Origin of the sequence: Methylomonas sp. MS20 (assembly GCF_050275925.1) — a bacterium.
Classification (GTDB): Bacteria; Pseudomonadota; Gammaproteobacteria; order Methylococcales; family Methylomonadaceae; genus Methylomonas; species Methylomonas koyamae_A.
Window position 1 is genome coordinate 574279 of record NZ_CP189962.1, and the last position, 55765, is coordinate 630043.

General features: G+C 56.8%; 58 protein-coding genes, 1 tRNA gene and 1 riboswitch (2 of these 60 running past the window's edge). Of the genes, 25 read left to right on the plus strand and 34 right to left on the minus strand.

Translation table 11 applies throughout. From position 1 onward, the window contains the following. Both ACQE3D_RS02485 and ACQE3D_RS02490 read right to left on the minus strand, forming a co-directional pair. Positions 1-624, minus strand: partial view of a transglycosylase SLT domain-containing protein gene (locus ACQE3D_RS02485; RefSeq protein ID WP_427551386.1) — the 5' portion only. It extends 228 nt beyond the left edge of the window; only the first 624 of its 852 coding nucleotides appear in the window; it begins with the start codon at positions 622-624; the stop codon falls past the left edge of the window. 569 nt (positions 625-1193) lie between these two features. Then, a complete protein-coding gene (locus ACQE3D_RS02490) occupies positions 1194-1391 on the minus strand; it encodes a hypothetical protein (RefSeq protein ID WP_064023921.1) in 198 nt (65 codons plus the stop codon). Between the two features lie 188 nt (positions 1392-1579). On the opposite strand from ACQE3D_RS02490, the gene ACQE3D_RS02495 reads away from it, so the two are divergent. Continuing rightward, entirely contained in the window at positions 1580-1954 is a 375-nt protein-coding gene (locus tag ACQE3D_RS02495) for a DUF167 domain-containing protein (RefSeq protein ID WP_313729200.1), read from the plus strand. Between the two features lie 117 nt (positions 1955-2071). Here the strand turns inward: ACQE3D_RS02495 and gatB are convergent, their stop codons facing one another. From gatB to gatC, 4 genes are read right to left on the minus strand one after another with little or no spacing between them, the layout of a single operon-like run. After that, complete coding sequence (gene gatB / locus ACQE3D_RS02500; protein ID WP_313729199.1) at positions 2072-3508, minus strand: Asp-tRNA(Asn)/Glu-tRNA(Gln) amidotransferase subunit GatB; 1437 nt, start codon at positions 3506-3508, stop codon at positions 2072-2074. A 17-nt stretch (positions 3509-3525) separates the two neighbouring features. After that, complete coding sequence (locus ACQE3D_RS02505; RefSeq protein WP_064023923.1) at positions 3526-4128, minus strand: Uma2 family endonuclease; 603 nt, start codon at positions 4126-4128, stop codon at positions 3526-3528. Between the two features lie 11 nt (positions 4129-4139). Next, positions 4140-5591: an Asp-tRNA(Asn)/Glu-tRNA(Gln) amidotransferase subunit GatA gene (gatA, locus tag ACQE3D_RS02510; protein ID WP_313729198.1), complete on the minus strand. Its 1452-nt coding sequence runs from the start codon at positions 5589-5591 to the stop codon at positions 4140-4142. 9 nt (positions 5592-5600) lie between these two features. Continuing rightward, positions 5601-5888: an Asp-tRNA(Asn)/Glu-tRNA(Gln) amidotransferase subunit GatC gene (gatC, locus tag ACQE3D_RS02515; protein WP_064023925.1), complete on the minus strand. Its 288-nt coding sequence runs from the start codon at positions 5886-5888 to the stop codon at positions 5601-5603. A gap of 111 nt (positions 5889-5999) precedes the next feature. Here gatC and ACQE3D_RS02520 point away from each other — a divergent pair, with 111 nt between their 5' ends. From ACQE3D_RS02520 to mltB, 6 genes are all read left to right on the plus strand, one after another. Continuing rightward, on the plus strand, positions 6000-7043 hold the full coding sequence (locus ACQE3D_RS02520; RefSeq protein ID WP_064023926.1) for a rod shape-determining protein: 1044 nt from the start codon (positions 6000-6002) through the stop codon (positions 7041-7043). 65 nt (positions 7044-7108) lie between these two features. Then, positions 7109-8134, plus strand: a complete 1026-nt coding sequence (gene mreC / locus ACQE3D_RS02525; protein ID WP_331710092.1) for a rod shape-determining protein MreC — start codon at positions 7109-7111, stop codon at positions 8132-8134. Next, on the plus strand, positions 8121-8609 hold the full coding sequence (gene mreD / locus ACQE3D_RS02530) for a rod shape-determining protein MreD (protein ID WP_064023927.1): 489 nt from the start codon (positions 8121-8123) through the stop codon (positions 8607-8609). Before mreC ends, mreD begins: the two co-directional genes overlap by 14 nt. Positions 8610-8615: 6 nt before the next feature. Continuing rightward, positions 8616-10466, plus strand: a complete 1851-nt coding sequence (gene mrdA / locus ACQE3D_RS02535; RefSeq protein ID WP_313729197.1) for a penicillin-binding protein 2 — start codon at positions 8616-8618, stop codon at positions 10464-10466. Continuing rightward, on the plus strand, positions 10463-11593 hold the full coding sequence (gene rodA, locus ACQE3D_RS02540) for a rod shape-determining protein RodA (RefSeq protein WP_064023929.1): 1131 nt from the start codon (positions 10463-10465) through the stop codon (positions 11591-11593). Before mrdA ends, rodA begins: the two co-directional genes overlap by 4 nt. Before the next feature lie 80 nt (positions 11594-11673). Further along, entirely contained in the window at positions 11674-12645 is a 972-nt protein-coding gene (gene mltB, locus ACQE3D_RS02545) for a lytic murein transglycosylase B (protein ID WP_313729196.1), read from the plus strand. A 100-nt stretch (positions 12646-12745) separates the two neighbouring features. On the opposite strand, the gene flgL is transcribed toward mltB, so the two are convergent. The 14 genes from flgL to ACQE3D_RS02615 form a co-directional block, all read right to left on the minus strand. After that, positions 12746-13651 carry a flagellar hook-associated protein FlgL gene (gene flgL / locus ACQE3D_RS02550; protein WP_313729195.1) on the minus strand — a complete coding sequence of 302 codons (906 nt, stop codon included), beginning with the start codon at positions 13649-13651 and terminating at the stop codon, positions 12746-12748. Between the two features lie 10 nt (positions 13652-13661). Continuing rightward, positions 13662-15329 (minus strand): flagellar hook-associated protein FlgK, encoded by a 1668-nt coding sequence (gene flgK, locus ACQE3D_RS02555; protein ID WP_313729194.1) that lies wholly within the window; start codon positions 15327-15329, stop codon positions 13662-13664. Positions 15330-15338: 9 nt separating this feature from the next. Beyond that, on the minus strand, positions 15339-16376 hold the full coding sequence (gene flgJ, locus ACQE3D_RS02560; protein ID WP_313729193.1) for a flagellar assembly peptidoglycan hydrolase FlgJ: 1038 nt from the start codon (positions 16374-16376) through the stop codon (positions 15339-15341). Positions 16377-16401: 25 nt separating this feature from the next. Further along, positions 16402-17499 carry a flagellar basal body P-ring protein FlgI gene (locus ACQE3D_RS02565; protein ID WP_064023934.1) on the minus strand — a complete coding sequence of 366 codons (1098 nt, stop codon included), beginning with the start codon at positions 17497-17499 and terminating at the stop codon, positions 16402-16404. A 31-nt stretch (positions 17500-17530) separates the two neighbouring features. Further along, the gene (flgH, locus tag ACQE3D_RS02570) at positions 17531-18235 is read right to left on the minus strand and encodes a flagellar basal body L-ring protein FlgH (protein WP_064023935.1); all 705 of its coding nucleotides are present in this window, start codon (positions 18233-18235) and stop codon (positions 17531-17533) included. A 15-nt stretch (positions 18236-18250) separates the two neighbouring features. Continuing rightward, positions 18251-19039 carry a flagellar basal-body rod protein FlgG gene (gene flgG / locus ACQE3D_RS02575; protein ID WP_064023936.1) on the minus strand — a complete coding sequence of 263 codons (789 nt, stop codon included), beginning with the start codon at positions 19037-19039 and terminating at the stop codon, positions 18251-18253. A gap of 51 nt (positions 19040-19090) precedes the next feature. Next, positions 19091-19834 (minus strand): flagellar basal-body rod protein FlgF, encoded by a 744-nt coding sequence (gene flgF, locus ACQE3D_RS02580; protein WP_064023937.1) that lies wholly within the window; start codon positions 19832-19834, stop codon positions 19091-19093. 66 nt (positions 19835-19900) lie between these two features. Next, complete coding sequence (gene flgE / locus ACQE3D_RS02585) at positions 19901-21232, minus strand: flagellar hook protein FlgE (protein WP_064023938.1); 1332 nt, start codon at positions 21230-21232, stop codon at positions 19901-19903. A gap of 12 nt (positions 21233-21244) precedes the next feature. Then, the gene (locus ACQE3D_RS02590; protein WP_064023939.1) at positions 21245-21934 is read right to left on the minus strand and encodes a flagellar hook assembly protein FlgD; all 690 of its coding nucleotides are present in this window, start codon (positions 21932-21934) and stop codon (positions 21245-21247) included. 10 nt (positions 21935-21944) lie between these two features. Further along, complete coding sequence (flgC, locus tag ACQE3D_RS02595) at positions 21945-22361, minus strand: flagellar basal body rod protein FlgC (RefSeq protein WP_064023940.1); 417 nt, start codon at positions 22359-22361, stop codon at positions 21945-21947. Positions 22362-22363: 2 nt separating this feature from the next. Further along, entirely contained in the window at positions 22364-22759 is a 396-nt protein-coding gene (gene flgB, locus ACQE3D_RS02600) for a flagellar basal body rod protein FlgB (protein WP_064023947.1), read from the minus strand. 293 nt (positions 22760-23052) lie between these two features. After that, the gene (locus ACQE3D_RS02605) at positions 23053-23580 is read right to left on the minus strand and encodes a hypothetical protein (RefSeq protein WP_064023948.1); all 528 of its coding nucleotides are present in this window, start codon (positions 23578-23580) and stop codon (positions 23053-23055) included. Positions 23581-23730: 150 nt separating this feature from the next. Continuing rightward, positions 23731-24588: a CheR family methyltransferase gene (locus ACQE3D_RS02610; protein WP_064023949.1), complete on the minus strand. Its 858-nt coding sequence runs from the start codon at positions 24586-24588 to the stop codon at positions 23731-23733. A gap of 39 nt (positions 24589-24627) precedes the next feature. Continuing rightward, positions 24628-25560: a chemotaxis protein gene (locus ACQE3D_RS02615; RefSeq protein WP_064023950.1), complete on the minus strand. Its 933-nt coding sequence runs from the start codon at positions 25558-25560 to the stop codon at positions 24628-24630. Positions 25561-25680: 120 nt separating this feature from the next. Between ACQE3D_RS02615 and flgA the strand changes: the two genes are divergently transcribed. The 6 genes from flgA (at position 25681) to ACQE3D_RS02645 (ending at position 29896) form a co-directional block, all read left to right on the plus strand. Beyond that, positions 25681-26364: a flagellar basal body P-ring formation chaperone FlgA gene (flgA, locus tag ACQE3D_RS02620; protein WP_313729192.1), complete on the plus strand. Its 684-nt coding sequence runs from the start codon at positions 25681-25683 to the stop codon at positions 26362-26364. Positions 26365-26433: 69 nt separating this feature from the next. Then, on the plus strand, positions 26434-26742 hold the full coding sequence (flgM, locus tag ACQE3D_RS02625) for a flagellar biosynthesis anti-sigma factor FlgM (protein WP_064023952.1): 309 nt from the start codon (positions 26434-26436) through the stop codon (positions 26740-26742). 4 nt (positions 26743-26746) lie between these two features. Then, positions 26747-27241 (plus strand): flagella synthesis protein FlgN, encoded by a 495-nt coding sequence (locus ACQE3D_RS02630; protein WP_071154959.1) that lies wholly within the window; start codon positions 26747-26749, stop codon positions 27239-27241. Between the two features lie 34 nt (positions 27242-27275). Continuing rightward, a complete protein-coding gene (locus ACQE3D_RS02635) occupies positions 27276-28058 on the plus strand; it encodes a flagellar brake protein (RefSeq protein WP_313729191.1) in 783 nt (260 codons plus the stop codon). A 32-nt stretch (positions 28059-28090) separates the two neighbouring features. Further along, positions 28091-28167 (plus strand) — tRNA-Arg (locus ACQE3D_RS02640). Between the two features lie 373 nt (positions 28168-28540). Continuing rightward, the gene (locus tag ACQE3D_RS02645) at positions 28541-29896 is read left to right on the plus strand and encodes an IS1182 family transposase (protein ID WP_313729190.1); all 1356 of its coding nucleotides are present in this window, start codon (positions 28541-28543) and stop codon (positions 29894-29896) included. A 326-nt stretch (positions 29897-30222) separates the two neighbouring features. Here the strand turns inward: ACQE3D_RS02645 and ACQE3D_RS02650 are convergent, their stop codons facing one another. From ACQE3D_RS02650 to ACQE3D_RS02680, 7 genes are all read right to left on the minus strand, one after another. Beyond that, positions 30223-30585 carry a DUF1640 domain-containing protein gene (locus ACQE3D_RS02650; protein WP_281022131.1) on the minus strand — a complete coding sequence of 121 codons (363 nt, stop codon included), beginning with the start codon at positions 30583-30585 and terminating at the stop codon, positions 30223-30225. 15 nt (positions 30586-30600) lie between these two features. Then, complete coding sequence (locus ACQE3D_RS02655; RefSeq protein WP_313729189.1) at positions 30601-31719, minus strand: tyrosine-type recombinase/integrase; 1119 nt, start codon at positions 31717-31719, stop codon at positions 30601-30603. 445 nt (positions 31720-32164) lie between these two features. Further along, entirely contained in the window at positions 32165-32473 is a 309-nt protein-coding gene (locus tag ACQE3D_RS02660) for a hypothetical protein (RefSeq protein ID WP_313729188.1), read from the minus strand. 26 nt (positions 32474-32499) lie between these two features. Then, entirely contained in the window at positions 32500-33267 is a 768-nt protein-coding gene (locus ACQE3D_RS02665) for a calcium-binding protein (protein WP_313729187.1), read from the minus strand. A 27-nt stretch (positions 33268-33294) separates the two neighbouring features. Continuing rightward, the gene (locus tag ACQE3D_RS02670) at positions 33295-33771 is read right to left on the minus strand and encodes a calcium-binding protein (protein WP_313729186.1); all 477 of its coding nucleotides are present in this window, start codon (positions 33769-33771) and stop codon (positions 33295-33297) included. 12 nt (positions 33772-33783) lie between these two features. Then, positions 33784-35184, minus strand: a complete 1401-nt coding sequence (locus tag ACQE3D_RS02675; protein WP_313729185.1) for a Calx-beta domain-containing protein — start codon at positions 35182-35184, stop codon at positions 33784-33786. Next, on the minus strand, positions 35175-35687 hold the full coding sequence (locus tag ACQE3D_RS02680; RefSeq protein ID WP_313729184.1) for a Calx-beta domain-containing protein: 513 nt from the start codon (positions 35685-35687) through the stop codon (positions 35175-35177). The genes ACQE3D_RS02675 and ACQE3D_RS02680 overlap by 10 nt, the downstream gene beginning before the upstream one ends. Before the next feature lie 240 nt (positions 35688-35927). Beyond that, positions 35928-36002, minus strand: a riboswitch (cyclic di-GMP riboswitch). 633 nt (positions 36003-36635) lie between these two features. On the opposite strand from ACQE3D_RS02680, the gene ACQE3D_RS02685 reads away from it, so the two are divergent. The 6 genes from ACQE3D_RS02685 to ACQE3D_RS02710 all read left to right on the plus strand — a co-directional run bounded on the left by ACQE3D_RS02685 (position 36636) and on the right by ACQE3D_RS02710 (position 42067). Next, positions 36636-37493: an SIR2 family protein gene (locus ACQE3D_RS02685; protein ID WP_313729183.1), complete on the plus strand. Its 858-nt coding sequence runs from the start codon at positions 36636-36638 to the stop codon at positions 37491-37493. A 448-nt stretch (positions 37494-37941) separates the two neighbouring features. Continuing rightward, positions 37942-38646 carry a phosphate signaling complex protein PhoU gene (phoU, locus tag ACQE3D_RS02690; protein ID WP_064023955.1) on the plus strand — a complete coding sequence of 235 codons (705 nt, stop codon included), beginning with the start codon at positions 37942-37944 and terminating at the stop codon, positions 38644-38646. 126 nt (positions 38647-38772) lie between these two features. Continuing rightward, the gene (locus tag ACQE3D_RS02695; RefSeq protein WP_313729182.1) at positions 38773-39495 is read left to right on the plus strand and encodes a DUF445 domain-containing protein; all 723 of its coding nucleotides are present in this window, start codon (positions 38773-38775) and stop codon (positions 39493-39495) included. A gap of 7 nt (positions 39496-39502) precedes the next feature. Then, complete coding sequence (locus ACQE3D_RS02700) at positions 39503-40279, plus strand: alpha/beta fold hydrolase (RefSeq protein WP_313729181.1); 777 nt, start codon at positions 39503-39505, stop codon at positions 40277-40279. A 140-nt stretch (positions 40280-40419) separates the two neighbouring features. Next, positions 40420-40704 carry a hypothetical protein gene (locus ACQE3D_RS02705; RefSeq protein ID WP_168029876.1) on the plus strand — a complete coding sequence of 95 codons (285 nt, stop codon included), beginning with the start codon at positions 40420-40422 and terminating at the stop codon, positions 40702-40704. A 133-nt stretch (positions 40705-40837) separates the two neighbouring features. After that, positions 40838-42067, plus strand: coding sequence for a pyrophosphate--fructose-6-phosphate 1-phosphotransferase (locus ACQE3D_RS02710; RefSeq protein WP_064023958.1), 1230 nt, complete (start codon positions 40838-40840; stop codon positions 42065-42067). An 86-nt stretch (positions 42068-42153) separates the two neighbouring features. On the opposite strand, the gene ACQE3D_RS02715 is transcribed toward ACQE3D_RS02710, so the two are convergent. The 3 genes from ACQE3D_RS02715 to ACQE3D_RS02725 all read right to left on the minus strand — a co-directional run bounded on the left by ACQE3D_RS02715 (position 42154) and on the right by ACQE3D_RS02725 (position 44008). Continuing rightward, entirely contained in the window at positions 42154-42621 is a 468-nt protein-coding gene (locus tag ACQE3D_RS02715) for a DUF1348 family protein (protein ID WP_168029879.1), read from the minus strand. 140 nt (positions 42622-42761) lie between these two features. Continuing rightward, a complete protein-coding gene (locus tag ACQE3D_RS02720; RefSeq protein WP_168029881.1) occupies positions 42762-43397 on the minus strand; it encodes a pyridoxamine 5'-phosphate oxidase family protein in 636 nt (211 codons plus the stop codon). Continuing rightward, complete coding sequence (locus ACQE3D_RS02725; protein ID WP_168029883.1) at positions 43394-44008, minus strand: TetR/AcrR family transcriptional regulator; 615 nt, start codon at positions 44006-44008, stop codon at positions 43394-43396. Before ACQE3D_RS02725 ends, ACQE3D_RS02720 begins: the two co-directional genes overlap by 4 nt. 197 nt (positions 44009-44205) lie before the next feature. Here ACQE3D_RS02725 and ACQE3D_RS02730 point away from each other — a divergent pair, with 197 nt between their 5' ends. Both ACQE3D_RS02730 and ACQE3D_RS02735 read left to right on the plus strand, forming a co-directional pair. Further along, positions 44206-44604: a hypothetical protein gene (locus ACQE3D_RS02730; RefSeq protein WP_064023962.1), complete on the plus strand. Its 399-nt coding sequence runs from the start codon at positions 44206-44208 to the stop codon at positions 44602-44604. 341 nt (positions 44605-44945) lie between these two features. Then, on the plus strand, positions 44946-45572 hold the full coding sequence (locus ACQE3D_RS02735; protein ID WP_168029885.1) for a TetR/AcrR family transcriptional regulator: 627 nt from the start codon (positions 44946-44948) through the stop codon (positions 45570-45572). Here ACQE3D_RS02735 and ACQE3D_RS02740 read toward each other — a convergent pair. Next, positions 45543-48266, minus strand: coding sequence for a cation-transporting P-type ATPase (locus ACQE3D_RS02740; RefSeq protein ID WP_313729180.1), 2724 nt, complete (start codon positions 48264-48266; stop codon positions 45543-45545). The two genes, ACQE3D_RS02735 and ACQE3D_RS02740, sit on opposite strands and share 30 nt — an antisense overlap. Before the next feature lie 120 nt (positions 48267-48386). Between ACQE3D_RS02740 and ACQE3D_RS02745 the strand changes: the two genes are divergently transcribed. Beyond that, the gene (locus tag ACQE3D_RS02745) at positions 48387-48590 is read left to right on the plus strand and encodes a hypothetical protein (protein WP_064023965.1); all 204 of its coding nucleotides are present in this window, start codon (positions 48387-48389) and stop codon (positions 48588-48590) included. A 46-nt stretch (positions 48591-48636) separates the two neighbouring features. Here the strand turns inward: ACQE3D_RS02745 and ACQE3D_RS02750 are convergent, their stop codons facing one another. Next, on the minus strand, positions 48637-49392 hold the full coding sequence (locus ACQE3D_RS02750) for a HesA/MoeB/ThiF family protein (RefSeq protein WP_313729179.1): 756 nt from the start codon (positions 49390-49392) through the stop codon (positions 48637-48639). Positions 49393-49594: 202 nt separating this feature from the next. On the opposite strand from ACQE3D_RS02750, the gene groES reads away from it, so the two are divergent. From groES to ACQE3D_RS02765, 3 genes are all read left to right on the plus strand, one after another. After that, the gene (gene groES / locus ACQE3D_RS02755) at positions 49595-49882 is read left to right on the plus strand and encodes a co-chaperone GroES (protein ID WP_064023967.1); all 288 of its coding nucleotides are present in this window, start codon (positions 49595-49597) and stop codon (positions 49880-49882) included. Positions 49883-49938: 56 nt separating this feature from the next. Beyond that, positions 49939-51579, plus strand: coding sequence for a chaperonin GroEL (groL, locus tag ACQE3D_RS02760; protein ID WP_064023968.1), 1641 nt, complete (start codon positions 49939-49941; stop codon positions 51577-51579). 93 nt (positions 51580-51672) lie between these two features. Beyond that, a complete protein-coding gene (locus ACQE3D_RS02765) occupies positions 51673-52407 on the plus strand; it encodes an Hpt domain-containing response regulator (protein ID WP_313729178.1) in 735 nt (244 codons plus the stop codon). Positions 52408-52417: 10 nt separating this feature from the next. Here the strand turns inward: ACQE3D_RS02765 and ACQE3D_RS02770 are convergent, their stop codons facing one another. Together ACQE3D_RS02770 and ACQE3D_RS02775 are read right to left on the minus strand one after the other, a co-directional pair. Then, positions 52418-55348 carry a FimV/HubP family polar landmark protein gene (locus ACQE3D_RS02770; protein WP_313729177.1) on the minus strand — a complete coding sequence of 977 codons (2931 nt, stop codon included), beginning with the start codon at positions 55346-55348 and terminating at the stop codon, positions 52418-52420. A gap of 70 nt (positions 55349-55418) precedes the next feature. Next, positions 55419-55765 carry the end of an aspartate-semialdehyde dehydrogenase gene (locus ACQE3D_RS02775; protein WP_313729176.1) on the minus strand. The gene runs 676 nt beyond the window's last position, so the window shows 347 of its 1023 coding nt (coding positions 677-1023); its start codon lies off the right edge, out of view — the gene reads right to left on this strand; its stop codon occupies positions 55419-55421.

The following is a 55765-nucleotide window of genomic DNA, read 5'->3' on the forward strand; positions in this document are numbered from 1 at the left end:
GCCCTTGATGTTTTGCACCGGATTCCAAGCATCCTTGATGCCGAAGCGCTCCGCAGTTTCGGGTATCAATTGCATCAGACCCTGGGCGTTTTTGCCGGACAGCGCGGTCGGATTGAACGCCGATTCGGCTTTGATGACCGCCATCACCAATTGCGGGTCGATGCCGTAGACTGGCGCGATTTGATTGACCCAGGCCTCGACGATTTGCCGGTTGGGGTTGTTGTCGGTTACCGTCACCGTCACGACCGGTTCCGGGTGGCAGGCTGGGTCTTCGGTGGCCGGAGCGTCGCCGAAGCGGCTCAACATGGTTTGAGCGTGATGGTCGCCGCGGTCGGCGGCTTGTTTGAACCAGTGACTGGCCAGCGGCAGATCCCGTTTGACGCCGCGACCGTTGAAATACATAAAGCCCAGGCCGTAAGCCGATTCGCTGTCGCCGGCCAACGCGGCCTTGCAATACATTTCGAAAGCTAATCCGTAATCTTGTTTGATGCCGCGGCCGTGCTCGAAATCGGCGGCGGTTTGGCGCAATTGCGCCAAGTTTAGCGGGGAGGCAACGTCGGCGGCGGATGGCGTGGCGGTGGCAAGCAGCAGGCCGATCAGCGGAAAATATTTCAGGTTCATCATGTTCTCGTTCTGTATTGCTGAGACTGGGCTTTCACAAACCCGGCCGGAAAAGAACGGTACCCGTTCTCCAAGCTTCCAGCTACCGTATACATGGCAAGTGCGTAATCGCCCGGAAGGCTGCATCGCCTGCAATGGCCGATCTTACAAAATCGTAAGGTCGCGCTTGAAATGGCTATTGATCCGTCTAGTATTAATCTCAGCGTGAGAACCAGTTCAAGTTTTTCGTACTATATCGAGCGGCTATCTCGCTTGACATTGCCCAGATGGGCAGTTTTACGGTCGAAACTATACCACACGGCGATTGTCGGCGGAATTGCGCGGCGATGACCCGGACCGGTGTAAACTAGCCTCGATTAGGCTAGTCGCGGCAGGCTGCACAAGGCTTAGGCAAGTGTTCGACTGAACGTTAGGGTTAGTTCGGCAGTCGTCGATATTGTCGATCGGCCAACAGTTTTTCAGGTTTTCCAGGATGGGTCCGTGATCGGAGCGTGGGCCTTAGGAGTGTTGTTGCCGCCAACTGACCATCCCTTGCCGCTCGGCATGGAGCCTTGCGGCAAGGGATGTGATTTCTATAAGTTTTTCAACAGTCGCCGCACCAGGTTGCGAATCGGCATGTTTTGTTGGCGGTAATCCTGGAATAAGCGTTCGATGTCGACCGGATTGAGGTATACGTAAGCTCCGTAACCGGTTTGAGCGATAAACTCGCCGCTCAAGTTGTCCATAAAGGTAGTCAGTGCAATGCTGTTGGGGTGGTTGACGGTGTTCATGGCGGTTCTCCCGATAGATGTTTTGTTTTTATATAAGCAGTTCGCGTGCCATAAATAAATAGTTTTTATAAAACAAAGAGTTGTTTTTATTTTGCGGGTTGCGTCATTTTGTTGTCGGAGTGTTTTGTTAGAATTCGCGACGACATGACGTACATTTACGCTATATCGTGGCGACAACGAAGGGTGACATGGCAAATCCGAAACTTAAGAATCCGCGAGGCCAGGGCGGGACTGGAGATCAGGGGCGGTCTGGACCGGTGTCGTTCTGCGCTTGGGACGGGGATGTCTTGGTGTTGAACGTGCTTGGCACGCCGAGCGCCAAACGCGATGTCATCGGCAAACCCAAGGGCGCTCAACTGAAAATCAGCGTTACCGCGACACCGGAGGACGGCAAGGCCACCGACCACATGGTCCGGTTTTTGGCCAGGGAGTTTGGCGTGACGATCAAGGATATCCAAGTCGTGTTCGGTCAGTATCACATCAACAAGCAACTGCGAATCCGGATGCCGAAGCGTTTGCCGCCGGTCGTCGAAGCGGAGTTGGCGGCTTCGGCAAGCAGCTAGTCATTCCGCTGCGAGCCGGGCTTGGAGAGCCGGCGTCATTTCGGGTCATTGCCGCCGAAAGGTCGGAAGCGCTGAGCCGGACAAAACCGCTTCGGTAAATGCCCGCTATCGACGGTTTTAATCCTTTAATTTGGCAACCAACATTTTATTCACTTCTGCGGGGTTGGCCTTGCCTTGGGTTTCCTTCATGATTTGGCCGACCAGCGCCATCAGCGCCTTGTCTTTGCCGGCCCGGTATTGTTCGACCGGTACCGGATTGGCGGCGATGACCTTGTCGACGATGGCTTCGATGGCGCCGGTATCGGTGATTTGCTTCAAGCCTTCCTGTTCGATGATTTGATCCGCCGTTGCGCTGCCGTTCCAGAGTTTGTCGAACACCTGCTTGGCGGTCTTGCCGGAGATGGTGTTGTCGGCAATGCGTTTCAATAGGCCAGCCAAGCGTTCGGCGCTGACCGGGCAGGCGTCGATTTCCAAGCCGGCTTTGTTCAATGCGCCGAGCACGTCGCCGGTTAACCAATTCGCAGCCAACTTGGCTTCCCCGGATTCGGCCGCGACTAGTTCGAAGAAGTCGGCCAATTCGCGCGATGAGGTCAGCGTGGCGGCGCTTTCCGCATCCAACGCGTATTGCTCGATGAAACGGTGCTTTTTGGCGCCTGGCAATTCCGGCAATGTGGCGCGAATTTCAGCCTTCAGGGCTTCCTCGACGATCACCGGCAACAAGTCCGGGTCCGGGAAATAACGGTAATCGTTGGCTTCTTCCTTGCTGCGCATCGAGCGGGTTTCGTCTTTGTTGGCGTCGTACAAGCGGGTTTCTTGGACCACTTTGCCGCCGGCTTCGATGATGTCGATTTGTCGCTCGATTTCGTGATTGATGGCTTTTTCGACAAACTTGAACGAATTGATGTTCTTGATTTCGGCACGGGTCCCGAATTCGGCTTGGCCTTTGGGGCGAACCGAAACGTTGGCGTCGCAGCGAAACGAGCCTTCCTGCATATTACCGTCGCAGATTTCCAGATAACGTACTAGCTCGTGTAGTTTGCGCATATAGGCCACGGCTTCCTTGGCGGAACGCATGTCCGGCTCGGAGACGATTTCCAGTAGCGGCGTGCCGGCGCGGTTCAGGTCGATGCCGGTCAGGCCGTGAAAATCTTCGTGCAGCGATTTGCCGGCGTCTTCTTCCAAGTGGGCCCGGGTGATGCCGATGCGTTTGGTTTCGCCGTCGACTTCGATATCCAGATGGCCGTTGCCGACAATAGGTCGTTCGAATTGGCTGATTTGATAGCCTTTCGGCAGGTCGGGGTAGAAATAGTTTTTGCGAGCGAAGATCGAGTGCGGTGCGATTTCGGCATCAATAGCCAGGCCGAAGGTTACCGCCTTGCGTACCGCGTCTTCGTTCAATACCGGCAATACGCCGGGTAGTCCCAAATCCACCGCGCAAGCCTGGGTGTTGGGTTCGGCGCCGTAGGCAGTCGCCGCGCCGGAAAAGATTTTCGATTTCGTAGAGAGTTGGGTGTGGATTTCCAAGCCGATGACGGCTTCCCATTGTGAGCTCATGTTGCTTTCCTTTAAAACTATTCGGCAAAAACGTCGTTCAGGTCGATTTGCAGGTCGGGGAATAAATAGGGGATGGCAATCTCGTCGCCGGCGTGCATGGCGTGCAGTTGGTATTTTTCGTTCTGATCGAGCACGAATTGATGGACTGCTTGCTCGTAAGGATAAACCGTCCAATATTCCGTCACGCCGTTTTCCTGATACAGCTGGTATTTCAGACGCAATTCCTTTTGGCTGTTGCCGGGCGATAAAATCTCGATGATCCAATCCGGCGCCCCATCGCAGCCTTGTTCGGTCAGTTTGTCTTTGTCGCAGATCACGCACAGGTCGGGCTGGATGACGCTGAAAACTTCGCGGTCTTGAAGCAAGGATTTACGGCGGTCGTAGAGCTTGACGTCGAACGGCGCAGGGTAGAGTTTGCAATCCTTGTGCTTAAAGTAGTTGCCAAGGCTGACGGCAAAATTTAGCGATACGCTTTGGTGCTTTCTGCTCGGCGCCGGCGACATGGCCATGATCTTGCCCTTGATCAGTTCGACCGACTCCTCGAGCTGCCAAGTCAGGTAATCGGCGTAACTATAGGTGCCGTTAGGATCCAATTGTGATAATTGCGTGATCGGCGCCATATTGCCCCCTGTTATTCGAAACCCTTCGGCACTTGATTGTGCCAGTCGGTGACCTGCTGGTAGCGGTGGCCGACGTTCAACAACTTGGCTTCGCCGAAATAGTTACCGATGATATGCAAGCCAACGGGCAGGCCGGCTATGAACCCGGCCGGAATCGACATCGCCGGCAGGCCGGCCAGATTGATCGCTATCGTGTAAATGTCTTCCAGATACATCTGAATCGGGTCGTCGGTTTTTGAACCGATTTTGAATGCCGTGCTCGGCGTGACCGGTCCCATCAATACGTCGACTTCGCTAAGAGCGCGTTTGAAATCGTCGCTGATCAATCGGCGCACCTGTTGGGCTTTCAGATAATAGGCGTCGTAATAGCCGGCCGACAGTGCATAAGTGCCCATCAGAATCCGGCGTTTGACTTCCGCGCCGAAGGCTTCGCCGCGCGAGCGGATGTAGAGGTCGGTCAAATCGGCTGGGTTTTGGCAGCGGTAGCCGAAGCGCACGCCGTCGTAACGCGACAGGTTGGACGAGCATTCGGCCGAGGCGATCACGTAATAAGCCGGTATCGCCAGTTCCAGATTCGGCATGTCCACTTCCCGCACCGTCGCGCCGAGTTTCTGGTATTCGGCGATCGCGGCTTGAATCGTCGCCGCGATTTGGCTGTCCAGTTCTGGGCTGAAAAATTGTTTCGGCAGGCCGATTTTCAAACCTTGCAGGCTGTCGTTCAGACCGGCGCTGTAATCCGGTACCGGCTGGTCGACGCTGGTGGAGTCCTTACCGTCGAAACCGGCCATGACTTGCATCAACAAGGCCGCATCTTCGGCGCTACGCGCCATCGGTCCGCCCTGATCCAGGCTGGACGCGTAAGCGATCATGCCGTAGCGCGATACCCGGCCGTAGGTCGGTTTCAAGCCGGTGATGCCGCATAAGGCTGCAGGTTGCCTAATCGAGCCGCCGGTGTCGGTACCGGTCGCCGCCGGCGTCAGCCTCGCCGCAACGGCGACCGCCGAACCGCCGGACGAGCCGCCCGGCACCCGTTCGGTATCCCATGGATTGCGAGCCGGGCCGTAGAAACTGGTTTCGTTGGACGAACCCATAGCGAATTCGTCCATGTTCAACTTACCCAGCATCACCGCGCCAGCCTGATTGAAGCGTTCGACCGCCGTGGCGTCGTACGGGGCGATGAAGTTGTCCAGCATTTTCGAGCCGCAACTGGTTTTAACGCCTTGCGTGCAAAAGATGTCTTTTTGGGCGATCGGGATGCCGGTCAGCGGCGCCGGCGTGCCGGCGGCCAAGCGCCGGTCGGCGGCTTCCGCCTGCTGCAAGGCCTGTTCTTCGCTGACCGTGACGAAGGCGTTCAGGGCTTGATGTCGTCCGACGCGAGCCAAAAAGACCTGGGTCAATTCGGTGCTGGAAAATTGCTTGCCGCGCAGTCCGGCGGCTAATTCGGTTAGCGATAGCGTGTGCATGGTTCGGAATTATTCGATGACTTTCGGGACCAGATAAAGTCCGGCTTCGGTTTGCGGGGCGATGGCTTGAAAATGCGCTCGTTGGTTGGTCTCGACGGCGGTATCGGCACGCAGGCGTTGGGTTTGGTCGAGCGGGTGCGCCATCGGAGCGATGCCGGCGGTGTCGGTTTGCCCCATCCGGGTCATTAAATCCAGCATGTTGGATAGGTCTTTGGCGTAATGTTCGACCTGCGATTCCTCGATTCCCAAGCGCGCCAGATAGGCGATTTTTTTAACGTCATTAGCCGTTAACGACATCTTCTAACTCCAAGTTTTATCGGTAAATCTATGATACTTTATATCTTGCCCTATCGCCCGCTTGATTGTTAAAGTAGCGGGATTTTCTGTGTGCATTTAGGATACCGTTTAATGTTCAAAAGAATTCGTGGCCTTTTTTCCAATGATCTGTCTATCGACTTGGGAACGGCAAATACGCTGATTTATGTTCCGGGCCAGGGAATCGTATTGAATGAGCCGTCCGTCGTCGCGATTAAGGAGGACAAGATCCGCGGCCAGAAAACCATCGCCGCGATCGGCGCCGACGCTAAAAATATGTTGGGCCGCACGCCCGGTAACATCACCGCGATTCGGCCCTTGAAAGACGGTGTGATCGCCGATTTTGCCGTAACCGAACGCATGTTGCGGTTTTTTATTAAAAAGGTGCATGAAAACAAACTGCTGCGGCCCAGTCCGCGCATTCTGATTTGCGTGCCCTGCGGTTCGACTCAAGTCGAGCGGCGGGCGATTCGCGAGTCGGCGGCGATGGCTGGCGCTCGCGAAGTGTATTTGATCGAGGAACCGATGTCCGCCGCGGTCGGGGCCGGTTTGCCGGTCGATGCGGCGCACGGGTCGATGGTGCTCGATATTGGCGGCGGCACTTCGGAAGTCGCGGTCATTTCATTGAACGGTATCGTCTATTCGGCGTCGGTGCGGATCGGCGGCGACCGTTTCGACGACGCGATCATCAGCTACGTGCGCCGCAACTACGGCACGCTGATCGGCGAAGCCACCGCCGAGAAAATCAAGCATGAAATCGGCGCGGCTTATCCCGGTAGCGAAGTTCGCGAAATGCAAGTCACCGGCCGCAATCTGGCCGAAGGCGTGCCGCGCAGTTTTTCATTGAACAGCAACGAAATTCTGGAAGCCTTGCAGGAGCCTTTGTCCGGTATCGTCAGCGCCGTCAAGGTCGCGCTGGAACAAACCCCGCCGGAATTGGGCGCCGACGTTGCCAGTCGAGGTATCGTCCTGACCGGCGGCGGTGCGCTGTTGAAAGACATCGATCGCTTGATTTCCGAGGAAACCGGCTTGCCGGTATACATTGCCGACGATCCGCTTACCTGCGTCGCTCGCGGCGGCGGCATGGTGTTGGAGATGCTGGACGCCCGAGGCGCCTCGGCATTTTCGCTGGAATAGTCCGCTCGGCGTTCGGTCGTTCGAGGGACGGCGTTAACCGGTGATGTCGGTTCCCGCCGTCTTTTTTGTTTCAGCGGGTACCATTCGGCGGTTGCGGATCGTTGGACTGGGCCTGTCGGCAATCCTTTATTTTCCGTCGGGATTGCCGCTTCAAAATCGCTAGAGGTTTTGCCATAAAACTGCTATTCGCCAAAGGCCCTTCGCTGAATACCCGTCTGTTGGTCGCGGTATTGCTTTCGGTTGCGCTGTTGGTGGTCGATTACCGCAGCCAACGCTTGAACATGCTGCGCTCGCTGTTGGCGATGGCGACCTACCCCTTGCAAATGCTGGCCAGCCTGCCCATCGACGCTTACCATGATTTGTCCGATTCGGTGATTTCCTATGTCGAACTACAAAAAGAGAATCGCCGGCTGAAGGAGCAGCAGTTCGTCAACGACGCCAAGTTGTTGAAACTCGCGGCCCTGGAGAAGGAAAACACCCGGCTACGCATGTTGCTTGAGAATTCGTTTCAACTTGGCGAGCAAGTGCTGGTGGCCGAATTGGTGTCGGTCAAACTGGCGCCCTACGAGCATACCGTCGTCGTCAACAAGGGCTCTCGCTTCGGCGTGCATCCCGAACAGCCGGTGCTGGATGCCAGCGGTATTGTCGGCCAAGTGGTCCGCACGATGCCGTCCAGCTCGGAAGTGATGTTGATCACCGATCCCGATCACGCGATCCCGGTGCAAGTCAATCGCAACGGCCTGAGGACGATAGCCTTCGGCACCGGGCAACCCAACCGGCTGCATCTGCCGTTTTTAGCGAATAACGCCGACATCGTACCCGGCGACCTGTTGGTCACGTCCGGTTTGGGCGGCGTGTTTCCGGCCGGTTATCCGGTCGCGGTAGTCGATAAATTCGAGGCTAGACCGGACAAATCGTTCGCCAATATCTATGCCACGCCGAAAGCGGAGTTGGATAAGAGTCGGGAGTTTTTGATCGTTTGGAGCGATTCGACGCCGGTCGTTCTGGGCGAGCCGGTCAAGCCGGACGTCGCCGAGCAAGCGGCGCCGGTCGCCGCGAAACCCAAGGATGCCAAACATGTCGGGCCATAACGCGCTGGCTTTGATTTATTTTGTCGTCACGGTAGCCGGTGCGATGGTGCTGCGGGTGATGGGGCTGTTTCCGGGGATGGAAGTGTTCAATCCGGATTGGGTGGTGTTGGTTTTGATCTATTGGTCGATCGCGCTGCCGGAACGCTTCGGCGTATTCAGCGCCTGGTGGATAGGGCTGTTGACCGACGTACTGACCGGGCGCTTGTTGGGGCAGTACGCGTTGATTTATCCGTTGATTTGCTACTTCAGCATCAACGAACACCGGCGGCTGCGACAGTTTCCGATGGTTCAGCAATGCCTGTTCGTACTGTTTTGCCTGCTCGGTTCGCAAAGCGTGATTTTCGCGATCGAAAGTATTAAGGCGGGTAATCGCTTGCCGTTGTCGTTTTGGTATCCGGCACTGAGCGGGGCGCTGGTCTGGCCGTTGGTGTTTTATCTGCTGCGCTTTATCCGGGTCATGGCGCGCCTCGACTGACCGGCGATGGACAGAAAATTCGCGATCAAGGACCCGCTGGCGGAAAGCCGTCTGTTTCTAAGTCGTATCGTCACGGCCTTTATCCTGATTATCGCGTTGATGATCGGGCTGGTGGTGCGGCTGGTTTACCTACAAGTGGTCGGTCACGAACATTACGCGATGCTGTCCAAGGACAATCGCATCAAGATCGCGCCGTTGCCGCCGACGCGCGGCGTCATTTATGATCGCAAGGGTCGGATGTTGGCCGAAAACGTGCCGACTTACAGCCTGGAGCTGATACCCGAACAAATTGCTAACCTCGACGACACTTTGAAGAGGCTGCAGCAACTGCTGAACATTCCCGACGAAAAAATCGAGGCGTTTCAAAAACTGCGTAAGCGCAACAAATCGTTTACCAGTACGGCCTTGCTGCAAAATCTGACCGACGAAGACGTCGCCAAATTCGCGGTCGTCCGACCGTATTTTCCCGGCGTCGACGTCTACGCTCGCTTGGTGCGCCACTATCCTTACGGCGACTTGACGTCCCACGTGGTCGGTTACGTCGGGCGGATCAATGAGCAGGAGTTGAAGACCCTGCCTTCCGTCATGTACCGCGGGACGGACCATATCGGCAAGACCGGCATCGAGAAGACCTACGAGGAACATCTGCTCGGTACCGCCGGTTACGAGGAAATCGAAACCAACGCTCAAGCCAGGGCGGTCAATACCGTGGCGACGGTCGAGCCGGTCGCAGGATCGAATATCTATCTGACACTGGATATCGACATACAAAAGATTGCCTACGACGCATTGGTCGAGTTCAACGGCGCGGCGGTGGCGATAGAAGTCAAAACCGGCGCGGTGTTGGCTTTTGTTAGCCGGCCGGGTTTCGATCCTAATCCCTTCGTTTCCGGCATCTCCGGCAAGGACTACAAGGCTTTGCAGGAATCGCCGGACCAGCCCTTGTACAACCGGGCGCTACGCGGACTATATCCGCCCGGTTCGACGGTCAAGCCGTTTTTGGGCTTGGCCGGGCTGGAGTACGGCGTCATCGATTTCGGCCACCGGCTGTTTTGTCCCGGCTACTACAAGTTGCCCAACGTCGACCATAAATACCGCGACTGGAAGAAGTGGGGACACGGGATGGTCGACATGAACGAAGCGATCACCCAATCCTGCGACGTGTATTTTTACGATCTGGCGCTGGCGCTGGGTATCGATAAGATGCATGAGTTCATGGACAAATTCGGTTTCGGTCGCAAGACCGGTATCGATCTGGTGGGCGAAATCGACGGCTTGATGCCGTCCAAGGCTTGGAAACGCCACTACCGCAATCAGGCCTGGTTTCCGGGCGAGACCCTGATTACCGGGATCGGTCAGGGCTACACCCAAGTTACGCCCTTGCAATTGGCTCACGCCACCGCGACGCTGGCCAACGGCGGCAAGGTCATTACGCCGCATTTGGTACATAGCATCATCAGCGCCGATTATGCCGATCGGATCGAAGGCAAGGCCGACCGGATCATTCCGCTGAAACCGCAAAATGTCGAGAACGTCATTCGGGCGATGACTAACGTGGTACATGGCGCGCGCGGTACCGCCGGCCGGCTGGCCAAGGCCATCAATTATCAGATCGCCGGCAAGACCGGTACCGCCCAGGTGTTTACCGTCAAACAGGAAGAGAAATATAACGAGGACGCGATCGACTTCAAAATGCGCGACCATGCCTTGTTCATCGCATTCGCCCCGGTGCACGATCCGCAGATCGCCGTCGCGGTGATCGCCGAACACGGCGGTCACGGCGGTTCGGTGGCGGCGCCGATCGCCGGTGAAATTATCGATGCTTATCTGAACCAGAAAAAGGACAGTTCGCCATGAGAAACGAAATGCGCAACGAACAATTTCAAGCGCCGTCCTTGCTTGGCAACCTGCTGCGCAAGCTGCATATCGACATCCCGCTGTTCATCGGTTTGTTGCTGATTCTGGCGCTCAGCTTCGTGATTTTGTACAGCGCCGGCGGGCAGGAAATGGCGATGTTGGTGCGTCATGCCAGCCGGATGGGCTTGGCCATTGTATTGATGATCGTGCTGGCTCACATCAACCCCCGGCAATTTCAGACTTTCTCGGTCGCTTTGTTTTCGGTGTGCGTGCTGTTGTTGCTGGCGGTGGCGGTGATCGGCCAAATTAGCATGGGCGCTCAGCGCTGGCTGGACTTGGGCTTTTTTCGCTTCCAGCCGTCGGAGTTTACCAAGATCAGCGCGCCGATGATGGTGGCCTGGTATTTGTCCGAGCACGCCTTGCCGCCTAAACCCAAGCATCTGTTGGCGGCCGGGATATTGTTGTTGGTGCCGGTGCTATTGATCGCTAAGCAGCCTGACTTGGGCACGGCTCTGCTGGTCGCCAGTTCCGGGGCCGCGGTGTTATTCTTCGCGGGCCTGTCGTGGTGGGTCATGTTGGGGGCCGTGGCGGTGTTGGGCGCGCTGACCCCGGTCATGTGGCACTTCATGCGCGAGTACCAGCGCAGCCGGGTCTTGACTTTCATCAATCCCGAGGCCGACCCGATGGGGGCCGGCTACCATATTATTCAGTCCAAAATCGCGATCGGTTCCGGCGGCGTGGACGGCAAGGGTTGGCTGGGCAGCAGTCAGGCCGAGCTGGATTTTTTGCCGGAAAGTTCCACCGACTTTATTTTCGCGGTTTTCGCCGAAGAATTCGGTCTGTTTGGCTGCGTCGGTTTGCTGTTGATGTATCTACTGGTCATCAGCCGCTGCTTTTACATTGCCGTGCAAGCCCAGGATACCTATTCCCGGTTGTTGGCCGGCAGTTTGTCCTTCACCTTCTTCGTTTACGTGTTCGTCAACATCGGCATGGTGATCGGCGTGTTGCCGGTGGTTGGAGTGCCGCTACCCTTGGTCAGTTATGGCGGCACCTCAATGGTGACGCTGATGGCCGGTTTCGGCATTCTGATGTCGATACACACTCATCGCAAGTTGTTGCCGGTTTGAGGCGATCGCCATAAACCAGCGGTCCGCTCGGGAAAAACCGCGTAATATTCCCCAATTATTCCTTTTTTCTGTCTGAGTTTATGAATTTTAAAGTCGCGTTTATGTTGTTGTTATTGTCGGCCGTCGGCCAGGCACTGGCTGAAGTTGCCACCACCGATTCCTTCAACGGCTTCATCAAGCAGATGGTCAAGCAACATCGTTTCAACGAAACGGAGTTACGGAGTTTGTTCAAGGCGGTCAACATCCAGCAGCCGATACTCGATGCCATGTCCAAGCCTGCGGAGGGCAAGCCCTGGTTTCAATACCGCGAAATTTTCATGACCGAGGCCCGCATCGCCGGTGGCGTGCAGTTTTGGAAGGATAACGAAGCCGCGTTGCGCCAAGCCGAACACCAATATGGGGTTCCGGCGGACATTATCGTCGCCATCATCGGCGTCGAAACCAAATACGGCGCGCACACCGGCAAATACCGGGTGATCGATGCGTTGGCGACATTGGGATTCGCCTATCCGCCGCGTAGCGAATTCTTTCTGAAGGAGTTGGAGCAATTTTTGGTTTTGGCGCGCGAGGAGGGCATGGACCCGTTGCAGCCGATGGGTTCCTACGCCGGTGCGATGGGCTTGCCGCAATTCATGCCGAGCAGTTTTCGAAGCTATGCCAAGGATTTGGATGGCGACGGTAAACGCAATATCTGGACGAATCCGGCCGATGCGATCGCCAGCGTCGCCAACTACTTTGCCAGCAACCAATGGAAACCCGGCGGTCCGATCGCGTACCCGGTCAACGCTGCGGGAGAGGCGTATAAAAAGGCCTTGAGCAAGGGTGTCAAGCCCGATACCAGTGCGGCCGAACTGCGCAAGTTGGGGGTCGAATTGCCGGCCGGTTTGCCCGCCGGCGAGGCGGTCAAGCTGCTGGCGTACCAACAGCAAATCGGCGAAGATTTATGGATAGGCTTGCACAATTTCTACGTCATCACCCGTTATAACCATAGCCCGCTCTATGCGATGGCGGTTTACCAGCTCAGCCAAGCGATCGCGGCACGCAAGCTCTAAACGGAAAGCGGCCGACAATATCCAAGTCCCGGTCGTTACGCTTCGATTCGCGAACAGAAAACTGAGTTTCCTTCGATGGGCGGCAAACCGATGTGTTTCGCTACGAAATGTAATTGAACAATGACAGATTTTGCACCTTGGTAAACGCGGCTTGCGCGGCTTGCAACGACGTTTGTTGCAGACTGAATTTACTCAATGCGTCGGCATAATCCAAGTCGCCTATCGCCGACGCGGTGGTTTTGTTGGCCAGGATGTAGTCGGTATTCAAATTTTGCTGATCGTCCAGTGCGTGCAAGCGCGCGCCGGTCGAGGCGCGGGTGGTTTCGAAGCGGACCATCGCTCTATCGATATCGTCCAATGATCCGCTGTTTGGCGTATTGGCTTTCAGATCCTGAGATAACCGGTTGATGGCTTGAAATGCATTGTCGATGCCGCCGGGCGTCAATGTTCCGGCCGAGTACACGCCGAAGACTGCTTCACCGGCGTCGCCATCGGTTATGGTCCGGCTGGGGCCGATGGCGATGCTGCGCTGGTTGGCGTCGCCCTGATAGGCGTAAGTGGTGGTATCGAACGGAATCGTGTCGCTCTTGTAGCCGGCAAACAAATACTCGCCGTTAGCGTTTTTGGTGTTCGCCATACCCAGAAACTGTTTGTTTAGTTCATCGATTTCTGCGGCAATTTCCTGACGATTGGTTGCGGTATTGCTGTCGTTCATACCTTGCACGGCCAATTCGCGGATGCGTTGCAACACGTTGGTCGCGTTTTCCAGGCTGGACTCTTGCAACTCCAAGCGTTGCCGGGCCGCTCCGATGTTGGTCTGAAACTGTTGGTTCTCTTTGATGTTTTGTTCCAAATTGATCAACGACACCGCCGCCGGAGCATTTTCGGACGGCGACAGATATTTCTTGCCGGACGACAATTTGAGTTGGGTGTCGCTGAGTTTGGACTGTTGTTCCAGCATCGCGTCGACGCCGAGCTGGTGGTTCCAGGTCGTGGAAATGCGCATGTGAATTCTCCTAACGGACCGCTCCAATGAGGGTGTCGAATAGCGTGCTAGCCACCGATACGGCCTTGGCGGCGGCTGCGTAAGCGTTTTGGAATTTGATCAGGTTGGCGGCTTCCTCGTCGAGATTCACGCCGGAAACGGTTTCCTTGGCGCTGGAGGCCTGTTTCAACAAGGTATCCTGCGCGGTCCGGTTGACCGATGCCGCGTGCGTTTGCGAGCCCACATCGGCCACCAACTGGCTGTAGACCTGGGTGAAACTGGCCTTGCCGTTTTGCATCAAGGTTTTCGTTTCCAGATCGGCCAGCGCCAGCGCGTTACTGTTGTCGCCCGGTACGCCGGCGCTGCTGCTGGCGGCCGCGATTTGTTTGGGATTGGTGATCGCGCTGTTCACCTTCAAGGTGCCGGCCGCGTTAAAGCTCGGGCTGAGGTCGAAGGTATCGCCGCTGGTCAGCGAACCGCCGCTGAACGTGATGCTGAAGCCTAAGGCTGCGGCGGCGGTGGCAAGCGTCGTGTCGTCCAGGCCGGTTTGGCTGGTGTTGCTGCTCAGATTGGTCAACGTATAGGCGTTGGGGCTGGTGCCGGTGACACTGATCCGGTAGCCGGTATCCAGGTTGGCCGACGAACTGGGGGCGACGAAGCTGGCGGTGGCCAGCAGGTTGTCGTCGGCGGCGTGCGGCGTGACCTGAACCACCGGCGAGCCGAGGTCGAAGAATGCCAGGCCGGGGTCGCCGTTCAAATCGAAACCGGCCTGATGGGTGCTGTTAAACTCGGTGGCCAGACCCATCGCCAGCGTGCCCAGTTGTTTTTGAGCCGGGTCCAGTACTTGGTCGCGGAAACGCAAATTGCCGTAAAGCTCGCCGCCGGAAATCAAACCGGAAATGTCCTGGCCGTTCAGCAGAATTTCCTTGTGAGTCGAGTCGGTGGCGGAGGACTGCAGAGAGAGTTGCGAGGCGGAATTACCCAATACTAGAGGTTGACCGTTGCCGATGAAGACATTGATCGATCCGTCGGTTTGGCTGGTGAAATTGACGTCGACTTTTTCGGCGATTTTGTTCAGTAGCAAGTCGCGTTGGTCCAGCAAATCGTTGGGCATTTCTCGACCGGAAGCCCTGCCGATGTCGGCGACGATTTTTACGTTGAGATCGGCCAGGGCCTTGGCATACCCGTTGATCTCGGTGAGATCGGTCTCCAGGTTGGTATTGACCTGATCGCGCAATTCGCCGAAGCGGGTATTCAAGGTGTTGAACTGTTGGGTCAACGAGCTGGCCTGCGTCAATAAGGTTTGGCGGGCCGGGATCGAGGTGGGGTCGTTGGCGACGGTGTCGACTGCGTCGAAGAACGATTTCATCGCCGGCGCCAGACCGGTGGTGTCGTCGGCGGTGATGTTGTCGATTTGGCTGGACAAGGTATAAAAACTATCGACGTCGTGGTAGGCCGAGGTACTGGAGCGGACCTGGCCGGTAATGAACTGATCGTAACTGCGGGTGATATTGACGACGCTGACGCCGCTGCCGACGTAGCCGGAGCCGGTATATTGCTCGCGACGGGTGGCGGTTTCGACGCGCTGCCGGCTGTAGCCTTCGGTGCTGACGTTGGAAATGTTGTTGCTGGTGGTTTCCAGCGAGCGCTGAAACGCCGTCAGTCCGGATAATGCGGTGTCCAATATGCCCAAGCCCATGATGGTCTCCTAACCGTTGGTGTCGCTCGCCGCGCTGTCGCCGGCATGGCTGCGATAGATAGACATGACTTTTTCCGCGTATTTGGGGTCGGTGGCATAGCCGGCTTTTTGCAAAGAGCGGATGTATTGCGCCGGGTTCTCGGCGTTTTTCAACGCTTGTTCATAACGCGGGTTGGATTTGATGAAGTCCACGTAATCGTTAAAGCTATCTTTGTACGAGTCGTAAGCGCGGAAACCGGCCACCTGTTTTTGGGCGACGCCGCCGTCGAACTCCAATGTCATTGCCTTGGCTTGCTTGCCTTGCCAGGCTCTATCCGCTTTGATGTTGAACAGGTTGTAGCTGTTATCGCCGCCGTTTTTGACCATCGCTTGTCCCCAGCCGGTTTCCAGCGCGGCTTGAGCCAGCAACAGTTTGGCGTCGACCCCCAAGCTTTGCGCGGCTTGCCGGGCATGCGGCATCAATTCGTTGAAAAAGGTTTGCTGGGCCGGCGTGGCGCCGTCATCGATTACGTCCGACGAGGCCGGTGCCGAGTCCAAGTCGCGCCAACGTCCGGCGGTGTTGGACTGGTCACGCTCCAGTCGAGCCAGGCTGCGTTCCAGGCTGCTCAGTCCCGAGGCGTCCAACGCGTTGGACGCGGCTTGCCCGCCGCGCGGCGGTTGCCGGTTGCCGTTGGCCGAGCCGCTGCCGGCGACGCGATCCAAGTAGTCGCTGGCTTGTAGTACACGGCCTGGCTCGTCTTCCTGCTTGTCTTGCCTGGGGCTCAGCTGCTTAGCGATGACTTCCGCCAGCCCGACGCCGGTGCCGGATAAATGCATGGCCATTTGCTGGTCGTACATGTCTTGGTACATCTTGCTCTGTTGACTGTCGGCAAAGCCGTCGGCCAGTTTGGCTTCGCGCATGCTTTTCATCACCATGCCCAGAAACAGCGACTCGAATTGTTTGGCGGCTTCCTTGATGGCGGCCGGCGACGATTCGCGCGCGCCTTGTTTTAATTTGGCCAATCCGGCGAAGTCGGTATAAACCGATGCGGTATCCGCGTTTAACATGGCAACCTCCCAAGCACTGTCAGACTTAAATGACGATCAATTCCGCCCGTAGCGCGCCCGCCGATTTCAGGGCTTCCAAAATCGCCACCAAGTCGCTGGGTCCGGCGCCGACGCCGTTGACCGCCTGGACGATTTCGTCCAACGAAACGCCGGGGTTGAAGACGAACATATGGTTTTTGTCCTCTTTGATCGACACCTGCGATTGCGGCGTGACCACGGTACTGCCGCCCGATAGCGGATTGGGCTGGCTGACTTGCGGGTTTTCGTTGATCGTCACGGTCAAGCTGCCGTGCGATACCGCCGCCGGCTGCACCCTGACCTTGCTATTGATGATTACGGTGCCGGTTCGGGAGTTGACGATGACCTTGGCCGGCGCGTCGTCCGGCGTGACGTCGAGGTTTTCCAGCATCGAAACAAAGCTGACCCGTTGCGAAGCTTCCACCGGCGCCCGCACGCTGACCGAGCCGGCATCGACGGCGCGGGCCGTGTCGGCGCCGAAGGCTTTGTTAATCGCTTGCACCACGTTGTTGGCGGTGGTGAAGTCGGTATTGTTCAGGTTAAAGACCAGATCGCCGCTTTGGTCGAACGAGGTCGGCACCACTTGTTCGACCGACGCGCCGTTGGGAATTCGGCCGACCAACGGATTGTTGACGGTGATTTTGGAGCCGTCCTGGCCGCCCGCGCTCAGGCCGCCGACGACCAGATTGCCTTGGGCAATCGCGTAAACCTTGCCGTCGGCGCCCTTCAGCGGGCTCATCAGCAAAGAGCCGCCGCGCAGGCTTTTGGCATCGCCGATGGACGACACGGTGACGTCGATTTTCTGACCCGGTTTGGCGAAGGCCGGCAGTTCCGCGTGAATACTGACGAACGCGGTATTTTTGGCTTTCGGATCGGTACCCGGCGGCAGGGTCAGGCCGAGCTGGCCCATCATATTGCGCAAGGTTTGCGGGGCGAACTTGGACGATTTGTCGCCGGATTTGTCCAGGCCCGTGACCAAGCCGTAGCCGACCAACTGGTTGGAGCGTACCCCGGCCACCGACGCCAAGTCTTTGATACGTTCGGCATGCGCCCAGCCGCCGCTCAGCAGCCAGAAGGCGATGACGATCAATGTGGTTCTGTTCATGATGGTATCCTCAAAAGAGCGCCGAAACGGTTTAGAACGGGAAAATCGGACTCAGGAAAAATCGGGCCAGCCAACCGATTTTGTTGGAATCCGCGATGCCGCCGTCGCCGGTGTACATAATCGTTGCATCGGCGACTTTGGAGGACGACACGGTGTTGGCGGCATCAATGTCGATGGGGCGAACAATGCCGGACAAGCGCACGTATTCGTTACCGTCGTTCAAGGCCACCCGTTTCTCGCCGCGCACCCGGACGTTGCCGTTCGGCAGTACTTCGACGACGGTGACGCTGATGTCGCCGGTCAGCGTATTGCTTTGGTCGGCCTTGCCCTTGCCGTCGAATTGCGTGGTCGCGGCCAAGCTGGTTTTCAAGTCGTGACCCAACAAGGCCTGGCTGGCGACGCCGAACAGCGTTGGCGCGGTCGCCGACACCGAGGTGTTTTTCGAGGTGTTGGTATTGGCTTGTTTTCTGGCTTGGGTGGCTTCGTCCAGTGTGACCGTCAAAATGTCGCCGACCCGGCGGGTCTTGATGTCTTCGAACAGGCGCATGTCGTAACCGGCCTGGTAAATCGAGCCGTTGTTCTGTTGCGGGGGCCTCAGGTCTGCCGGTTGGACCGGTGCGAAATCCGGATCGCGCTTGGGCAGAGTGTCGCAACCGGTCAGTGCCAGCAGCAATGCGGCCGCCAGCGGCAAGAGTTTGCCGGAGTACCGGCGCCGATGCGGAAAATAGGTGTTCATCGTCATGCCCCTGAATTAGAGTTGTTGGGTAACGAACGACAGCATTTGGTCGGTGGTGGAGATGGCCTTGGAGTTCATCTCGTATGCGCGTTGGGTTTCGATCATATTGACCAATTCCTCGACCACGTTGACGTTGGATGTCTCCAGCGAGCCTTGCACCAGATTGCCGAATTCGTTCTCGCCCGGCGTACCGACGATAGGCGCGCCGCTGGCGACGGTTTCGCGGTACAAGTTGTCGCCGATCGGCTCCAGGCCGGCGGTGTTGATAAAGTCGGCGGTTTGAATCTGGCCGATTTGGTTGGCCGCCGCCGAGCCGGGTTGGGTGACGGTGACGGTACCGTCTAGGCCGATCGTAATGCTGGTGACATCCTGCGGTACCGTGATGGCCGGCTCTAGCGGCATGCCGTTGGAGGTGACGATCTGGCCGGTCGAATCCAGCTTGAACGATCCGTCGCGGGTGTAATTGATCTCGCCGCTCGGCATCAGGATTTGCAGGAAGCCGCGGCCGCTGATGGCCATGTCCAGCGAGTTGCCGGTTTGCTGAACGTTGCCCTGGGTATGCAGCTTCTCGGTGGCGACGGTTCTGACGCCGGTGCCCAACTGCAAGCCGGTCGGCAACTGAGTGTTTTGGGTGGATTGGCCGCCGGCTTGACGGACGTTTTGGTACATCAAGTCGGCGAAAATCGGTCGGGCTTTCTTAAAGCCGGTGGTGTTGACGTTGGCCAGATTGTTGGAAATCACGGCCATTCGGGTTTGTTGGGCATCCAGTCCGGATTTTGCGACCCATAATGCTCGTTCTGTCATGTTCGTCTCCTGATCTGACAAATTTTTGTCTTATCAGGGATAAAGCAGCTTCTATGCCACTTGCATGATCTTGGCAGTGCTGTTGGCGGTTTCGTCGGCGGTTTTCATGACCTTGCTTTGCAGATCGAAGTTTCTGGACAGTTCGATCATCTCCACCATCGCCGCCATCGGATTGACGTTGCTGTTTTCCAGGGCTCCCTGGACCAATACGACGTTCGCGTCTGCCGTCTGAACCGCGCCGTCCTTGGTATGCATCAAGCCGTCCTCGCGTTTCTCCAGCGAAGCCGGATCGGGATTGACCAGCTTGATTCTGTCGACGATCACGGTGTTGGTCGAATTTTCGCCTTGCGGCACGATGTTGATGGTGCCGTCGTCGCCGATGTCGATTTTGCGAGCCGGCGGTATCGTGATGCCGAGCGCGGCTTCGCCGACGACAGCGAGTCCGGAACTGGTTTGCAGTTGACCTTCGGGCGTTATGCGCAGATCGCCGGCGCGGGTGTAGGCTTCCTTGCCGTCCGGCGTGGTAACCGAGATCCAGCCGGGGCCGTTGATGGCGACGTCGAGTTCGTTGCCGGTGGTTTGCAGCGCGCCGGACGAGAGATCGCTGCCGGGCCGTTCGGTCATCGCGTAAACGCGGGTCGGATAACCGGGTCCGAACGCCGGCATGGCTCGAAATTGCTCGAAGTCGGACTTGAAGCCTGGGGTCTGAGTGTTGGCGAGATTGTTGGCGTTGGCGGTTTGCGCGAGCAAGGTCTGCTTGGCGCCGTTCATCGCGATGTAAAGGCTGCGGTCCATGGGAAATCTCCGTAAAAGCAGGCGGGACCGGCGCCGCTTGCCGGCCTGGTCTCGCGCTAGCCGTGTTTACCTGATGTTGAGGACGGCCTGCATAATGGTGTTTTCGGTCGTGATGGTTTGGGCGTTGGCTTGATACGCTTGTTGGGCGACGATCAGATTGACCAATTGCGCCGATAGATCGACGTTGGAACTTTCCAGCGCGCCGGATTGAATCAAGCCGAAATTGTTGGAACCGGCTTCGCCGGCGATCGGGTCGCCGGAGGTGGCGCTTTGACCCCAGGCGGTATCGCCGAGTTTGGACAGGCCGTTGGTGTTGGCAAAACGGGTCAGAGCGACCTTGCCCATGGTTTGCGAGCCGCCGTTGCTGAAGCGGGCGAAAATCACGCCTTCATCGTCGATGTCGATGCCGGTCAGGCGTCCGGCAGGCAGACCGTTTTGGGTCATCGCGTTGACGCTGAATTTCTCTTGGACCTGGGTGGACCCGAAATAGTCCATCGTCGATACGGTGATGTCGGACGCGCCGGTGGCAGGCGTGATGGTGTAGGCGCTGAGCGCGAAGCGGCCGTTGGATGGGGTGGTCAATTTGCCCGAGGAGTCGAAGGTCATTGTCGCCGGCGTCGGCGGCACCGTTAGGTCGGATGGCGCGGACACCGTCGAACCGTAGGTGCCGGCATTGACCGGCGTCTTGGCGGTCGGCGTGGCCGGTTCGCTCATGTAGTGATAGACGTCCCAGTCGGTGGAACTGGCGGTTGACGTGCCCTTGACGAAATAGGTGGTCAGAATGTGCGGCGAACCGAGCGAGTCGTAAATCGTCACAGAGGTTTGCGAATTATAGGAATTGCTGTCGGTCGGGTCGAAGGTGGTGACGCTCGGGGTGGCCGCGTTGGCGTTCAGGTTGACGGTTAGCGAAGCGGTATCGGTGGCGCTGGGCAGGCCGGTCAGGGTGTTGATTTGCACGGATTGGGTGACGCCGGTACTGAAGCCGTCGGTCACCGAGGTACCGTTGGGCGCGTACACCATCAAGGCCTTGCCCTGGTTGTTGACCAGATAGCCGTCCTTGTCCAATTTGAATTCGCCGGCGCGGGTGTACGATAAATCGGTGGTTTCGGTAGGGCTTTTCGCTAACGTAAAAAAACCCTCGCCGCTGATGGCCAGGTCCAAATTGTTGTCGGTGAATGACAAGCTGCCCTGGTTGAATTGCTGGGCCACGTTGGTGACCTTGACGCCAGAGCCGGCCGTGGTGCTGCTGACGCCGCCGAGGCTGGCGGCATAGACGTCGGCGAATTCCGAGCGGGATTTCTTGAAACCCACCGTATTGGAGTTGGCGATGTTATTGCCGGTTACCGACAGATTGTTGGATGCGGCATTCAAACCGCTGAGTGCTGTTGTAAAAGCCATGACGCCTGCTCCTTAAAGAATTTGTTTGATTTTGCTGAATTTGATGTCGCCTAGACCTTCCAGATTCACGGACAGACCGCTACCGTTACTGCCGATGGCGACGCTTTTTACCTTGGAGTTGATGCTGGTATCCAGCGCGGTATTGGTGCCGTCCAGCCAGCCGAAGGCCTTGATTTTGTAGACGCCTGGATCGGCCGGAGTGCCGGCGCTGTCGTTGCCGTCCCATTCGAATTTCAGCGTTCCGGCCGATTGAGCGCCCAGATCGAGTTCCCGAACCACCGTGCCGGTCTCCGGGTCGACGATCTGCACGCCGACGCTGGTTGCTGTGCTGGGTATATCGAGTTCGCCGGATACGCTGCCGCCGGCGCTAAGCAAGGCTTGCGAGCCAGGTGCCACGACGGTATGGCCAACGATGCTGGCCGCCTGCAGGGCTTGGTCGGCATTTAACGAATCCGACAGGGTCTGGAATGAGGTTTGTAACTCCTGAATGCCGGAAACCGCGCTGATCTGCGCCATTTGGCTGACGAATTCGGCGTTGTCCATCGGTTTGGTCGGATCTTGATGGGTGAGCTGGGTCGTTAACAGTTTCAAGAATTCGCTTTGGCTTAACGACTGGCTTTTGCTGGTCGCGCTGCTGGCGCTTGAGGCCGAGCCGGTCGTGGCCAGTCCCAAACTGTTGAAGGTATCCGTTAGGGTCGTCATGGCTTAGTCCTCATTGCCCCATCTTCAGGGTCTGTAGAATTAGGTTTTTAGCGGTGTTAAGCACCTCAACGTTGTTTTCGTAGCCGCGCGAGGCCGACATCATGTTGGCCATTTCCTCGATGGTGTTGACGTTGGGTTTATAGATGTAGCCTAGTTCGTCGGCCATCGGATGATTCGGCGCGTATTCCATGATCGGTTGCGCCTGGCTTTCGACGACGCCGCGGACTTCGACACCGGTGGTGCCGGCTCGGCGGTCGAGCTGGTTTTGAAATTCGGCCGCAAACACCGGCTGCCGCGATTTGTAGACTTGGTCGATGCTGCTGCTGACGCTACTGGCGTTGGAAATGTTGCTGGCCACCAGATTCAGGCGCAGGTTTTGCGCATTCATGCCGCTGCCGGCAACGTCGAAGATTCGCAATGAGGACATGGTTATTCTCCCTTGATGGCTCTGACCAGCCCGGCAAAGTCGTCGCTGACGAAGCGCAGACTGGCTTGGTATTGCACGGCGTTTTCGGCGTATTTCGCCTGTTCGATATTGGTCTCGACGGTATTGCCGTCCAGAGAGGCTTGATACGGCGTCCGGTACAGCAGTTCGGCACCGAGCAAGGCATTGGGGCCGGTCATGTGGCCCTGATGGGTGCGACGTAGGTCGCCGCTAGCGTCCGCCAGGGATTGCTGGAATACCGATTTGAAGTCCAGATCCCTGGCTTTGTAATCGGGGGTGTCCGCATTGGCGAGGTTCGCCGCCAAAATTTCGCTACGTTTTTCGCGTAGGGTTAGCGCTTGCGGATGAACGCCTAATGCTCGGTCGAAATTGATTGACATGGTTTGCCGCCTCTTCGAGTTGATACCCGTATTCAGCATAAAATATGCCAGAAATAAAAAGTCTGAATAAATCAGTTGGATTGGCTGGAGTGGCGTCTGGACGAGCGTCAAAATTTGCCGTTTGCCGCGCGGCGGCAAAATTTTTCCGCATGACCGGTGCGCAATTTTGCGGGGTTGAGACCGGCGTTTAGGCGAGGTGCGTCAAGAATCCGGCGGAGGGGGCTGGCCGGGTTACACCGCGGGATTCCGTGGGCTGGTGGGGGCGGTGGGGGTGTCCGGTTAGGGGAAGTCTATCAATCGACGCGAGAGCGCATGAAGGACGCGGCGACGACGAGAGCCGCCAGTCCGGCGCAAATCCACATGAAGGGCTGGAAGAAAGCGATGATTAATGCGCAGCCGACCAGAAAGAAGCCGAGTAGGCTGAACTGCCAGCCGATGTGATATCCGTCCAGCATCGTCGATTGGCCCAATATCAGCAGGATCAGCATATCGCTTGAGACGCCGACCATTTGGCCGGATTTGTTCAACATGGATGCGGCGGCCACGACGACTATCGTATGTAGCCAATGCATTGCCTGGGCTTTTACGATTTTGCCCAGATCCGCTTCGTTGCTTTTGGCGCGCAGGCGGGCCACGAAAATCGACAGCAGTCCGAACACGAAGACCATCGCCAGCCAATAACCGTAGCCGTCGTCGGGGTTGAAGTCGGTGATAAAAATGCCCACCAGCGACAGCAAGATCAGCAGGATGAATACGGTTTGTTCGATGCCGAAATGGCGCTTGGTGGGCTGGCTTTCGGTCGGGATTTCGTCGTCGGTCATGGTTCGGGTCCGGTGGTGTGGCGGAGAATAGGGTTTTGGGAGTAATACCGGTTGGCTTGAATCCGTCGAGCCTGGACGCTGGCCGCCGTTTGGCAACCTGCCCGTGCATCGAGTACTGCTCGATATCGGGGTCGGTTGTCAAAGCCCGGTTCAGCCGCGCTTTTTGAAATAGGTTGATTGACCGTTGCGAACGGGTTCAAACGCGCCGAGACCGGTCGGCATTGACTCGGTGCTGCTCAGAAACAGATAGCCGCCGGTTTCCAAGTTCTCGGCCATGCGGCCAATAATGTCACGCTTCACCGCGTCCGAAAAGTAAATCAACACGTTGCGGCAAAATATCACGTCGAAACGGCCGAGCGCGGCGAAGGATTTAAGCAGATTGAATTGCTGAAAGCGCACGAGTTGGCGGACGTCGTCGTTGAGCGTGTAGCCTTCGTAACTCTTTTGGAAGTAGCGGGCTTGAGTGGCGCTGTCCACGCCGCGCGATAAAGCCAACTCGGAATACACCGCGCGTTTGGCGTCCGCCAGCACGGTTTCGGAGATATCGGTACCGATAATTTGGATATTGCGGTTTTTACCCGTGCCGCGCAGGACTTCGAGCGCACAGATGCTCAGCGAGTAAGGTTCTTGACCGGTAGAACACGCCGCCGACCAAATCCGCAGGCTACCGTTTTTTTGGTTCAGTAACTCCGGTAATACCCGGTCCTTAAAGTCGGAAAACTGTTTGTCGTCGCGAAACCAGTAGGTTTCGTTGGTGGTCATCGCGTCGATGACCGCGCTTTTTAGTTTGGCGGAGGAAAACGCGGCGGATTGCAGGGCTTGAGCAAGTTCGTTGAAATCCGCTAATTCGAACTTGACCAGCAACGGCAGCAAACGGCTTTTTGCGAGATATTGCTTGCTGTTGCCGAGCACGATGCCGCAGTTCTGGTCCAGGAACTCGCAGATGCTTTGGTAAGCGGCCGAGCTTAAATTCGGCTCGCCGCCGGCCGAACCGATAAGATTGGACATGCTGGAAGTCAAGCGTGGTACGCCGGGAAACGGTCGGCGTTAATGGTGCGTGGCATGCTGATGTTTAAGTTGCTTTTGAATGGAGTCCAGCAAGGCATCCGGGTCGAATTTCGCGAGGAATTCGTTGGCGCCGACTTTCTGCACCATCGAGGTATTGAAGACGCCGCTCAACGAGGTGTGCAGGATCAGATAGATGTGCTTCATGTTGGCATCGGCCTTGATTTTGGTGGCTAGCGTGTAGCCGTCCATGCGCGGCATTTCCACATCCGAAATAATCATCGCGTAACGATCCTCGATTTTGACGCCGTCGGCGATCAGATCGCTCAAATGGTCCCAAGCCTCCTGCCCGTCTTTCAGCAGGGTACACTCCAGGCCGATTTGCTGACACACGCGCTTGACTTGATTGCGGGCGACCGAGGAATCGTCGACGACCAGAATATGGTCGTTTTTGCTGGCGATGTCGACTTCAATGTTTTCGGCGGCGGCTTCTTCACGGCCGCCAATGACTTCCTTCATCACTTTTTCGACGTCTATCACTTCGATCAGCTCGCCGTCCACTTCGGTGACGGCGGTCAGGTAGCTTTCCTTGCCGGTGCCGGTGGGTGGCGCTTTGACCTGCTCCCAGCCGATATTGATGATTCTATCGACCGATCCGACCAGAAAGCCTTGAATCGAGCGATTGTACTCGGTCACGATCACGTAGCAGCCCGCATCTCTGGTCAAAGGGCGCATGCCGATGGCCATCGAAAGATCGAGGACCGGAATAGTTTTGCCTCGTAAATGGGCGACGCCGCAAATCACGGAGTGGGAATTGGGAATTTGGGTCAACGGCGGGCATTGAATAACCTCTTGAACCTTGAAGACGTTGATCCCGAAGCGTTGCTGGCTGGTCAGCTTAAACAGCAGCAGTTCGAAACGGTTGTGCCCCGCCAATTTAGTGCGCTGATCGACGCCGTCTAAGACTCCGGCCATAAAATTCCCCTGGAATGACAGTGTTCCAAAATTATAGCGACTTTGCCTTGGTTTACTTTAAAAAATGCTGGCATGTTTAGTGCTAGATTGACGGCATAGTCAAAAAACCGACAAGCGAATATGAAAGCCTTAGCAATAGCAAGCCTGTTGGCGGCCGGGCAAGCGGCGGCCGCGTCAACCCAGCCGGTGCAAGAGATACGGGACAGCGTGACCCAGTTTGTCGGCGCCGCGTTGGAGCCTGGCGGCCGCTACGAAGTGGTCGTCGCCCAGATCGACCCGCGCTTGCAACTACCGATGTGTGCCCAGCCGCTGCAGGCCTTCGCCCAGTCAGGTGAGATCAAGCCGGGGCGCAATACCGTTGGTGTGCGTTGCCAGGCTGATAAAGGCTGGACGGTGTACAGCGTTGCTATGGTCAAGGCCTTCAAACAGGTCGCGATCCTCAACAAGTCGTTGCGCCGCAACGATGTGATTCGTGCCGAGTATCTAAATTTCGAAATCCGCGATGCCGGCATGATGCAGGCCGGTTATGTGACCGATGCCAGCCAAGTGGTCGACAAACAAGCGGTTCGCAATATCCCCGCCGGCAGCGTGCTGAATCGTCAACATTATGCCGAACCGACCTTGGTCCGACGCGGCGAGCGGGTCAACATACAGTCGGGCAAGTTCGGGATGTTGATTACCGCGATGGGGACTGCGTTGAACGATGGCACCGAAGGCCAGAGAATCAGTGTCAAAAACCTGTCGTCGCAACGGGTGATCCAGGCCGTCGTGGTCGGTTCCGGACAAGTGACGGTCAATTTTTGACCGATGCCTAAAGGAATTTATGATGATGCCGCTAACAGCTCCAGATAAAACTCTTTTAGGAATGTCGCCATGGCTATCGAATCCATCAATGGTAAAGCTTTCAGCACGGTGGTGCCCGCAAAAACGGCCGCGAAAGATCTGGTCGAAGCCAACAAAGACCAGTCGGCGAGCGCGCTGGACACGGATACCGTCAACATTACCGCGACGGCGCAAGGCTTGGCCGAGGCCGCCGCGACCAGTGCATCCTCGCCCGCCGTGAACGAAGACCGCGTCGCCGAAATTCGCGCGGCGCTGCAATCCGGCACTTACTCGTTCGACCCGGAGCGAATTGCTCGCAAAATGATGCAATTCGAGGATAAATTACCAGACAGTTCCTGACGCCATGATAGAGAAAACCTTCCCCATCGCCGAAAAACTTCTGATTCACGGCCATAAGGCTACCGGAAAATTGTTCGAGCTGTTAAAAGCGGAAGCCGAACAGCTCGGACGGGCCGCCGATCCCGATGTCATCTCCCGCATTGCCGCCGAGAAAAAAGAGATGGTGGCCGAACTCGATCAATTCACCCGCCAATTCGGCCAGGTGCTGGCCACCGAACAACTCGGCGTCGGCGGCGACGGCGTCAAAAACTACCTCGTAAAAGCGAAGGCCGCCGGTCTGAGCGTGCTGGAGGCGTGGAATCTTTGGCGGCAAATCGTGGCGGTTTCGCGGCAATGCAAAGCCATCAACGAGCAGAACGGCGCAAGCATCGCATTACTCAGTCGCCACACTCAACGATCCCTGCAAATTTTGCGCGGCAAATCGCCGTTGGCCGCCACTTACGGCCCGGACGGTTCGACGCGGAGCGAGCTGTTTTCTCATACCTTGATTTCGGTGTAGACTGAAATCCGCTTACAAGGTAGGGTCGTTTTACATGCTCAAAAAACTTAAGCAATGGTTTGCCAAATCCGATGAGCCGGTGCCGGAATCGGACGACAGCGATTTTTTCGCGTTCGAAAATCCGAATTTTTTGACGGACCCGGATCGCATCGCCAAATTGCTGGCCGAAATCGAGACCGGATCGCCATTGTGTACGATACAAATCGAAGGTTGTCAGGAAGACTTCAGTTCTTCGATACTCGGCGTCAAGCTCGATAAAAACGCCATTATTCTCGACGAGTTGGTGCCCAAACATGGCAATGATTTGTTACTGCGTAGCCGGTCGCTAAAGTTATCGACCTTTCATAAGGGCATTCATTTGTCATTCAATCTGAGCGCGATCGAAATCGGCCATATGCGCGGGATCAGCTATTACAAGGCACCGTTTCCGGATCGAATTTTTTATCCGCAACGCCGCCGCTCGCCGCGCTTGGAGATTGCTACTCTGGAAATTCCGTTCAACGGCATTGTCCAGCGCACCAGCATGTCGATCGGCGGATATTTGTTCGATTTGTCGCGCGGCGGTGCCGGCATTAACATTCCCGCCAATCGGGCGCGGGTCCAACGCGGCGACAAAATCAAGGGTTGCCAGATTCAGTTCGAGGATTACGCGATGGATTTCGACTTGATCGTCCGTTTCGTCAAGCCTATAGGGCAGAGTTCCAGCAAGGTTCAAATCGGTGGATTCTTCGAGAGTCTGTCATCCAAAAGTCAATCCAAGCTGTCGTATTTCATCACCTCCCTGGAGCGGGTGGAAATCCGAAAACAAAAGTCCTAATCAAAAGGGCTGTGTTAAAATTCGCGGTCTAAGTCCCGGTAGCTCAGCAGGATAGAGCGGTCCCCTCCTAAGGGACAGGTCGGACGTTCGAATCGTCTCCGGGACGCCATATATATCCTAATGTTGTGTGCTGATTATTCAAATCTTAAAACGCTCTGCGTCACACTTACGTCACGCTAAGAAATAAAAATCCTCAAAAACCTATCGAATTTCTCTACTTAATAAACGCTAACCAATTCGGTTAGATGGCTTGGCTTCAAACGCTCGCTTTCCCGCCGAAATTGCAAAGTTAAGGGTTTCAATCCAAATGGACAGGTCAGATACTTCCATTACCCTCTCCAGGAAATCTTAGCGCTCATCGACTAAGGGTAACTTTGCCGCTGTCTAGGAGCCTGTCGGACTTAAAAGCCAATAGTCCCTTCGGTAACTTGGTTAGATAAAATAGGTGGTATAGAAAGAACCAGCAACCGGGAGAGCCCTTGATGAGTCGATTCATTCCTGTCAACCGCCATCAAGTCTATCTATTACCCCCCTCGGTGGACGAATGGTTGCCGGAGGATCACTTGGCGCGTTTTGTCGTCGAAGTCATCGAGCAGTTGGATTTAAGCCGGTTGACGAGCCGCTATCAAGGTCGGGGTTCGGCGGCGCACCATCCGGCGATATTATTGGCACTGCTGGTCTATGGGTACGCCACCGGCGTGTTTTCCAGCCGGAAGATCGAACGGGCCACCTACGATTCGGTGGCGTTTCGTTTCTTGTCTGGTGATACCCATCCCGATCACGATACCCTGGCTCACTTCCGCAAGACGTTCCTGGTCGAGTTGGAAGACCTGTTCGTCCAAGTGCTGAGTCTGGCGCAAGCGATGAAGTTGGTGAAGCTGGGGCAAATCGCGTTGGACGGCACCAAGCTCAAAGCGAATGCCTCCAAGCACAAGGCCTTGTCCCACAGCCATATCGAAAAGCTCGAAGCACAGCTACGAGACGAAGTTCAGGCCTTACTGCAAAAGGCCGACGAAACCGACGCGGTGGACGACCGGGACGGCCTTGATCTGCCGGACGAATTGGCGCGGCGGGAAGACCGGCTGAAAGCCTTGCGTGAAGCGAAAGCCAAGATCGCCGAGCGGGCCAAACCGCGCGACGCGCAAGCCGAACAGGCATACGAGGACAAGGTGTCCCGCCGGGAAGCCCAGCGGCAAGCTGGCCAAAAGCCGCGAGGCCCGGAACCCAAGGCGCCGGTAGCCGGCCCCAAGCCCGACGATCAAATCAACCTGACCGACGAGGAATCGCGCATCCTGCCGAGTCACGAAGGCTTTGTGCAAGGCTACAACAGTCAGGCCGCCGTCGATGTCGATACGATGCTGATCGTGGCCACCACGGTCACGCAGCAGACCAACGACAAACAACAAGTTGAGCCGATGCTGGCCGAACTGAAAAAACTGCCCGACGCCTTGGGCCAAGCCGAAGCCCTACTGGCGGACACCGGCTACTTCAGTGCCGCCAACGTCCAGGCTTGCGAACGAAACCGGATCGAACCTTTAATCGCCATGGGCCGTGACAGTCATCATCGGCCGTTGGCGGAACGTTTAGCCCCGGATGCGCCGGAACCGACTGGCGACGATCCGCTGGAAAAGATGGCTTGGTACTTGAAAACCCGCGAAGGCAAAGCCCGTTATGCCAAGCGCAAATGCACGGTGGAACCCGTGTTCGGGATCATCAAACAGGTACTCGGCTTTCGCCAATTCTCCTTACGCGGTCTGGATGCGGTCACCGGTGAGTGGAAACTGGTGACCATGGCCTTCAACTTGAAACGGATGCATATCTTGGCGAGGGGCGTCTAATGGTCGAAACGATTGGTCAGCAAAAGGCTCGATTGGCGTTATCGGAATCCAACGCCAAAACGCTCGCCTAACCAGTGGCAAATCCTTCCTTCGACCGCCGTCTTCGCTGAGCTGGATGACAACAGATGTGCTGGTAAGTTAAGTCCGACAGGCTCCTAGGTAATGCCGATAGGCCGCTTCTGCGCGCTTGGTGTCTTGGCTATCTTCCAGGTGGTCGAGTAGTGTGGTTTTAACCGGTTGGGCAGGGCCTAGGTGCTATTGCTCGGCCAGTACGCCAGCGGTTTCGTCGTCGAGTTCTAATGTCATCGTGGCGAGTTCTCATAGCGTTAAATCAGGTGGGCGATTTTTAGCAATACGCCAATAATCAAACTGGTTTGCAGAAACCCCGCGCCAATAATCCAGCGGGTTAAATCGGCCTTGGTTTCGGCAATCCGTTGATTGGTTTCGGCAATCATGCGCCCGGTCTCGGCTCTTAACAACTCGGTTTCGTGACGTAATGCGGTTTCCATTTCTTTCAGGTCACGCTTGGTGGCTACGTCGTCAAGGTGATAATCGTGACGGGCCTGCTCAAGCGTGTTGTCGGTGGCGGTGCGTTGCAATTCGGTTAATACCTGTGCTTGTTCTTCGCTGAAACCTACCGATTTAAGACGATTGGCAAATTGCAGGGTATCAAATGGAATAGCGTTCATGGTTGTTCCAGTAGATTAAGGGTTAGCGCCGAATATCCGGCTGTTCATGCGTTCGACTACGCCGGCAATATGGGCGTCGGACAGGTGCGCGTAACGCTTCACCATGTCCAGGGTACGGTGACCAAGGACGGCGGCAATATCGACCATGGACGCGCCGCCCATTGCCAAATAAGATGCTGTGCAATGTCTCAAGTCGTGCCAGCGAAAATTATTCACCTCGGCGCGTTGTAAGGCTTTCAACCACGCCTTTTTTAGCTCGATGGGCTTGTGTGGGTGTGTGGGGGAGGGAAAGACTAGCGCTGTGTCCAATCGTCTAACCTTGCTCCGTTTTTGCAGCTCGGCCAACGCTTGATTGGCTAATGGTACGCGCCGCCGGTCGCCGTTTTTGGTTGCATGCAGAATGATGCAAGATTCGGAGAGATTGACCACGCCCCAAGCGGTTTCTGTTGGCGGGCTTTCCGGTTCCCGCCAGTACAGGTTCATGGTTTCCGATTGCCGCATGCCTGTAGAGATAGCCAACACAAAGGCGGGGTAAAGCAATTCGTTTGGCGACTCCTTACATGCCGCCGTTAGCCTGGATAGTTCGCCGTCATCCAAAAACCGAACGATACCGCGCGGCAGTTCCGGCATTTCAATGATGCCATCCTTGAGCGGGTTTTTCTCAATCCAGCGCCATTCTAAATGACATATTTTCAAAACGTGACCGATTGCGACAAAGTGGCGTTTGACGGTTGCAGCGGCTAGCGGCCTGCCTTTATTGCCGCCGTGGTTTACTAGCTTATCCCGGCAGGTAACAAAATCCGTTATGCTCAAATCGGACAGGCGAAGGTAGCCTATTTCAGATTTCCACCATTCGAGAATCGGGCCGCGTATGCGCAGCTCGTTAGGTTTGAATTTGTTGGGGGCTACGTCGGTTGCATACCGGTCTATCATATCCGCGACCGTGTGCTTTTTTGCTTCGGCTGTTTTGAAGTGCCGCCCCTCCTTGATTGCAGCTTCCGTTAATTGTGCCCACTTGCGCGCATCGGTCAGGCGGTTAAAACTTTCGTTTTGTGGTGGACAGCCTTTCAGCCTAATTTGCACCGTATAGTAAGTCTCGCCGGTTTTGGTGGTGCGCTTGCGTATGTTTGCCATGTTGCCGCCTATGGGACAGCAATCGGCGTTTTGGTATGATGCCCTCAGCCATTGCTTAACCCTGTCCGTTAAGTGTATCGGTTAGGGCTTGATGATGTTGGTAGCGTCATCAGGCCCGTTTTGTTTGCGGGTTTAAGTATACTGCAGCGTCACACTCACGTCACACTAAGCCACAAAATCCATAAGAAGTGACAAACGCTAGGCCAAGATGTTTGTGAGTAAGTGTTTGATTTTTATTGTTACGTTTTGTTGTGCTTTGTGGTGGCTTTTGATTTGAAGCGCACTCATAAGGGACAGGTCGGACGTTCGAACCGTCTCCGGGACGTCATATAAAACAATGGCTTGAAGTGTTTATAACCATTCGGGTATGTGGCGCCGCGAAAAATCGCGCCGATTTCGATTCGTCGCGACGCCAAAAAAGTTTGCAAAATCGGCGTCAATCCCGTTAGACGATATTGAAATCCGCCGCCGTCAAAGCCGGAATGCCGGTCAGCGACACAAACTCGACTCGGGCGCCGACGCCGTTGCCGTCGGCGTCGTAGTAAAGGCTGCCGTCGTTGGTGTCGTAGATCAGGTAGTCGTTGGCGTCCAGCGCGGTCGCGCCGGCGCCTGACCTGAATTGATCGGCCGCGATGTTACCGGTCGCGGTAAACGCCGCGAAAATCGCGTTGTCCAGCCGCAAGGTGTCGTCAACGACGCTGAAATCCGAGATTAAGTCGTTGTTGGTCAACGCGTTCAACGCGGTATCGAACACGAACAGATCGGTACCGGCGCCGCCGTTCAGAATGTCATTGCCCAGCCGCCATTAATGACATCGTTGCCGCTGCCGCCGCTGATCGAGTTGTTGCCGCCGTTTCCGGCTAAGGTGTCGTTGTAGCCGCTGCCGCTCAGATTCTCAAAGTTGCTCAGGGTATCGGTACCCGCTCCGCCGGTGTTTTGCGCGACGATCAGGCCCAGGTTGACGGTCACCGCGCTGGAGGCGCTGCTGTAGGAAACCGTATCGGTACCGGCGGCGCCATCCAGCGTGTCGTTGCCCGAACCGCCGGTCATCACGTTGTTACCACTGTTACCGATCAACGTGTCGTTGTAATTGCTGCCGGTCAAGTTCTCGAAGTTGCTCAAGGTATCGGTTCCCGCGCCGCCGGTATTTTGCGCGACAACCAGTCCCAGATTGACGGTCACCGCGCTGGAGGCGCTACTGTAAGACGCAGTGTCGGTACCGGCTGCGCCGTCCAGGATGTCGTTACCAGCGCCGCCTTCGATGATGTTGCCGCCGCCATTGCCGGTCAAGGTGTCGTTGAGGCTACTACCGGTCAGATTCTCGAAATTGCTCAGCGTATCGGTGCCGGCGCCGACGGTGTTTTGTGCTACCGTCAAGCCGAGATTGACAGTGACCGCCGTCGAATTTCCGGCATAGGACGCCGTATCGGTACCCGCGCCGCCGTCCATCACGTCGTCGCCGAGGCTGCCAATCATCACGTTGTTGCCGCTGTTACCGGTCAGCGTGTCGTTCAGGCTACTACCGGTCAGATTCTCGAAATTGCTCAAGGTGTCGGTGCCGGCGCCTATCGTGTTCTAAGCGGTTGTCAGACCCAGATTGACGGTCACCCCTGCGGACGATCCGCCGTAAGACGCGGTATCGGTGCCGGCACCGCCGTCCATCACGTCGTTGCCCAAGCCGCCGATTATCACGTTATTTCCGGCGTTGCCTGTCAGCGTGTCGTTAAGATTGCTACCGGTCAGATTCTCGAAATTGCTCAGCGTATCGATGCCGGCGCCGGCTCCGCCGTCCATGATGTCGTCGCCGACGTCGCCCAGGATAGTATTGGCACCGGCATTGCCGGTAATCGTATTGTTTAGCGCGTTGCCGATGCCGGTCACGGCATTGCCGGCTAGCCTTAAAATTTCCACGTTCGCGCCCAAGGTATGCGACGACAAATAACTGATGACGGTGTCGGTGCCGTTACCGCCGGATTCGCTATAACTGTCGCCGCTTTGTTCGATGATATAGGTGTCGTTACCGGCGCCGCCGGCGTAACTGTCGTTACCCAAGCCGCCGTCGAATCAATCGTCGCCGTTATTGCCGCTCAGCGAATCGGCGAATTCCGTCCCTTTCGAGACGTCATGCCCGCTGGTACCGTTGATTACAACTGGCGCGACCGGCGCGGGGCTCTCGTTATCGATAATGGTAGCGGTCGCTAAAGGCGTGGCAATCGTGGCATTGACCGCGCCGTTGAGAGTTAGCGTAAAGTTTTCGAGCGTGGTTTCCGCGACGATGTCGTCGGCTAACGTGATTCGCACCGATTTGGTGATTTCGCCGGGCGCGAACACCAACGTGCCACTGGCGTTTGAAAAATCGCCGCCACTGGTGGCCGTGCTGCTGGCGGTCGAATAATTCACTTTAACCTGGGACGCGCTGGGCGCCGATAAGGAGACCAGAAAGTCGACCGTACCCTTGGTTTCCAACGCCACCGCTTCGGCGATTGTGATTGATGGCAACGCCGCCGGAGCGGCATCGCTGTTGGCGATCACGACATGCGAAATGGCATCGCCAATGGTGGCGCCGATCGGGCTGGACAACACGACATCGAAGGACTCGAAGCCTTCCGCCGCCGTGTCGTTCAAAATGCCGAACACGACTGTTTTGGCAACTTCGCCTGGCAAGAATGCCACTTTCCCGAACGGGAAGCTCCGGAAATCGCCGCCGTCCGTCGCTATCACGTTTTGCGAGCCGACATTCAGCGTCACGTTGCCGGTGGACGGTTTATCTAAAATCACGGTCACGCTGACGGTTTGCGCGCTTTCGTCGACTACCGCGTCGGTAATACGAGCAATGGGCGTGCCGGAGGCGGCGTCGTTGTCGATGATGTCGGCGATCGCGCGTTCGTCGGCGATGGTGGCGTTGGCGCTGGGCGAGTACAGGTCCTGGAAGAAGTTTTGCAGGGATTCGGGGCTGACGTCGTTGGTCAGTTTGACCCGCACTGTCTTTTCGGTTTCACCGGCCGCGAAGGTCAAAAAGCCGGACTGGCTATCGAAATCGCTACCGCTGCCGGCCGTGCCGCCGACGGTGGTGTAATTCACTTTCACCGTGCCGGTGTTGGGTTTGTCCAGCCGGACAATGAAGTCGGCGTAGGCTTGCGATTCGTCCACCACCAGATCGTCCACGTAAATATTCGAGTTGGTCACCGCCGCCGCGTCGTTTTCGAAGATGATCGCGGTGCCGGTGCCGTCCAGGGTGGTGGCGTTGCTTAGGCTGGACAGCACCAGATTGAAGGCTTCCGAGCTTTCCGCCGCCGTGTCGTTGATCAGGGTGACCTTGACGGTCTTGGCGGTTTCGCCGGGTGCGAACACCAGGCTGCCGCTGGCGGCCACGTAGTCGGAGCCGGCGCTGGCGCTGCCGTTTTGGGTGGCGTAGTTCATGGTCACCACGCTGGTGGACGGCCGGTCCAGGGTAATCACGAACACGGCTTCCCTGCCGGGTCGGAGCCGGCGCTGGCGCTGCCGTTTTGAGTGGCGTAGTTCATGGTCACCACGCTGGTGGATGGCCGGTCCAGGGTAATCACGAACACCGCCTCCTTGGTGGCCTCATCGACGATGAAGTCGTTGATGCCGACCACCGGCGTGCCGGAGGCGGCGTCGTTATCGACGATGCTGGCCATGCCCCATTCGTCGGCGACGGTGGCGTTGGCGCTGGGCGCGGTCAGCCGTAGGAAGAAGTTTTGCAGCGATTCCAGCGCCGTGTCGTTGATGATCGGCACGCTAACCGTTTTAGTCAACTCGCCGGCCAAAAAGCTCAGTGTCCCGTTTACGCCGGTAAAATCACTCCCGCTGGTCGCGGTACCGTTTGACGTTGAGTAATTCACCGTAACCGTTGTCGCGTTTGCGACATCGAGTCTCACGGTAAATACCGCATTGCCATTGGTTTCGTCTACAAACAGATCATCAACCGAAATCATACTAATCGCCACGGCGCTTCTCCTAGAAGATTGTTATTTTTAATTTTCACGCGAAATTAACCCGACGATTTGGCGACGAAATGGCGATTGACGCTGGCTCAAGGAAAAGTGCGCGCAAAAAACCGTTCTCGCCACCGATAAAATCGGCGAGTCGTGTTGGTTAACCGGGTAATGAGTGGGGATAGATGAGATGAGGCAATATATGGCCTAGACTCGGAAAGCGCCCGCAACTGGTATCTTGTTAACTTGCCCTCAGGCAGTCCGGCTGTCCGATCTGGATCCGCGACTTTCCGCCCCTATTTTCCAATAGGTTTAGCTAATCTGAATGGGGTGATGTTAAGGACAGCGACGCGCTTTTGTCAACCACGAGTCGGCGCTAGATTTTCGAGCTGTTTTTTCTTGCGATGGCAATGATTTCATTAACTTGACTGCTAGCGGTTTCCTGGTTTTTCTGGAGCCGATTCTTCAAGTAGTTTGCCGATAAGCCCTTTTTGCTTGTGTTTGGCACTGGCGCGTTGTTGTCCATGGGCATTCGGATTTTATATCGGCACTAAGGCTAATCCCAGTCTCTCAAAATGCCGTTGACCCATGGCAATTAAAAGGTGTTAGAAGCCATGCTAAGGTGTCTAACACGATACGCCGTTGCGTCTTTCGGTTTCTGGGTCCAATTCAAGCTATCTATCCAGGAATGTGTTCCACTGCGGTTCTCCTCAACGCCTCGGCTTTGCGTTTCCGAGGGTTGCGTTCCGAACTTCCAGCAATTAGCTTGGGTTTGATAGCAGAACCGCGTTTGTAGCAGAGCCGACAAAACCACTGAATTTTATACGGTTGTTGCCAGCCGGCTGCCGGCAGCCGAATTCCGGATGCCTTGCCGTACATGGGCTGGCGAGGCGCCGGTAAAATTGGATTGAAATTTGCTTTACCCCGGTATCCTTCACCTTCTTTTACATGGGGCGCAATATGTCGAACAGTGTTTTTTCCGAAATCTTGAGCGGCTTGTACGACAATCAAGTCATACCTTATCTGGGACCTGGCGTGGTGTTCGACGCCCAGAACAAACTGACTCGCGAGCCCATGCCGGCCGATAGCGATAGCTTGATTCTGGCGATGAACGGTGGCAAACCGATGGCGCCGAAATTGATGTACGAATTTCCGCGCGCCGCGATGAACCAGGAACTGAAGCGCGGCCGCTCGTTTCTGACCCAGTTTCTGGACAAAACTTACGGCGATGCCCAATACACTCGGGCGGCGCTGCACGATTGGCTGGCCGAATGGCGGCCCAAATACGTCATCGATATCAACCGAGACACCCAGTTGCAGGATAGCTATTCCGACGAAGAGCATACCTTGGTCGTCGGTGTCGCTCGGATTACCGCTACCGCGTTCCGGTTTAGAATTTACCATTACGACGGCTCCAGCTATTTCGAAATCCCGCAAGAACAAGTCGACAAGAAGTTGCCGGTACTGTTTAAGCCGATGGGCACGCCACGCCCCGAAGCTAACTATGTCGTTTCCGATGCCGACTATGTCGATTACATCACGGAGCTAATGGGCGGCTTCGCGATTCCGGATTTCTTGAAGGATTACCGCAAAGGCAAGAAATATCTGCTGATCGGCTTGCCGCTGAACCGCGACTCCGAGCGCATGGTGATGAGCGACATCGTCTATTCCGCCGCCGAGCCGAAAGGTTGGTTTATGCGCAAGAATCCGACCCCCAAGGAAATACGCTTTAGCGAACGTCTGGGCTTTGAATTGATCGACGCCGATGTGCAAGAGTTCTTGCAGGCCGTGCAAGGCAGCGCGGTCGCCGCGGCGTAATCCTTGGCCGTAAGCAAACCCGGTTCGGTCGTCAGGCGCGGATTGGGTTTGCGCTTTCTGGCCGAACGAACCGTGGCAATAGTGGTTCGCCAGCGGCAAACCCCGATAACTCCCGTCGTTTGGCCAAAATCCAAGTTTCTAACACCGCAAGCGTAACGTAGTTTGTCTTGTCGATCGGGCTCTGGTCGAATCGTCGGCGCGATGAGTTATTGGCTCGGTCTGGCGGACGGAAGGACCGCTCGCGCTAAACACGGGCAATGTCGCGTCGTTCCATCCGCGCCGGCACAAACCGGCTGCCTCATTAACCTTTTACGATGTTATTGGTTTGGCTGTCCGCCTCGGCTTACGGGGATTGTCGTTCCGGATAGCGGTCCTGTCACATTCCTGTAACTTGTTGGGCTTACAGTCAGGCATTTCCGGCTTTGGGCCGTTTTACGAGTGGCGAACGATGACGACTTTGAGCGAGAGCGCGACTGGCGCGCACACTGTGCGGGCATTCGACGATGAATTGCAGCAGTTACACAGCTTGTTGCTGACGATGACCGAACTGCTGATGCGGCAGTTGGAACAGGCGATGCGGGCACTGGACGCCGGCGATATGGATTTGGCGGAGAAGGTACTGGCGCGTGCCAGCAAGGTCAAACATTGCGAAACTCGAATCGACAACGAGGTCTTGGCGCTGATCGCCAGACGCTGCCCGGTGGCTAACGATCTGCGCACGGCAATTTCCAGTTCGAAAATCGTTGTCGAGCTGGCGAAAATCGGCGAGGAGCTTGCGGACTTCACCCGATTGATCACGGTGCTATACGATCCGGATACCAGCGACCCGAATCCCAAGCTACTGGCCGACATTATCAAGATCGGCGATTTGATCAGGCTGATGTTGAGCAAGTTGATTCAGGCGTTGGAGCAGAGCGACACCGAACCGGCCTACGCCTTGTTGCGTCACGACAGGGATTACGAAATCGAGTTGCAGGAAGGTATACGCCACCAGTTGGCCCTGGTGCTGAAGGACGTCAGGATGACGCGCCGCGCGCTGGATGTGATGCAAATGATGAAAGCGCTAGAACGCTGCGGCGAGCATAGCCGTAATATTGCCCAGTACTTGATTTTCATGCTGGACGGTATCGACGTACGCCACGCTCGCGGTTAATCTCTTCACGCCATTTGGCGTTCAAATCCTACACGGCGTGGGGCATTCGGTCCGCTCTTCGTCGCTCCTGGCTGCAATTGCGGTTAAAATAGCCGGCTATCACTGACTTCGTTGTGGCTAATCGGCATGAAAAGACTATTGAACCAGAGCTTTCTAACCAACCTTATTTCGTTGTTGGTGATCGCCGCCGGCTACGTCAGTCCCTACTATCCCGAAACCTTGAAGGCTATCGGTTTTTTCGCGTTTTCCGGGGCGATTACCAACTGGCTGGCGATTCATATGTTGTTCGAGAAAGTGCCGCTTTTGTATGGCTCCGGCATCATTCCGGCGCGCTTTCAGGAGTTCAAGGCGTCGATCAAGGCCTTGATGATGGAACAGTTTTTTACCGTCGCGAATATCGAACAATTCATCGAGCGCGAGGAAGCCCAAGGCGGCCGGGTGTTGAACCTGGAGCCGTTGCTGAATGCGGTCGATTACGACAAGGTCTACGAAGGTTTAGTGGCGTCCATTATGAATTCGTCATTCGGCGGGATGCTGTTGATGATGGGCGGCGAGGACGCCCTGCAACCGTTGAAGCAACCGTTTACCGATAAGATGCGGCTGACCTTGGAGGAAATGGCCGAGTCTGACCGCTTCAAGCAAGCGCTACGGCAAGGCTTGAACGCGCACCGCATCGGCGAGGATTTGACCGGCAAGATCGAAGCCGTCATCGACAATCGCTTGGCGGAATTGACGCCGAAAATGGTCAAGGACATGGTGCAAGGCATCATCAAGCGGCATTTGGGTTGGTTGGTGGTTTGGGGCGGTGTATTCGGCGGGGTGCTCGGCGCCGTGTTCGGTTTTGCCTGAGACGCGCATGACGACGCTCGAACTGGCCTACGAGAGTTACGGCGAACCAGGCGATACGCCGCTTTTGTTGATTCATGGTTTCATGGCGTCCTCGCGCAATTGGCGGACCGTCGCCAAACAACTGGCGCGGCGTTACCATGTTTATGTATTGGACATGCGCAACCACGGCGCGTCGCCGCATGCGACGCTGCTAGACTATCCGAGCATGGCGGCCGATTTAGCGGCGTTTATCGACAATTTGGGATTGGATCGCGTGCATTTGCTGGGGCACAGCATGGGCGGTAAGGTGGCGATGTGGCTGGCGTTGAACCAACCGCAGCGGATCGATCGCTTGATCGTCGCCGATATCGCGCCAGTTGGCTACCGGCACAGTTTCGATGCGCTGATCGACGCGTTGCGGGCCGTGCCGGTGGAGAGCATCGTTAACCGCAAGCAGGCCGAGGAGGCTTTGGCGGACGGCATTCCCGATCAGGCCTATCGGCAATTTCTGCTGCAAAACCTGTTGCTGAAAGATGGCCGTTACCAGTGGCGCATCGATTTGGACATTATTCGGGATAACGCCCATCACATCGTCGGCTTCCCGGACGCGGCGGGCCGGGCGTATTCCCGGCCGGCGCTGTTTATCGGCGGCGGCAAGTCCCGCTACCTCGATCGCGCGGCGATTGGTCGATTGTTTCCGCTCGCCAGCGTCTCCGAAATTCCCGACACCGGGCATTGGCTGTATGTCGAGGCGCCGCATGCCTTCTGCGGTCTGGTGGACGACTGGCTTGCCGGGCCGGATTAGCTGCTCGGGCCGGTTTTGAACCTTGGTACACTTGCCGGAATTCGCTAGAACATTAAGCTTGCTTTCCCACTTGTTCCGACCATCGGGTCGAATCGACAAGCGGCGGAATTCTCAGTTTGAAACGCGCGGGGCAGCCCAAAATGACAGATCTTTTCTTCCGTAGGCGCCGGTTTCGGCGGATCGGCAAGTCGGCATTGACATTGGCCGAGTTGTTGGCGACCGGCCGGAACGCGCCGCTGAGCGATTATCTGTCGTTATCGCTCAGCGACTGCGGGCAGTACACCAAGATCAGTCTGACCACCACCGATGCCGAACCGGTCACTTATTCGGCCCTGCTGACCGACGCTTCTCAAGCCGATCTGCAATCCCTGGTCTTCGTCGCCCAAAACGGCCGGCAAGTTAACGACCCCCGCATCACTTCCTGATTCAGCTTCGGTCGGGGCCTGTGCTAAAATCGCCGGCCTAGCGGCGCGCGGGCCTAAGCACATCCAAACGCCGCGAATGCGGATTCCGCATCGAGTACCATCACTTTCTCAACCGATAACCATCAACACGCTCATGAACAAACCCAAAAAAGTCGCAATCCTTACGGCCGGCGGTTTGGCGCCATGCCTGAACTCCGCCATCGGCAGCCTGATCGAACGTTACACCGAAATCGATCCCAGCATCGAAATCATTTGCTACCGGGGCGGTTACAAAGGCCTGTTGTTGGGCGATTCGTATCCGGTGACCGCCGAAGTGCGCCAAAAAGCCGGTTTGCTACAACGTTTCGGCGGCTCGGTGATCGGCAACAGCCGGGTCAAGCTGACCAACGTCAAGGATTGCGTCAAACGCGGTTTGGTTAAGGAAGGCGAAGATCCGCAAAAAGTCGCGGCCGACCAATTGATCAAGGACGGCGTCGATATTCTGCACACCATCGGCGGCGACGATACCAATACCGCGGCGGCCGATCTGGCGGCGTTTTTGGCAAAGAACAACTACGGTCTGACCGTGATCGGTTTGCCGAAAACCGTCGACAACGACGTGTTTCCGATCAAGCAATCGCTGGGTGCCTGGACCGCCGCCGAGCAGGGCGCGCGTTATTTCATGAATGTGGTGGCCGAGAACAATGCCAACCCGCGCATGCTGATCGTCCATGAAGTGATGGGCCGCAACTGCGGCTGGCTGACCGCCGCGACCGCCCAGGAATACCGCAAATTGCTGGATAAAGCCGAGTGGTTGCCGGAGTTGGGCTTGAGCCGCGCGTCCTACGAAGTCCACGCAGTATTCGTTCCGGAAATGGCGATCGATCTGGAAGCCGAAGCCGCTCGCCTGCGCGAAGTCATGGACAAGGTCGATTGCGTCAACATCTTCGTATCCGAAGGTGCCGGCGTCGAGTCCATCGTCGCCGAAATGCAAGCTAAAGGTCAGGAAGTGCCGCGCGACGCGTTCGGCCACATCAAGCTGGATGCGGTCAACCCCGGCAAATGGTTCGGCGAGCAATTCTCGCAAATGGTCGGTGCCGAAAAAACCCTGGTGCAAAAATCCGGTTACTTCGCCCGTGCCGCCGCATCCAATATCGACGACATGCGCTTGATCAAGTCCTGCGCCGACTTGGCGGTCGAATGCGCGTTCCGCCGCGAATCCGGCGTGATCGGCCACGACGAAGACCAGGGCAATGTGTTGCGGGCGATCGAGTTCCCGCGCATCAAAGGCGGCAAGCCGTTCAACATCGACACCGACTGGTTCAACACCATGCTGGGCGAAATCGGTCAACCTAAAGGCGGCAAGGTCGACGTCAGCCATTAAGCCGCGTTCGGTTTTTGGTCTTTTAGGGGCGGATTGATCCGCCCCTTTTTATTGGCGCCGCCGCCATTTGCCGAGACCGGTCGGTTTCACAATCCCAATTCGGTTAAACCGGCATGGTCGTCCGGGCGCCGGCCCAGCGGCCAATGAAACAAGCGCTCGCCGTCGGCGATCGTTAAATCGTTGATGCTGGCGAAGCGGCGTTGCATCAATCCGTATTCGTTGAACTCCCAATTCTCATTGCCGTAACTGCGGAACCAGCGGCCGGTGTCGTCGTGCCACTCGTAGGCAAACCTTACCGCGATGCGGTGGTCGGTAAACGTCCACAACTCCTTGATCAGCCGGTAATCCAGTTCCCGGGCCCACTTGCGCTGTAAAAACTCCTTGATCTGTTGCCGACCGACCGGAAACTCGGCGCGGTTGCGCCAGCGGCTGTCCTCGGTATAAACCTGCACGACCCGGTCCGGATCGCGGCTGTTCCAGGCGTCTTCGGCCATCCGCACTTTTTGCGCGGCGGACTCGGCGGTAAAGGGGGGTAAAGGCGGTTTGGTTTCCATGATGTGCTCCGGATAAGGAAAATTGCCAGGGTAGACAGTTTTGTCTACAGGTTGATCGTATCAGGATGTAGACTGATTTGTCTACATGAGGCTCGGTATTCCAGAGTTAAGTGATCTTGAACGGCTTTCCCGCGAGCTCTTTATTCTGTTCGATTTAAGACCGCCGCCAAATCCGTCTCGTCTCCCGCCAAATGCGCATCGCGCGGCGGCAATACGTCGGCCACCGCGGCCAAGCGTTTCCAGGCCGGCGCCGGAGTTTTTCGTTCGGCTTTGGGCACGAAAGTCGATTCTTCGATCAGCGCCATTTTATGAATGTAGCGCGGGCAATTTGGGAACATTTCTCTAAGGCTTACCCGTACTACCAGTTCCGCTTCCGGCCATTCGCCGCGCAGAACATCGTCGACTTCGATGTAAGCGTCGCCGTTGAACCGCAAACGCGCTTGACGTTGAAAATCGACAAACAGCAAGCTGACATGCGGAATGATAGACACATTGCCGGCGGACAGATACATGCCGCTGCCGTCGTATAGCGGGAAGGCAATGGTCGTTTCGTCCAAGACCCTGACGAAGCCGGTGGCGCCGCCCTTGTAAGAACAGTTGGGTCGGCCGGCTTCGTCGACGGTTGCCAGGAAAAACATGTTTTGCGCTTCGATAAACTCCCGGTCTTCCGGGCCGATTTGCGTGTCCACAATCGCTTCCCGCAAGCGGTCGGCCAACGCGCGGGTTTCGAAACGATCTTGGAAGCGCCGGCTCCCCTCGTGATAAAAGTCGGTCATTCGTTAGTCCTGGTTTGATTGTGGTTGGCTGCCGCTGGTATGGCGGACGCCTGTTGGTAGGTGGCGATCAAAATTTCAGCCACTCGCTTGGCCTGCCGCGATGCGCCGGCATGGCGTTTCATTTGTTCCGAGACGATGGCGCCTTCGACCAGTAACGTGATTTGCGTTGCCAGACTATCGTGGCCAACGATGCCGCATGCCGCGGCGAGGCTGCTGATGAAGGCCGAGAATTTGTCGTAAAACTCGGCGGAAAGCTGGTGGACCGGATTGCCTTCTACCGGAAATTCGGCCGCGGCATTGATAAAGGCGCAGCCGCGAAAACTCGGAACCGACATCCAATCCTCGATCACATCGAAAATCGCCAATATCTTGTCCTTGGGATGCTCGGCTTTGTTGTTGAGTTGCTCGACGAACCAGTGCGTAAAGTCTTCATCGCGCTTGCGTAGAAAAGCCAGCACCAACTCGTCTTTCGACGAGAAATAGTTGTACAGCGTCATTTTGTTGGTGCCGGCCAATTTGACGATGGCGTCGATGCCGGTGGCCTTGATACCTTGGCTGTAAAACAGCTCGGTGGCCGCGTCGAGCAAGCGTTGTTGTAGGTTTTTTGCCATACGGATGTTATGTCGGTCCAATTTGCCAAGCGGTCAAGGGCGGCGGATACGATAAGGCCAATTTCTCGTTTGACAGCTTGCTTACCGTTCAATATACAATAAATTAACTTACCGGTAAGTAAGTTTTCGAGATTCGCGTCCGGGATAGGTCTTGAATCAGAACAGGGTATTTTTTCAAATCAGACAAAGAGGTTGTGATGAGTGTATTACTGTTGGGTGCGGCTGCCTGCATCTTGGCGTTGATATTGTCGGCGTGGTTGATGACGTTTGCTCGCTGGTTTCCGATCGAAGGCGTCGACGGCAAGTTTCTGGTGGATTACAAAACCATGATTCGGGCGCATGTGGATTACGCCTTGATGGCCTTGTTCAATTTGGGCTTTTACGGCATCGGCATCGATCTGCCGATAGTGGCTTGCTGGTGCGTCGCTATCGGCGGCTTCGCCAATCCGACCGTATTTACCATCGCCGCCTTCGATACCGATTTTTGGCGGAAGGCGCATTGGCGCGTTTATACCGCAGCTTCGTTCGTCGTTTCGACGATCGGTTTTTTGTGGATAGCCTGTGTGCTGGCCCAAGCCGCCTTGGCCGCGCTATAGATTTTGGGAAGAAACCGTCTGGAAAGAAACCGACCAAGAAGGCTGGTAGGTCGTCGTTAACAATCCATCGGCTGTCTCGGCGGAAGGTCCGTCGAAGTTAACCTGAATCTTCGAATAGTGCATCGCGAACCCTACGCGAAAGCGGGCGAACATAAGAGTTTGCTTGCCTGCGCCGGCTGGTTGAACGCCGGTATCGCGTGGCGGAGAAACGATTCGTTACGGAACCCATCGCAGTTGCCGTCGGGTTCCGGCTCAACGCGTTCTTTTGATCCGGCCGGACTGGCGCCGTGATTGGGTTCGGTGGGAGCGCCGGCTCGACAATCCGCGCTACAATCGCCAACATGAATGACAAGAGTCCATCGATAGCCGATAAACCGCCGCGCGAGCGTATTTTGCTGACCGCGCACGATCTGTTTTACCGTGACGGCATCCGCGCCACCGGCATCGACAAAGTCATCGCCGAATCCGGCGTGACCAAGGTGACGTTTTACCGGCAATTCCCTAGCAAGAACGATTTGATTCTGGCGTTCTTGAATTACCGCCACCAGCGTTGGATGGCGTGGTTCGAGGACGCGCTGGCCCGCCATGGCGGTCGGGACGGAGGCGGCCTGGCGCCGGTAAGCTTGGCGCTGGCGGAGTGGTTCGACAACCCGTTGTTTCGCGGTTGTGCGTTTATCAATAGCGTCGCCGAGTTAGGCGGGGCGATGCCGGAAGTGGTGGCGATCTGTCGAGACCATAAACAGGATATGGAGCGGGTCATAGCCCGCTTGCTGCCGGACGGCCCGATGCGCGGGCGTCTGGCCGAGGCGGCGGCGATTGCGGTGGACGGCGCCATCATCCGGGCGCAGGCCGAGCCTAATCGCCCAGATGACGAGGCCGCGCGGCGAGCCGCGCTACGCGGCTTGGAAACCTTGCTGGCGGCCTTGTCGGCCGCCAGCTTAGCCTGGGTTGAAGCGGCGCCAGATTAATTTTTCGAGCCCCACCATTGCATAAATAACCCAGCCGACCGCGACGATTAACAACCATTCCTCGCTGCCGATCGGCGCGCTGCCGAACAAGGCTTGCATGGTCGGCCAATAAGTGAATAGCAGTTGCAGTCCTATCATGCTTAATACGCCAAATATCACCCAGGGGTTGGAAAACACCCCGACCTTGAACATCGAGTAGCGCAACGAGCGGCAATTGAACAAATAAAACAATTCGCCGAATACAAAGACGTTGACCGCGACCGTGCGGGCCTTGGCGAGCGTTTCGCCGTGACTCAATTCCCACTCGAACAAACCGAACGCGCCGGCCAGCAACAGCACCCCGACCAGGCAAATTCGGAATGCCAAGTGCTTGGTGAGTATCGGTTGGTCGGGGCTGCGCGGCTTGCGCCGCATCAGGCCGGGTTCCTTGGGTTCGAAGGCCAGCATCAAGCCCAGCAACACGGCGGTGGTCATGTTGATCCACAAAATTTGCACCGGCGTGATCGGCAGGGCAACGTTGGCAAACACTGCGGCCGTTATCACCAAGCCTTCGCCGAGATTGGTCGGTAGGGTCCAGGCGATGAATTTGATCAGATTGTCGAACACGCCGCGGCCTTCCTCGATCGCGGCTTCGATGGTCGCGAAGTGGTCGTCCGTCAAAATCATCGCCGCGGCTTCCTTGGCGACTTCGGTGCCGCCCATGCCCATCGCCACGCCAATATTGGCTTGGCGTAGCGCGGGGGCGTCGTTGACGCCGTCGCCGGTCATCGCCACGACATGGCCGGCCGATTGTAGCGCTTCTACCAGTGCCAGCTTTTGCTCGGGGGCGATGCGGGCATAAACCGAGCAGGTCGCTAGCGTTGCAGGGTAATCGGCCGGCGCGAGCCGTTGCAACTCAACGCCACTGATCACCCGCTCGGCCTGGCGCATGCCGAGTTGCTTGGCGATGGCCAGCGCGGTGACCGGATGGTCGCCGGTAATCATTTTGACGGCGATGCCGGCCCGGTAGCAGGCGGCAATCGAGGCTACCGCTTCCGGCCGGGGCGGGTCCATCATTGCTTGCAGGCCGATCAGCGTGAGGCCGCCGGCGACTTCGGCGTGGGCAAGCGCGTCGTCTTGATGGTCGCGGCGGGCGAAGGCCAATACCCTCAGGCCCTGTTCGGCCATCTCTTCCAGTTGGCGAATCAGGCGCTCCTTGTTGAGCGCGACCGGCTGCATATGGGGGTCCAATGCGCTGTCGCAGCGGGCCAGCACGCTTTCCAAGGCGCCTTTTACATAGATCCGCCGGCTGTCGGTCGTCGGGTCATGGTTCAGCGTTGCCATGAATTGGTGTTGCGATTCGAACGGGATCGCGTCCAGGCGGGGATGGGCGGTGCTGACGGCGGCATGGCGCAGACCGGCCTTGCGTGCGGCCACCAGCAGCGCGCCTTCGGTGGGGTCGCCTTCGATGCGCCAGTGGTTGGATTCGGCGATCAGACGGGCGTCGTTGCACAATAAGCCGGCCTTCAGGCATTCCATTAGTGTCGGATAGCTTAGGTAGTCTATCGCTTGGCCGTTGTGGCGAAACTCGCCGTCCGGCGTGTAGCCGGAGCCGCCGACTTGGAAATAATCGCCGCCGGCGTATATCGCTTGTACCGTCATCTGGTTTTGGGTCAGCGTGCCGGTTTTGTCGGAACAGATGACGGTGGTGCTGCCCAAGGTTTCGACAGCCGGCAATTTGCGGACGATGGCGTTGCGCTTGGCCATCCGCGATACGCCGATCGCCAACGTGATCGTAATCGCGGCCGGCAAGCCTTCCGGTATCGCGCCGACCGCCAGCGCGACCGAGGCCATGAACATCTGCAGCATCGATTCGCCGCGCCAGACGCCGACCGCAAAGGTCAGCACCGCGCAGCCGACGATGACCCACAACAGCCATTGGCTGAATTCACTCATTTTTTGGGTCAGCGGCGTATCCAGCTCGGTGGCGCTGGCGATCATCCGGTTGATTCGGCCAATTTCGGTACGGTCGCCGGTTTCGACGACGACGCCGACGCCACTGCCGAACGTGACCAGCGTTGACGAATACGCCATGTTAGCGCGGTCGGCTAGCGCGGTTTCGTCGGCCAGCGTCATCTGGCGTTTTTCGATCGGCACCGATTCGCCGGTCAGGGCCGATTCGTCGATTTGCAGATCGCGGATGCGTAGTAGGCGCAGGTCGGCCGGCACCTTGTCGCCGGACTGCAACACGACGATGTCGCCGGGTACTAATTCCGGCGCGGCGACGGCGCGGCGCTGGCCGTCGCGCAACACCGTGGCGCCAACGCTTAACGCGCGCGCCAGGGCGTCGATGGCTCGGATCGCGTTGTATTCCTGAACAAAGCCGATCAGTGCGTTGACCACTACCACACCGAAGATGACGCTGCTGTCCACCCATTCTTCCAGGAATGCGGTAACCGCTCCGGACAGCAATAGGATGTAGACTAACGGTTGGTGAAATTGCGACAAAAATAGCTGGACCGGTCCCTTGCCGCGACGCGGCGTTAATCGGTTAGCCCCGTAATCGGCTAGGCGTTTTTCGACTTCCTCGGCCGCCAGGCCCTGACCGATGTTGACGCGCAATTCGCGGAGCAGTCGATCTTCGGCGACGGCGTGCCAAACGGTTTTTTCGGCGGAGGGTGAACCGGCTTTGGCGGGTCGTTTTCTAATGGGCATCGGCTTCCTTGAGGCTGGCGAAAATTTGCGCTTGTTCCCCGGTAATTATAGGGTTATAGTCCGAATCGAGGCCTAAGGCCTTATTTTAGAAAAATAAAAACAAAACAATCGGAGGTAGTTATGGGTGGAGTCATCGAGCTGATGGTGCTGATGTTGATCATTGCCGTGTTCGCATTCGCGCCGCTAGGGTACTTTATTTACATGTATACGATGAAAAACGGCGAGCCTTTCGGCGACATCGAGCCGCATGGCGATAGCGAGTCGGCGTTGTTGAACAACGTTGCCAGAATCATTGAAATGGTCAGGCATAAAATCGGCAAATAAGTGTTAGGCGCATCGAAAAAGCCGGGGCAACCCGGCTTTTTTGCGACTATCGGTGTGAAACGCTGCCGCAGGTTGGGCAAGCCGGGTTGCGTTTTAGGCGCATGCCATGCCATTCCATCGTTAAACCGTCCAATAGTAGTAATCGGCCCGTCAACGGCTTGCCGCAGCCGACTAGCAGCTTTATCGCTTCCAGCGCCTGCATGCTGCCAACGATGCCGGTGATTGGCGCTATCACGCCGTTTCTGGCGCAGTTTTGCAATTCCTCGCCGTCGTTTTGGTACAAACAGTTATAACACGGACTGTCGTCCCGGCCCGGTGTAAATACGCTGATTTGACCTTCGAAACGGATGGCCGCGCCGGACACCAGCGGTTTGCAGGCCGTTACGCAGGCGCGGTTGATCGCGAAACGGGTCGGAAAGTTATCGCTGCAATCCAGTACCAAGTCGGCTTCGGCAACTTCGCGCGTCAGAGTGTCTCCCGCCAGTTTTGCCTTGTGGGCCTCTACCGAGACCCCCGGATTGATCTTTTTCAAGGTCGCTCGGGTTGAAATCACTTTATCCAACCCTATATCGGCGGTGTCGTGAGCGATCTGGCGCTGTAAATTGCTCAAGTCCACTTGGTCGTCGTCGTAAACCACCAGTTTGCCGACGCCGGCGGCGGCCAGATACATCGCGGCCGGCGAGCCAAGCCCGCCCGCACCGACGATCAGCACCGAGGCGGACAGTAGTTTTTGTTGGCCGGCGATGTCGACCTGCGGCAGCATGATCTGACGGCTGTAGCGGAGTAATTGTTCGTCGTTCATATCTTGTAAGGCTGTCGGCAAGGACCAGATGATGCCAAAGAGCTTGACAGAGTGCAAAAGCGGGATATTATTAGCACTCGTCGATAGAGAGTGCTAATAACTCGGATGCGGTTTAAAAGCCGGTCCTTCGGATCGCCGGGGCTGAGTTTTAAAACGTTTCTTAACTTGTAACTTTAACTTTATCCATATTGAGGAGACCTTGATGAACATTCGTCCGTTACATGACCGTGTAGTCGTTAAACGCGTGGAAGAAGAAACCAAAACCGCCGGCGGCATCGTGTTGCCCGGTTCCGCGGCCGAAAAACCGAGCGAGGGTGAGGTGTTGGCGGTAGGTGCCGGCAAACCGCTCGATAACGGTCAAGTGCGCCCAATGGCGGTTAAAGTTGGCGATAAGGTGCTGTTCGGTAAATATTCCGGTACCGAAGTGAAAGTCGACGGCGAGCAATACATCGTCATGCGCGAAGAAGACATCATGGGTATCCTGGGTTAATCCCGGATTGCCTAACACACCACATTGATTTCAAACTCATTTTTAGGAATTAAGAAATGGCAGCAAAAGACGTAAAATTTGGTGGCGATGCCCGTGCATTGATGGTTGCGGGCGTTAATATTTTGGCCAACGCGGTAAAAGTCACCCTGGGTCCTAAAGGCCGTAACGCGGTTCTTGACAAAAGCTTCGGTGCCCCGACCATCACCAAGGACGGCGTATCAGTCGCGAAAGAAATCGAATTGAAAGACAAATTCGAAAACATGGGCGCGCAAATGGTCAAAGAAGTGGCGTCCAAAACCTCCGACGTCGCCGGCGACGGTACCACCACCGCCACCGTACTGGCGCAAGCCATCGTTAACGAAGGCCTGAAATCGGTTGCCGCCGGCATGAATCCGATGGATCTGAAACGCGGTATCGACAGCGCGGTAACCGCCGCCGTTGCTTCAATCGAGAAAGCGGCCATCCCTTGCAGCGACAGCAAAGCGATTGCACAAGTCGGCACCATCTCGGCCAACTCCGACGAGTCCGTCGGCGCGATCATCGCCGAAGCGATGGAAAAAGTCGGTAAGGAAGGCGTTATTACCGTCGAGGAAGGTACCGGTTTGAACAACGAACTGGATGTCGTCGAAGGCATGCAATTCGATCGCGGTTATTTGTCACCGTACTTCATCAACAAGCAAGAAAGCATGAGCGTCGAACTGGACGATCCTTTCGTGTTGTTGTACGACAAAAAAATCTCCAACATCCGCGAAATGTTGCCGATTCTGGAAGGCGTGGCCAAATCAGGCCGTTCCTTGCTGATCATCGCCGAAGACGTCGAAGGCGAAGCCTTGGCGACGTTGGTGGTCAACAACATGCGCGGTATCGTGAAAGTCGCGGCAGTGAAAGCCCCTGGCTTTGGCGACCGTCGTAAAGCCATGCTGGAAGACATCGCGGTTCTGACCGGTGGCGTCGTGATTTCGGAAGAAGTCGGTTTGTCTCTGGAAAAAGCCGACATCAGCCAATTGGGTACCGCGAAACGCGTCCAAATCAATAAAGAAAACACCACTATCATCGATGGTGCCGGTGACGAAAGCCAAATCAAAGGCCGCGTCGCGCAAATTCGCGCGCAAGCCGACGAAGCGACTTCCGATTATGATCGTGAAAAACTGCAAGAACGTCTGGCCAAACTGGCTGGCGGCGTAGCGGTCATTAAAGTCGGCGCCGCGACCGAAGTGGAAATGAAAGAGAAGAAAGCCCGCGTGGAGGATGCGTTGCATTCAACCCGCGCCGCGGTTGAAGAGGGCGTCGTGGCCGGTGGCGGTACCGCGTTGATCCGCGCCTTGTCCGCGTTGGACGGCCTGAAAGGTATCAACCACGATCAAGACGTAGGTATTAGCATCCTGCGCCGCGCGATGGAAGAACCTTTGCGCCAAATCGTCACCAACGCCGGCGATGAAGCGTCCGTGGTACTGAACGAAGTCAAAAAAGGCAGCGGTAACTTCGGTTACAACGCGGCAACCGGCGAATACGGCGACATGATCGCGATGGGTATTTTGGACCCCGCGAAAGTCACCCGCTCCGCGTTGCAAAACGCCGCATCCGTGGCTGGTCTGATGATTACCACCGAAGTAATGATCGCCGACGCGCCGGCCGACAACAAAGCTCCGGCAATGCCTGACATGGGCGGCATGGGCGGCATGGGCGGCATGATGTAATCGTGCCGTTTAGCTCACGCTAAATCAACCCCGGTCTTCGCAGGAAGCCGGGGTTTTTTATTGCCGGCGGAAAGATCGGCGCGAAGAAAAAAGGTGGCAGTGGTGGTGCAAAACTTCTCGGTGTTGATTGCCGACGACAACGACCTCAATCGCTGGTTGTTGCGCGAACAACTGGAAAATTGGACGGGCAATATCCACGAAGCCAGCGACGGTTTGCAAGCTTGGCACACGTTGCGACAGACCGAATTCCGCATCGTATTCCTGGATGTGAATATGCCGGGACTCGACGGTCTGGCGTTGATCGACAAATTGCGTACTAGCGAAGTGAGCTGGAGCGGTGTTCCGGCCGTAGCGGTGACCGCTCATGCCGGCGAGGACCAACGTCAGGCCGCGATGGCGGCCGGATTTGACGATTATTTGGTAAAACCTATCCGGCTGGAGCACTTGCGGCAAGTCCTGGACCGATGGTTGGAGCCCGAGAGGCCCGGTGAATACGGCGCTTGTCTGTTGCGTAAAACCGGCGACAACCGCCGCCTGACGTTTAATTTGTTGGAACAGTTTTTCGCGGAATTGCCCGGCCAAGTTGCCGGCATAGATGACGCGCTGCAGCAGGGGCGCGACGAAGAGGCCTGGAAGATCGTGCATAATTTGCACGGCACGTTTTGCTTTTTCGAGTTCGCCGATTGCCGGGCGCTAGTGGAGGCGTTGGAAACGGCTATCAAACGTGATTCACGGTTGGTTCCGGCGAGTTTTCGAGCATTTCAAGTCAGAATGACATGGCTAACGGCGAACAAAGCCGCCGTTATGCAAGGCTTGATTGCCGACTAAACCAAGACCCTTATTTCAGTTCGTCCAGTAGGGCTTGAGCGGCGGCTTGCTGTTGCTTGGAACCCTTTTCGAGGACATCGTTGGCGATGGATTTCGCGGTTTCGGTATCGCCCATGTCGATGTAGGCTTTGGCCAGATCGATCTTGGTCTCGAATTCGTCCATATCGGTCAGGTCGGCAACGCCTAAGTCGGGTGTGCCGTCCGCGCTGGTCGGTACGATCGGCGCGTCGAAGTCGAAATTGAAATCGAACTCATCGTCGCTGGTCGTCAAACCGGGCGATTCGCTGGTGCTGGTAGTTTTAGCGTTATCCTCAAAACCGGAAAAATCGAAACTATCCAGTTCTAGGGTTTCAATGGTTGGCGACGTGTCCTTGGGTTTCGGTTTGGCGGGTTCGGAAAAATCCAGTTCAAAGTCGAAATCGAAGCTGTCCGGCACCGTGGAACTTGCCGTCTGTTTCGGATCGGCGGCTTTGTCCGCGGGAATTTCCAGGCCCGAAAGGTCGAACGACTCTAGTTCCAGCTCCGTGCCGGCCGGCGTGGGTTCCGGTGTTCTGTGGGACTGTTTAGGGAGGGGCGCTTGCTCGACATCGAAGTTGAAGTCGAAACTTTCCAGATCGTCGGTATCGGTCGCGAGCTGCTTAGCGCTAGCCGGTTCGTCCTGGGGTAGCTCGGTCGGCGTTTCCGGAGCGGTCAAAGAGAACTCAAAGCTCTCGATTTCAGGTTCCGCGCGAGCCGTTGTCGGCGTGACCGCTTCGGTAACGGCTTTGCTGTCCGCGGCAAAGGCGGCCAGATCGAAGTCTAGAGAATCAGGCGTCGAAACGATGGCGTCGGACTTGCGGGCGGCCGATTGGACCGTGCCGATTTCGAAATCCAGACTTTCCAGGTCATCGTTAGTCGAGGATGATGCGGAGGTCAGATCGTTTAAGTCGAAATCCAGGCCGTCGCTTAAACTGGCGTTGAGATCCAAATCCAATTCGGCGAAGTCGTCGTCCAGCGAAAACTCGGTCTCGGCGCTTTGCACGGCGACCGGTGCCGGTTTGACGGTTTCGACCGGAGCGGGCGCCGCGACGCCGCTTCCACCGAATAGCGGCAGATCGGGAGCGATTTCCATCGCCATGTCGCTGACCTTGTTCCAAAAGGTCTTGTCGGCGGTTTTGCCGGCCGCGGCGAGCTCTTCGACAAATTGCACGAATCCGCTTCTGTTCTCGCTGGCGTAAAAAATTTCCAGCAGCTTCAGTTTACATTCATCGCGGTGCGGTTGTTCGCTGATCGCGGTGCGCATCAATTCTTCGGCTTGTTGGTAGCGGCCGTAAGCGAGATAGACATCGGCTTCCGAAATCGGGTCGATTTCGTTTTGATCGGTATCGAATGCGTCGAAATCGCTAGGCGTGAAGTCGCTGATAAACGAGCTTTCGCCAACGGTACCGACGTCGTAATCGTCGGTGCTGCTGATGTCCATGACCGGCACCGACAGGCTGCTTTCGGTGTCCGGCATCCGGATTTGGCTGGCCGATGCGAACATGCTTTCGGTGTTGGTACGTTCGTCGATTTTCCGCTTACGCCATAGCAGCCAGCCGAGCAGACCCAGCATGCCGGTGCCCAGGCCGCCGACGCCCCAGTAATATAAATCGGAGTCGAAGAAACTCGGTTCCTCGACGGGCGGCGGTACTACAACGGGCGGTGGCGGCCGTTTTCGCGGTTTGGCGGGCTCTGCTTGGGCCGGCGCCGGCTGCGCGACCTCGGCTACCGGCGCTGGCGTGGTCACGGCGGGCGCGGGAGGAGGCTCGGGAGCGGCGACCGGCGGCTGAGTCGGAGTCGCGGACGCTTGTTGGCTAGGCGCGGGTTGCGGTTGGGGCGGCGGCACGGCGGAATCCGCTGGCGTCTGGGCCGGTTTGTTGTTTTGCAAGGTGGCGAGTTGTTGATCCTTTAATGCCAACAACTGTTGCATCATGCCTAGTTGTTGTTCCAGCTTTTCAATTCGGGCCTGCAGTTCCAGCGCCTTGCCGTCGCCGGTCTGATCCGAAGTGCCGCCAATACCCGTTTGCGCGGTTTTTTCGGCGGTCTTGGCTTGGTTGGCGACTACCGCGTGTTCCGGAATTTTCGACTCGGCAGGTGCCACCAGTTCCAGCGGTTTGGCGGTCGTGGCTTCGGCCGGCTTGCGGGCGCTGGATTTCGCGGTTTCGGCGCGCGGCGGTTTCGCTTGGGCTTGCGCCATGCCGTCGGCCGCCGGAATTTTCAGAACCGCGCCTTCCTTCAGCGAATTGATATTGCCGTTGAAAGCGCCGGGGTTCGCTTTGTACAAAGCATTGAGCATCTGTTGCGCCGATACGCCGCGTTCTTCACTGAGTTGCGTCGCGATGCTCCACAAGGTGTCGGAACGTTGCACCGGGCCGAACTCGCCGTCGGTCGAGATGGGTTGAGTCGGTTCGGGGGGGGCGGCATTGCGGATCGCCTTTCGCGGCGCGCTACGTATTGGTCGTTGCACGGGTTCCAGCGGTTCGGCGCTGAAGGGCGTCGCATCGACTGCCGGAAGGACCGCTTGATTATAGCTGGTGGGCGGATCGATCAGCAGTGTGAACTCTCGCGTCATACTGCCTTGCGGCCAAGTGACTTCAAGCAGGAAATCCAGAAAAGGTTCGGTGACGACTTCTCGGGTTGTGACTTTGACCAGGATGCCGCCGTCGGCCTGTACCACCGGTTCTAAACGAAGCTTGGACAGGAAGTAATTCCAAGGTACGCCGGCCTGATCGAACTTTTCCGGCGGCGCCAATCTGACCGAGACGTCGCTAGGGTTCTCGCCGTCGGCGACGCTTAGGCGGATTTGCGCATTCAGGTTTTGGTTCAGCGAAGAGTGCAATTGTATGTCGCCAATGCCCAGCGATTGACCGCTGACGGGGGCCAGCAGGGAAACAACCGCTAAAGTCTTAGTAAAATGGCGCACATTGCTTTCCTTCACTGGTATATACCTCGGTACTGGCGGAATCGCAGGTTGGACATGGGCTAAGGTTAGCCTAGATGTAACTTTTTACCAGAACCTCGGCGATCTGCACACTGTTAAGCGCGGCACCTTTCCGGACATTGTCGCCGACCACCCACAGGTCGATTCCCGTCGGGTGGGAAATGTCCTCGCGGATGCGCCCGACGAACACATCGTCGTTGCCGGCCGACTCGGTTACCGCAGTCGGATAGCCGCCGTTCGCCCGTTCGTCCAACAGGGTCACGCCAGGAGCCTTGCTCAGCAGTTCGCGTACTTGCTCCGCGCTGATCTTTTGCTTGGTCTCGATGTGCACGGCTTCGGAATGGCCGAAGAACACCGGTACCCGCACCGCCGTCGGGTTGACCAGAATACTGTCGTCCC

Bases quoted from the DNA above. Each gene is read 5' to 3' on its own strand.
- flgH (WP_064023935.1), bottom strand. From the start codon at position 18,235: ATGAACACCTATTTTCCGCATCGGCGCCGGTACTCCGGCAAACTCTTG.
- mreD (WP_064023927.1), top strand. From the start codon at position 8,121: ATGTCGGGCCATAACGCGCTGGCTTTGATTTATTTTGTCGTCACGGTA.
- flgM (WP_064023952.1), top strand. From the start codon at position 26,434: ATGGCTATCGAATCCATCAATGGTAAAGCTTTCAGCACGGTGGTGCCC.
- flgL (WP_313729195.1), bottom strand. From the start codon at position 13,651: ATGCGCATTTCCACGACCTGGAACCACCAGCTCGGCGTCGACGCGATG.
- groES (WP_064023967.1), top strand. From the start codon at position 49,595: ATGAACATTCGTCCGTTACATGACCGTGTAGTCGTTAAACGCGTGGAA.
- ACQE3D_RS02650 (WP_281022131.1), bottom strand. From the start codon at position 30,585: ATGAACGCTATTCCATTTGATACCCTGCAATTTGCCAATCGTCTTAAA.
- flgB (WP_064023947.1), bottom strand. From the start codon at position 22,759: ATGTCAATCAATTTCGACCGAGCATTAGGCGTTCATCCGCAAGCGCTA.
- flgK (WP_313729194.1), bottom strand. From the start codon at position 15,329: ATGGGCTTGGGCATATTGGACACCGCATTATCCGGACTGACGGCGTTT.
- ACQE3D_RS02695 (WP_313729182.1), top strand. From the start codon at position 38,773: ATGAAAAGACTATTGAACCAGAGCTTTCTAACCAACCTTATTTCGTTG.
- flgA (WP_313729192.1), top strand. From the start codon at position 25,681: ATGAAAGCCTTAGCAATAGCAAGCCTGTTGGCGGCCGGGCAAGCGGCG.
- ACQE3D_RS02635 (WP_313729191.1), top strand. From the start codon at position 27,276: ATGCTCAAAAAACTTAAGCAATGGTTTGCCAAATCCGATGAGCCGGTG.
- gatC (WP_064023925.1), bottom strand. From the start codon at position 5,888: ATGTCGTTAACGGCTAATGACGTTAAAAAAATCGCCTATCTGGCGCGC.
- ACQE3D_RS02495 (WP_313729200.1), top strand. From the start codon at position 1,580: ATGGCAAATCCGAAACTTAAGAATCCGCGAGGCCAGGGCGGGACTGGA.
- rodA (WP_064023929.1), top strand. From the start codon at position 10,463: ATGAGAAACGAAATGCGCAACGAACAATTTCAAGCGCCGTCCTTGCTT.
- ACQE3D_RS02750 (WP_313729179.1), bottom strand. From the start codon at position 49,392: ATGAACGACGAACAATTACTCCGCTACAGCCGTCAGATCATGCTGCCG.
- mrdA (WP_313729197.1), top strand. From the start codon at position 8,616: ATGGACAGAAAATTCGCGATCAAGGACCCGCTGGCGGAAAGCCGTCTG.
- ACQE3D_RS02735 (WP_168029885.1), top strand. From the start codon at position 44,946: ATGAATGACAAGAGTCCATCGATAGCCGATAAACCGCCGCGCGAGCGT.
- flgG (WP_064023936.1), bottom strand. From the start codon at position 19,039: ATGACAGAACGAGCATTATGGGTCGCAAAATCCGGACTGGATGCCCAA.
- ACQE3D_RS02505 (WP_064023923.1), bottom strand. From the start codon at position 4,128: ATGGCGCCGATCACGCAATTATCACAATTGGATCCTAACGGCACCTAT.
- ACQE3D_RS02725 (WP_168029883.1), bottom strand. From the start codon at position 44,008: ATGGCAAAAAACCTACAACAACGCTTGCTCGACGCGGCCACCGAGCTG.
- flgC (WP_064023940.1), bottom strand. From the start codon at position 22,361: ATGTCCTCATTGCGAATCTTCGACGTTGCCGGCAGCGGCATGAATGCG.
- ACQE3D_RS02715 (WP_168029879.1), bottom strand. From the start codon at position 42,621: ATGGAAACCAAACCGCCTTTACCCCCCTTTACCGCCGAGTCCGCCGCG.
- ACQE3D_RS02630 (WP_071154959.1), top strand. From the start codon at position 26,747: ATGATAGAGAAAACCTTCCCCATCGCCGAAAAACTTCTGATTCACGGC.
- ACQE3D_RS02730 (WP_064023962.1), top strand. From the start codon at position 44,206: ATGAGTGTATTACTGTTGGGTGCGGCTGCCTGCATCTTGGCGTTGATA.
- ACQE3D_RS02565 (WP_064023934.1), bottom strand. From the start codon at position 17,499: ATGAACAGAACCACATTGATCGTCATCGCCTTCTGGCTGCTGAGCGGC.
- flgF (WP_064023937.1), bottom strand. From the start codon at position 19,834: ATGGACCGCAGCCTTTACATCGCGATGAACGGCGCCAAGCAGACCTTG.
- ACQE3D_RS02605 (WP_064023948.1), bottom strand. From the start codon at position 23,580: ATGACCGACGACGAAATCCCGACCGAAAGCCAGCCCACCAAGCGCCAT.
- ACQE3D_RS02615 (WP_064023950.1), bottom strand. From the start codon at position 25,560: ATGGCCGGAGTCTTAGACGGCGTCGATCAGCGCACTAAATTGGCGGGG.
- ACQE3D_RS02710 (WP_064023958.1), top strand. From the start codon at position 40,838: ATGAACAAACCCAAAAAAGTCGCAATCCTTACGGCCGGCGGTTTGGCG.
- mltB (WP_313729196.1), top strand. From the start codon at position 11,674: ATGAATTTTAAAGTCGCGTTTATGTTGTTGTTATTGTCGGCCGTCGGC.
- ACQE3D_RS02720 (WP_168029881.1), bottom strand. From the start codon at position 43,397: ATGACCGACTTTTATCACGAGGGGAGCCGGCGCTTCCAAGATCGTTTC.
- ACQE3D_RS02700 (WP_313729181.1), top strand. From the start codon at position 39,503: ATGACGACGCTCGAACTGGCCTACGAGAGTTACGGCGAACCAGGCGAT.
- groL (WP_064023968.1), top strand. From the start codon at position 49,939: ATGGCAGCAAAAGACGTAAAATTTGGTGGCGATGCCCGTGCATTGATG.
- flgE (WP_064023938.1), bottom strand. From the start codon at position 21,232: ATGGCTTTTACAACAGCACTCAGCGGTTTGAATGCCGCATCCAACAAT.
- ACQE3D_RS02685 (WP_313729183.1), top strand. From the start codon at position 36,636: ATGTCGAACAGTGTTTTTTCCGAAATCTTGAGCGGCTTGTACGACAAT.
- ACQE3D_RS02490 (WP_064023921.1), bottom strand. From the start codon at position 1,391: ATGAACACCGTCAACCACCCCAACAGCATTGCACTGACTACCTTTATG.
- ACQE3D_RS02645 (WP_313729190.1), top strand. From the start codon at position 28,541: ATGAGTCGATTCATTCCTGTCAACCGCCATCAAGTCTATCTATTACCC.
- ACQE3D_RS02740 (WP_313729180.1), bottom strand. From the start codon at position 48,266: ATGCCCATTAGAAAACGACCCGCCAAAGCCGGTTCACCCTCCGCCGAA.
- gatA (WP_313729198.1), bottom strand. From the start codon at position 5,591: ATGCACACGCTATCGCTAACCGAATTAGCCGCCGGACTGCGCGGCAAG.
- ACQE3D_RS02520 (WP_064023926.1), top strand. From the start codon at position 6,000: ATGTTCAAAAGAATTCGTGGCCTTTTTTCCAATGATCTGTCTATCGAC.
- ACQE3D_RS02655 (WP_313729189.1), bottom strand. From the start codon at position 31,719: ATGGCAAACATACGCAAGCGCACCACCAAAACCGGCGAGACTTACTAT.
- phoU (WP_064023955.1), top strand. From the start codon at position 37,942: ATGACGACTTTGAGCGAGAGCGCGACTGGCGCGCACACTGTGCGGGCA.
- ACQE3D_RS02705 (WP_168029876.1), top strand. From the start codon at position 40,420: ATGACAGATCTTTTCTTCCGTAGGCGCCGGTTTCGGCGGATCGGCAAG.
- ACQE3D_RS02590 (WP_064023939.1), bottom strand. From the start codon at position 21,934: ATGACGACCCTAACGGATACCTTCAACAGTTTGGGACTGGCCACGACC.
- ACQE3D_RS02610 (WP_064023949.1), bottom strand. From the start codon at position 24,588: ATGTCCAATCTTATCGGTTCGGCCGGCGGCGAGCCGAATTTAAGCTCG.
- ACQE3D_RS02745 (WP_064023965.1), top strand. From the start codon at position 48,387: ATGGGTGGAGTCATCGAGCTGATGGTGCTGATGTTGATCATTGCCGTG.
- flgJ (WP_313729193.1), bottom strand. From the start codon at position 16,376: ATGTTAAACGCGGATACCGCATCGGTTTATACCGACTTCGCCGGATTG.
- gatB (WP_313729199.1), bottom strand. From the start codon at position 3,508: ATGAGCTCACAATGGGAAGCCGTCATCGGCTTGGAAATCCACACCCAA.